General features: G+C 61.5%; 55 protein-coding genes, 1 tRNA gene and 1 pseudogene (1 of these 57 cut by a window edge). 44 read left to right on the top strand and 13 right to left on the bottom strand.

Annotated elements, in window-relative coordinates:
• The 4 genes in view from HCF10_RS21425 to HCF10_RS21410 are tightly spaced (at most 26 nt apart) and all read left to right on the top strand, a layout consistent with a single transcriptional unit that may run on beyond the window.
• On the top strand, positions 1-802 hold the 3' portion of the coding sequence (locus HCF10_RS21425) for a LacI family DNA-binding transcriptional regulator (protein WP_167656354.1). 221 nt of this gene lie to the left of the window's left edge; 802 of the gene's 1023 nt are visible here — the last part of the coding sequence; its start codon lies off the left edge, out of view; the stop codon is at positions 800-802.
• Positions 803-825: 23 nt separating this feature from the next.
• On the top strand, positions 826-1743 hold the full coding sequence (gene rbsK / locus HCF10_RS21420) for a ribokinase (protein WP_131700539.1): 918 nt from the start codon (positions 826-828) through the stop codon (positions 1741-1743).
• Complete coding sequence (gene rbsD, locus HCF10_RS21415) at positions 1740-2144, top strand: D-ribose pyranase (protein WP_131700540.1); 405 nt, start codon at positions 1740-1742, stop codon at positions 2142-2144. Before rbsK ends, rbsD begins: the two co-directional genes overlap by 4 nt.
• Before the next feature lie 26 nt (positions 2145-2170).
• Positions 2171-3199: a nucleoside hydrolase gene (locus tag HCF10_RS21410; protein ID WP_167656353.1), complete on the top strand. Its 1029-nt coding sequence runs from the start codon at positions 2171-2173 to the stop codon at positions 3197-3199.
• Positions 3200-3225: 26 nt separating this feature from the next.
• Here the strand turns inward: HCF10_RS21410 and HCF10_RS21405 are convergent, their stop codons facing one another.
• Positions 3226-3438 carry a hypothetical protein gene (locus HCF10_RS21405; protein ID WP_053128891.1) on the bottom strand — a complete coding sequence of 71 codons (213 nt, stop codon included), beginning with the start codon at positions 3436-3438 and terminating at the stop codon, positions 3226-3228.
• A 154-nt stretch (positions 3439-3592) separates the two neighbouring features.
• Here HCF10_RS21405 and HCF10_RS21400 point away from each other — a divergent pair, with 154 nt between their 5' ends.
• Both HCF10_RS21400 and HCF10_RS21395 read left to right on the top strand, forming a co-directional pair.
• On the top strand, positions 3593-3898 hold the full coding sequence (locus HCF10_RS21400; protein ID WP_131700542.1) for a hypothetical protein: 306 nt from the start codon (positions 3593-3595) through the stop codon (positions 3896-3898).
• 142 nt (positions 3899-4040) lie between these two features.
• A complete protein-coding gene (locus HCF10_RS21395; protein ID WP_131700543.1) occupies positions 4041-4361 on the top strand; it encodes an I78 family peptidase inhibitor in 321 nt (106 codons plus the stop codon).
• Between the two features lie 73 nt (positions 4362-4434).
• Here HCF10_RS21395 and HCF10_RS21390 read toward each other — a convergent pair whose 3' ends face one another.
• Positions 4435-4647, bottom strand: coding sequence for a cold-shock protein (locus tag HCF10_RS21390; RefSeq protein ID WP_003234260.1), 213 nt, complete (start codon positions 4645-4647; stop codon positions 4435-4437).
• Positions 4648-4936: 289 nt separating this feature from the next.
• Positions 4937-5251, bottom strand: a complete 315-nt coding sequence (locus tag HCF10_RS21385) for a hypothetical protein (RefSeq protein ID WP_131700544.1) — start codon at positions 5249-5251, stop codon at positions 4937-4939.
• Between the two features lie 368 nt (positions 5252-5619).
• On the opposite strand from HCF10_RS21385, the gene thrS reads away from it, so the two are divergent.
• From thrS to HCF10_RS21340, 9 genes are all read left to right on the top strand, one after another.
• Positions 5620-7542: a threonine--tRNA ligase gene (gene thrS / locus HCF10_RS21380; RefSeq protein ID WP_048719014.1), complete on the top strand. Its 1923-nt coding sequence runs from the start codon at positions 5620-5622 to the stop codon at positions 7540-7542.
• Entirely contained in the window at positions 7542-8093 is a 552-nt protein-coding gene (gene infC, locus HCF10_RS21375) for a translation initiation factor IF-3 (RefSeq protein ID WP_015884933.1), read from the top strand. Before thrS ends, infC begins: the two co-directional genes overlap by 1 nt.
• A 60-nt stretch (positions 8094-8153) precedes the next feature.
• The gene (rpmI, locus tag HCF10_RS21370) at positions 8154-8348 is read left to right on the top strand and encodes a 50S ribosomal protein L35 (RefSeq protein WP_002553160.1); all 195 of its coding nucleotides are present in this window, start codon (positions 8154-8156) and stop codon (positions 8346-8348) included.
• A gap of 29 nt (positions 8349-8377) precedes the next feature.
• Positions 8378-8734, top strand: a complete 357-nt coding sequence (rplT, locus tag HCF10_RS21365) for a 50S ribosomal protein L20 (protein ID WP_003174975.1) — start codon at positions 8378-8380, stop codon at positions 8732-8734.
• 109 nt (positions 8735-8843) lie between these two features.
• Positions 8844-9860: a phenylalanine--tRNA ligase subunit alpha gene (gene pheS, locus HCF10_RS21360; protein ID WP_131700545.1), complete on the top strand. Its 1017-nt coding sequence runs from the start codon at positions 8844-8846 to the stop codon at positions 9858-9860.
• Positions 9861-9886: 26 nt separating this feature from the next.
• Positions 9887-12265, top strand: coding sequence for a phenylalanine--tRNA ligase subunit beta (gene pheT / locus HCF10_RS21355; protein ID WP_167656352.1), 2379 nt, complete (start codon positions 9887-9889; stop codon positions 12263-12265).
• Positions 12266-12268: 3 nt separating this feature from the next.
• A complete protein-coding gene (gene ihfA, locus HCF10_RS21350) occupies positions 12269-12571 on the top strand; it encodes an integration host factor subunit alpha (protein ID WP_002553164.1) in 303 nt (100 codons plus the stop codon).
• Complete coding sequence (locus HCF10_RS21345; RefSeq protein ID WP_003174972.1) at positions 12552-12908, top strand: MerR family transcriptional regulator; 357 nt, start codon at positions 12552-12554, stop codon at positions 12906-12908. The genes ihfA and HCF10_RS21345 overlap by 20 nt, the downstream gene beginning before the upstream one ends.
• A gap of 90 nt (positions 12909-12998) precedes the next feature.
• Positions 12999-13075: transfer RNA gene (locus HCF10_RS21340), tRNA-Pro, on the top strand.
• Between the two features lie 216 nt (positions 13076-13291).
• On the opposite strand, the gene HCF10_RS21335 is transcribed toward HCF10_RS21340, so the two are convergent.
• Complete coding sequence (locus HCF10_RS21335; protein WP_167656351.1) at positions 13292-14848, bottom strand: methyl-accepting chemotaxis protein; 1557 nt, start codon at positions 14846-14848, stop codon at positions 13292-13294.
• Positions 14849-15741: 893 nt separating this feature from the next.
• Between HCF10_RS21335 and HCF10_RS21330 the strand changes: the two are divergent.
• A pseudogene (locus HCF10_RS21330) lies at positions 15742-15852 on the top strand (hypothetical protein); the annotation flags it as partial.
• Between the two features lie 385 nt (positions 15853-16237).
• Here HCF10_RS21330 and HCF10_RS21325 read toward each other — a convergent pair.
• Together HCF10_RS21325 and bamA are read right to left on the bottom strand one after the other, a co-directional pair.
• The gene (locus tag HCF10_RS21325; protein WP_145336265.1) at positions 16238-17095 is read right to left on the bottom strand and encodes a lipopolysaccharide biosynthesis protein; all 858 of its coding nucleotides are present in this window, start codon (positions 17093-17095) and stop codon (positions 16238-16240) included.
• A gap of 164 nt (positions 17096-17259) precedes the next feature.
• Entirely contained in the window at positions 17260-19626 is a 2367-nt protein-coding gene (bamA, locus tag HCF10_RS21320) for an outer membrane protein assembly factor BamA (protein WP_167656350.1), read from the bottom strand.
• 196 nt (positions 19627-19822) lie between these two features.
• On the opposite strand from bamA, the gene HCF10_RS21315 reads away from it, so the two are divergent.
• From HCF10_RS21315 to HCF10_RS21250, 14 genes are all read left to right on the top strand, one after another.
• A complete protein-coding gene (locus HCF10_RS21315; protein ID WP_131698267.1) occupies positions 19823-20506 on the top strand; it encodes a response regulator transcription factor in 684 nt (227 codons plus the stop codon).
• A complete protein-coding gene (locus HCF10_RS21310) occupies positions 20503-21786 on the top strand; it encodes a HAMP domain-containing sensor histidine kinase (protein WP_145336260.1) in 1284 nt (427 codons plus the stop codon). Before HCF10_RS21315 ends, HCF10_RS21310 begins: the two co-directional genes overlap by 4 nt.
• 57 nt (positions 21787-21843) lie before the next feature.
• A complete protein-coding gene (locus tag HCF10_RS21305) occupies positions 21844-22281 on the top strand; it encodes a hypothetical protein (protein ID WP_131698265.1) in 438 nt (145 codons plus the stop codon).
• A gap of 254 nt (positions 22282-22535) precedes the next feature.
• Entirely contained in the window at positions 22536-23204 is a 669-nt protein-coding gene (locus HCF10_RS21300) for a GntR family transcriptional regulator (protein WP_167656349.1), read from the top strand.
• A gap of 65 nt (positions 23205-23269) precedes the next feature.
• A complete protein-coding gene (locus tag HCF10_RS21295; protein WP_167656348.1) occupies positions 23270-24076 on the top strand; it encodes an ABC transporter substrate-binding protein in 807 nt (268 codons plus the stop codon).
• 12 nt (positions 24077-24088) lie between these two features.
• Positions 24089-24865, top strand: coding sequence for an amino acid ABC transporter permease (locus HCF10_RS21290; protein ID WP_015884889.1), 777 nt, complete (start codon positions 24089-24091; stop codon positions 24863-24865).
• A 2-nt stretch (positions 24866-24867) separates the two neighbouring features.
• The gene (locus HCF10_RS21285; RefSeq protein ID WP_092485926.1) at positions 24868-25647 is read left to right on the top strand and encodes an amino acid ABC transporter ATP-binding protein; all 780 of its coding nucleotides are present in this window, start codon (positions 24868-24870) and stop codon (positions 25645-25647) included.
• A gap of 22 nt (positions 25648-25669) precedes the next feature.
• Positions 25670-27280, top strand: coding sequence for a gamma-glutamyltransferase family protein (locus HCF10_RS21280; RefSeq protein WP_167656347.1), 1611 nt, complete (start codon positions 25670-25672; stop codon positions 27278-27280).
• 122 nt (positions 27281-27402) lie between these two features.
• Positions 27403-29808: a TonB-dependent receptor gene (locus HCF10_RS21275; RefSeq protein ID WP_167656346.1), complete on the top strand. Its 2406-nt coding sequence runs from the start codon at positions 27403-27405 to the stop codon at positions 29806-29808.
• A gap of 140 nt (positions 29809-29948) precedes the next feature.
• Positions 29949-30869 carry a Fe(3+) dicitrate ABC transporter substrate-binding protein gene (locus tag HCF10_RS21270; RefSeq protein ID WP_131698260.1) on the top strand — a complete coding sequence of 307 codons (921 nt, stop codon included), beginning with the start codon at positions 29949-29951 and terminating at the stop codon, positions 30867-30869.
• Between the two features lie 2 nt (positions 30870-30871).
• On the top strand, positions 30872-31861 hold the full coding sequence (fecC, locus tag HCF10_RS21265; RefSeq protein ID WP_167656345.1) for an iron-dicitrate ABC transporter permease FecC: 990 nt from the start codon (positions 30872-30874) through the stop codon (positions 31859-31861).
• The gene (locus tag HCF10_RS21260) at positions 31858-32826 is read left to right on the top strand and encodes an iron chelate uptake ABC transporter family permease subunit (protein WP_131698258.1); all 969 of its coding nucleotides are present in this window, start codon (positions 31858-31860) and stop codon (positions 32824-32826) included. The genes fecC and HCF10_RS21260 overlap by 4 nt, the downstream gene beginning before the upstream one ends.
• A 4-nt stretch (positions 32827-32830) precedes the next feature.
• Positions 32831-33622: a Fe(3+) dicitrate ABC transporter ATP-binding protein FecE gene (gene fecE / locus HCF10_RS21255; RefSeq protein ID WP_131698257.1), complete on the top strand. Its 792-nt coding sequence runs from the start codon at positions 32831-32833 to the stop codon at positions 33620-33622.
• A gap of 62 nt (positions 33623-33684) precedes the next feature.
• Entirely contained in the window at positions 33685-34299 is a 615-nt protein-coding gene (locus HCF10_RS21250) for a TetR/AcrR family transcriptional regulator (protein ID WP_131698256.1), read from the top strand.
• Between the two features lie 49 nt (positions 34300-34348).
• Here HCF10_RS21250 and HCF10_RS21245 read toward each other — a convergent pair whose 3' ends face one another.
• Positions 34349-37099 carry a beta-glucosidase gene (locus tag HCF10_RS21245; RefSeq protein ID WP_167656344.1) on the bottom strand — a complete coding sequence of 917 codons (2751 nt, stop codon included), beginning with the start codon at positions 37097-37099 and terminating at the stop codon, positions 34349-34351.
• A gap of 507 nt (positions 37100-37606) precedes the next feature.
• Between HCF10_RS21245 and HCF10_RS21240 the strand changes: the two genes are divergently transcribed.
• The 12 genes from HCF10_RS21240 to gspD all read left to right on the top strand — a co-directional run bounded on the left by HCF10_RS21240 (position 37607) and on the right by gspD (position 47820).
• On the top strand, positions 37607-37831 hold the full coding sequence (locus HCF10_RS21240) for a hypothetical protein (protein ID WP_027607412.1): 225 nt from the start codon (positions 37607-37609) through the stop codon (positions 37829-37831).
• A gap of 93 nt (positions 37832-37924) precedes the next feature.
• On the top strand, positions 37925-39655 hold the full coding sequence (gene gspE / locus HCF10_RS21235) for a type II secretion system ATPase GspE (protein WP_167656343.1): 1731 nt from the start codon (positions 37925-37927) through the stop codon (positions 39653-39655).
• On the top strand, positions 39652-40854 hold the full coding sequence (gene gspF, locus HCF10_RS21230; RefSeq protein ID WP_145336251.1) for a type II secretion system inner membrane protein GspF: 1203 nt from the start codon (positions 39652-39654) through the stop codon (positions 40852-40854). The genes gspE and gspF overlap by 4 nt, the downstream gene beginning before the upstream one ends.
• Before the next feature lie 20 nt (positions 40855-40874).
• Complete coding sequence (gene gspG, locus HCF10_RS21225) at positions 40875-41300, top strand: type II secretion system major pseudopilin GspG (protein WP_024076412.1); 426 nt, start codon at positions 40875-40877, stop codon at positions 41298-41300.
• A 9-nt stretch (positions 41301-41309) separates the two neighbouring features.
• On the top strand, positions 41310-41741 hold the full coding sequence (locus HCF10_RS21220; RefSeq protein ID WP_131698252.1) for a type II secretion system protein: 432 nt from the start codon (positions 41310-41312) through the stop codon (positions 41739-41741).
• Positions 41738-42106, top strand: coding sequence for a type II secretion system protein (locus HCF10_RS21215; RefSeq protein WP_131698251.1), 369 nt, complete (start codon positions 41738-41740; stop codon positions 42104-42106). Before HCF10_RS21220 ends, HCF10_RS21215 begins: the two co-directional genes overlap by 4 nt.
• A complete protein-coding gene (locus HCF10_RS21210) occupies positions 42103-42732 on the top strand; it encodes a prepilin-type N-terminal cleavage/methylation domain-containing protein (protein WP_167656342.1) in 630 nt (209 codons plus the stop codon). The genes HCF10_RS21215 and HCF10_RS21210 overlap by 4 nt, the downstream gene beginning before the upstream one ends.
• Positions 42729-43454 (top strand): general secretion pathway protein GspK, encoded by a 726-nt coding sequence (locus tag HCF10_RS21205; RefSeq protein ID WP_167656341.1) that lies wholly within the window; start codon positions 42729-42731, stop codon positions 43452-43454. Before HCF10_RS21210 ends, HCF10_RS21205 begins: the two co-directional genes overlap by 4 nt.
• Positions 43451-44494, top strand: coding sequence for a type II secretion system protein GspL (locus HCF10_RS21200; protein WP_167656340.1), 1044 nt, complete (start codon positions 43451-43453; stop codon positions 44492-44494). The genes HCF10_RS21205 and HCF10_RS21200 overlap by 4 nt, the downstream gene beginning before the upstream one ends.
• The gene (gene gspM / locus HCF10_RS21195; RefSeq protein WP_024076406.1) at positions 44469-45080 is read left to right on the top strand and encodes a type II secretion system protein GspM; all 612 of its coding nucleotides are present in this window, start codon (positions 44469-44471) and stop codon (positions 45078-45080) included. Before HCF10_RS21200 ends, gspM begins: the two co-directional genes overlap by 26 nt.
• On the top strand, positions 45077-45601 hold the full coding sequence (locus HCF10_RS21190; RefSeq protein ID WP_167656339.1) for a general secretion pathway protein GspN: 525 nt from the start codon (positions 45077-45079) through the stop codon (positions 45599-45601). Before gspM ends, HCF10_RS21190 begins: the two co-directional genes overlap by 4 nt.
• On the top strand, positions 45598-47820 hold the full coding sequence (gene gspD, locus HCF10_RS21185) for a type II secretion system secretin GspD (RefSeq protein WP_131698245.1): 2223 nt from the start codon (positions 45598-45600) through the stop codon (positions 47818-47820). The genes HCF10_RS21190 and gspD overlap by 4 nt, the downstream gene beginning before the upstream one ends.
• Before the next feature lie 288 nt (positions 47821-48108).
• On the opposite strand, the gene HCF10_RS21180 is transcribed toward gspD, so the two are convergent.
• From HCF10_RS21180 to HCF10_RS21165, 4 genes are all read right to left on the bottom strand, one after another.
• Positions 48109-49572 (bottom strand): aldehyde dehydrogenase family protein, encoded by a 1464-nt coding sequence (locus tag HCF10_RS21180; protein WP_167656338.1) that lies wholly within the window; start codon positions 49570-49572, stop codon positions 48109-48111.
• Positions 49573-49715: 143 nt separating this feature from the next.
• Positions 49716-50888, bottom strand: a complete 1173-nt coding sequence (locus HCF10_RS21175; protein ID WP_167656337.1) for an NAD(P)/FAD-dependent oxidoreductase — start codon at positions 50886-50888, stop codon at positions 49716-49718.
• Complete coding sequence (locus HCF10_RS21170) at positions 50885-51292, bottom strand: RidA family protein (protein WP_167656336.1); 408 nt, start codon at positions 51290-51292, stop codon at positions 50885-50887. Before HCF10_RS21170 ends, HCF10_RS21175 begins: the two co-directional genes overlap by 4 nt.
• Positions 51282-52418, bottom strand: a complete 1137-nt coding sequence (locus HCF10_RS21165) for a DSD1 family PLP-dependent enzyme (RefSeq protein WP_167656335.1) — start codon at positions 52416-52418, stop codon at positions 51282-51284. The genes HCF10_RS21170 and HCF10_RS21165 overlap by 11 nt, the downstream gene beginning before the upstream one ends.
• 95 nt (positions 52419-52513) lie before the next feature.
• Between HCF10_RS21165 and HCF10_RS21160 the strand changes: the two genes are divergently transcribed.
• Complete coding sequence (locus HCF10_RS21160) at positions 52514-53398, top strand: LysR family transcriptional regulator (protein ID WP_167656334.1); 885 nt, start codon at positions 52514-52516, stop codon at positions 53396-53398.
• 1 nt (position 53399) lies between these two features.
• Here the strand turns inward: HCF10_RS21160 and HCF10_RS21155 are convergent, their stop codons facing one another.
• On the bottom strand, positions 53400-54113 hold the full coding sequence (locus HCF10_RS21155) for a cupin domain-containing protein (protein ID WP_167656333.1): 714 nt from the start codon (positions 54111-54113) through the stop codon (positions 53400-53402).
• 22 nt (positions 54114-54135) lie between these two features.
• Complete coding sequence (locus HCF10_RS21150; RefSeq protein WP_167656332.1) at positions 54136-54987, bottom strand: GNAT family N-acetyltransferase; 852 nt, start codon at positions 54985-54987, stop codon at positions 54136-54138.
• 569 nt (positions 54988-55556) lie between these two features.
• Between HCF10_RS21150 and HCF10_RS21145 the strand changes: the two genes are divergently transcribed.
• Positions 55557-55930 (top strand): helix-turn-helix domain-containing protein (locus HCF10_RS21145; protein WP_167656331.1); only part of this gene is annotated, 374 nt, incomplete at its 3' end.

Below are 55930 nucleotides of genomic sequence, written 5' to 3'. Positions count from 1 at the left end.
TGCCGAGCTGGCCCGGGGGATCGAGGACTACTGTGAGCGTAATGGCTACTGCGTGATTCTCTGCAACTCCGACGACAACGCAGAAAAACAGCGTAGCTATTTGCGGGTGTTGCTGGAGAAGCGCGTCGACGGCTTGATCGTGACCTCGGTAGGCGGTGATGACAGCGGCCTCGCCGCAGGCTTGAGCGCGGTGCGCACGCCCATGGTGATTGTCGACCGGGCGCTGGACGGTATAGATGTCGACTTGGTGCGCATCGACCATGAGCACGGCGCCTACCTGGCGACCCGGCACTTGCTTGAGCTGGGGCATCGGGATATCGCCTGCATCGGTGGCCCGGCCCATACTCGCGTCGCGCAAATGCGCCTGGCGGGATACCACCGCGCGCTCCGTGAAGCGGGAGTGGAAGTGGTGGCCAATCGCACCCTGGAGAGCGACTTCACCAGCACCGGCGGTTATGCTGCTGCCGTGCAACTGCTGGCGGAAAACCCGCCCAGCGCGATTTTTGCCAGCAACGACATGATCGGTTTCGGCGTGTTGCGTGCTGCGGCGGAGCGCAATATCCGCGTGCCCGGTGAACTGTCGGTGATCGGTTTCGATGACATTCAAATGGGCCGCTACGTGTACCCGGCGCTGACCACGGTCGGGCAGTCGATCCTGCAACTGGGTGAGACGGCGGCCGAGCTTTTACTGCGACGAATTGCAACACCCCAACTGCTGATCGATCAACGCATCGTGACGCCGAGCATCGTATTGCGCGAGTCCACGGCGCCAGTCGCCAGCGTATTCGCCCAATACCGCTGAATCGAATTGATGAGTACTGATGTATGCCAGCAAAAGTAGTGGTAATAGGCAGCTTGAACATGGACCTGGTCACCCGCGCGAGTCGGCTGCCCCGTGCCGGTGAGACCCTGATCGGCCAGACGTTTTCCACGGTGCCTGGCGGCAAGGGCGCCAACCAGGCCGTGGCATCGGCGCGACTGGGGGCCGATGTGGCAATGATCGGTTGTGTCGGTAGCGATGCCTATGGCACTGAACTGCGTGGCGCCTTGCTGGTGGAAGGTATCGATTGCCAGGCGGTGAGCACCGTGGACGGTTCCAGTGGCGTCGCCTTGATTGTGGTGGACGACAGCAGCCAGAACGCGATTGTGATTGTTGCCGGCAGCAACGGCGAGCTGACCCCCGTCTCACTGCAGGCGTCTGATGCGGTGTTGCAGGCCGCCGATGTGATTATCTGTCAGCTTGAAGTGCCGATGGATACCGTGGGCTACACCCTCAAGCGCGGTCGTGAACTGGGCAAGACCGTGATCCTCAACCCCGCGCCGGCCAGCGGCCCGTTGCCCGCTGACTGGTACGCCTCGGTCGACTACCTGATTCCCAACGAAAGTGAAGCCAGCGCACTGAGCGGCGTGACAGTCGACTCCCTCGACAGTGCAAAGGTCGCGGCGACTCGGTTGATCCAGGCGGGAGCTGGCAAGGTCATTATTACCCTGGGTGCCCAAGGTGTGTTGTTTGCCGATGGCCAGGGCTTTGAGCACTTGGTGGCGCCCAAGGTCAAGGCGGTGGATACCACGGCTGCCGGCGATACCTTTGTCGGTGGTTTTGCCGCAGCACTGGCCAGTGGCAAAAGTGAGGCCGAGGCCATCCGTTTCGGCCAGGTCGCGGCAGCATTGTCAGTCACCCGTGCCGGTGCCCAACCCTCCATTCCTACGCTGCATGACGTTCAAGGTTTTGTACCTTTATGAAAAAGACCCCTCTGCTCAATATCGCCTTGTCGCGGTTGATCGCATCCCTGGGCCATGGCGACATCCTGGTGATCGGTGACGCCGGCCTGCCAGTGCCGCCGGGGGTTGAGTTGATTGACCTGGCGCTGACCCAGGGCATTCCCGACTTCATCAGTACCTTGCGTATCGTGCTCAGTGAAATGCAGGTGGAAAGCCACGTACTGGCGGAAGAAATCCTGCTCAAGCAGCCTCCCGCGCTGACTGAGCTGAACGCGTTGACTGAACAGGCCGCCCTCGGCGAGCGACGTCTGCTCAGCCATGAACAATTCAAGCAACTGAGCCGTAACGCGCGCGCTGTCGTGCGTACCGGCGAGTGCCAGCCTTACTGCAATATCGCGCTGGTGTCCGGCGTAACCTTCTAGAGTGTCCCAACGACAAGGAGTGTTTTATGCAACGTGGTCTCCCAACCCTGAGAAATCTGTTTCGGAGTGTCCTGCTTTTGTCCGCACTCACTGCTGCCAGCGCCCAAGCGGCGGAAAAAATCGACTTGATCATCGACACCGACCCAGGCGCCGACGATGTGGTGGCCTTGCTCTTTGCCATGGCTTCCCCGGACGAATTGAACATTCGTGCGCTGACTACCGTCGCCGGCAACGTGCGCCTGGACAAGACCTCGCGTAACGCGCGCCTGGCCCGCGATTGGGCCGGGCGCGAGGAAATCCCGGTGTACGCCGGCGCACCCAAGCCGCTGTTGCGCACACCGATCTATGCCGAGAACATCCATGGCAAAGAAGGTATTTCCGGCGTCACCGTCCATGAGCCTAAAAAGGGCCTGGCTGAAGGCAGCGCCGTTGATTACCTGATCAAGACCCTCCGTGCGGCTAAGCCTCACAGCATCACCATTGCCATGCTCGGCCCGCAGACCAACCTGGCGCTGGCATTGACTCAGGACCCGGAAATCACCCAAGGCATCAAGGAAGTGGTGGTGATGGGTGGTGCGCACTTCAACGGCGGCAATATCACCCCGGTTGCCGAGTTCAACCTGTTCGCCGATCCGATTGCAGCCGAGATTGTGCTCAAGAGTGGCGTCAAGCTGACTTACCTGCCGCTGGACGTGACCCACAAGGTGCTGACCAGTGAGGCGCGCTTGAAAAAGATCGCCGACATCAACAACAACGCGAGCAAGGTTGTCGGCGATATTCTGAATGAGTACGTCAAGGGCGATATGGAGCACTACGGCATCCCGGGCGGACCGGTACATGACGCCACTGTTATCGCTTACTTGCTCAAGCCGTCTTTGTTCACGGGGCGTCAGGCCAATATGGTGGTGGACAGTCGCGAAGGCCCGACCTTCGGCCAGACCATCGTTGATTGGTACGACGGCCTGAAGCAGACAAAGAATGTGTTTTGGGTTGAGAACGGCGACGCCCAGGGCTTCTTCGATCTGCTCACCGAGCGCCTTGCACGCTTGAAGTAACCCGGTCGACGTTCGTCAGCTGGTTCTCATTCCCGCTCGGGGTCTTGTGCCCCCATGTGGTCGGCCGGGTATTTTTCGAATACCTGGCCGATGAATGCTTGCGCCGCCTGGGTGCCGAGTTCCTTGACCAGCAGGTCGATACCGATGATTGCCAGTTCCTCCGGGCTTCCTGGGCTGTAGGAACTTTGCCCTTGGGGCCACTTGGCTTTGATGTCGGCTTGGAGCGTTACGGTGGTCATGGAAGTCTCACGGGTTGAAATACTGGGCAGTGCGCTGGAACGCGGCTCTAACGGGCGCAGTTAATCATTTTGCGCGGGGTTTGGCACTGCTACTTAGGCATGAAGCAGGCGCTGTGCGACACTGTCCCCCTGTTTAATTGCCGGGGGACCCCGCGTGCAGATCGATTTGAGTAACCCCGAGAACCTGACCCTGGCCGCCGTGCGCCAACTGATCGCCAGTGCCAGTGATGACGAACATACCCAGTTGCGTGTGACCAAGGCTGGGATTGCCTACATATCTTCGGGGGTGGTGGGAGGCACTGATATCGACGGCCTGCTGTTTCGCCTGGAGACCTGGGCCAAGGGCTCCGGTTATGTCGGCAACGTCGCAGCCAGCGACGAGGTCTGGGTCACACAGATTTTTAATGCGCTGAAGCAAAACTGGCCGAAGCCGCCATTTGATTACATCGACATCTACTGATTACGTTCATATTTGGTCACGATTGATCGGGCGAATGCTTGCTGATAGTCGGGCAGACTTGCCTATCGGCGGTTTACGTTTTGAAACCTATCATCCAGACCGCTGTCGCAAGATCTCTGTTCATTTTTCAATAGGAGGCTTCATGCCTTGGAAGCTCGCATCATTCGGTACTTTGTTGGCAGCACTCGCGTTGGCGGGTTGCAGCACCCCGGGTGCCTCTGAGCCAGCCAAAGACGCCGCCGTGACCGATGCCGGTCATAGCCGCTGTGAGTCGAAGGCCGCCGAATTCAGCATTGGCCAGAAAGCCTCGCCGCAGTTGCTGGAGCAGGCCCGTACCCGCGCTGGCGCGCAGAACGCACGGATTCTCAAGCCCAACGATATGATCACGCTGGAATACCGCTCCGACCGCTTGAACCTGAATACCGATGACAATCTGGTGGTCACGCGCGTTAATTGCGGCTGATCGTTTCCAGGCTTTTGCAACGCCCATAAAAAACCCCGTCACATGGACGGGGTTTTTTTAGCTCAGCGGAGAATTACTCGCCGCGAACCTGTGCAGCTTGCATACCCTTTTGGCCTTTCTCAGCCACGAAGGAGACGGTTTGGCCTTCTTTCAGGCTTTTGAAACCGTCGCTTTCGATAGCTTTGAAGTGTACGAACAGGTCGTCACCGCCACCTTGAGGAGTGATGAAGCCGAAGCCTTTTTCATCGTTGAACCATTTAACGGTGCCGGTTTGGCGATTAGACATGGTGTATCTCCAAGAAACATATATTTTCAGTAGTGCTGTGCTGCTCAGGCCAACTGGGCACACTGGGCTATCATAGTCGAAATGTTCGGCTTGGGAGCCCCCCCAAGGCATTGTTTGCTAATCAATAGCGTTGCGTTTGGTGCTTGTGTCGGCTGAAAGCCCCGATCTACGGGGCTTCGGCACGAAATATAAGCTGGTAAAAAAAGCCGTAAAAGCTGCGTAATTTGTGAGAAATGGCAGTTTTCGGGCTGTTTTTCCGGCAAAACGGACGTCTGATCAGGGCCCGATCTTACTTTTTCTTCACGACTTTGCAGGACGAAATAGCCGCGACCGCTTTGTTTTTAAGCTCCGGGCTGGCGTTCTGGTTGGTCATGAGTTCCTTGATTTCTGCTGTGCTCAATTCGGCGTTGATCTTGTCAGCGCCACATTCGCAATGGGCCTTGGCAGTTTTGGCATCAACGTTCTGGCTGGCAGCTGCGCTGCAGTCGCTGACGAAGCTGTCGCGGGCGCCCGCTGGCCAATTGGACGGGGCGGCGGCCTGCGCGCCGAGGGAAAGGAGGCTCAGGGTAGCGGCGAGAGCGAGGGTAGAGGTGAAACGCATCATGGGATGCTCCTTTGGGTCGAGGACGAACGGCGATTCTCAGTGGGTTTGAGGCATGGCGTACAGCCCAAGTTCACTTTTGCAGCTATAAAGGCTGGAATTTGTCTTTAACATCAGGTGTGCCCGGCGCGATGACCGTTCATCTGTGCTAGCATCTTCCGCTTGGCTAATTCCGGGTGCGCCATTTGCCGCCTTGCCATGTTTCTTTTTAGCTCACTCCAGTCACTGTGGTTCGATTATCGGTTGGCCGAAAGGCTCCTGCCGCTGTAAGGCAGGCGTTCATCACTGAACGGCCTGGTGTTGGATCTTGTACTGGCTCATCCCAACCCACGTGACCTTTGGTAGGGGTCACCACTAGGAGAGGAGGCGCCATGCCAACTATTACTCTTCCCGACGGCAGTCAACGTTCATTCGATCATTCGGTTTCCGTAGCCGAGGTCGCCGCCTCCATTGGTGCCGGCCTGGCCAAGGCCACCGTGGCCGGCAAGGTCGATGGCAAGCTGGTTGACGCCAGCGACCTGATCACCTCCGATGCCAGCCTGCAAATCATCACGCCCAAGGATCAAGAGGGGCTGGAGATCATTCGCCACTCTTGCGCGCACCTGATTGGCCATGCGGTCAAGCAGCTGTACCCAACTGCGAAAATGGTGATCGGCCCGGTCATCGACGAAGGTTTTTACTACGACATCGCCTACGAGCGTCCTTTCACTCCGGACGATCTGGCCGCCATCGAACAGCGCATGCACGCACTGATCGAAAAAGATTACGACGTCATCAAGAAAGTCACCCCGCGTGCCGAGGTGATCGACGTGTTCACCGCGCGTGGCGAGGACTACAAGCTGCGTCTGGTGGAAGACATGCCGGACGAACAGGCAATGGGCCTGTACTACCACGAAGAATACGTCGACATGTGCCGTGGTCCGCACGTGCCGAACACGCGCTTCCTCAAATCGTTCAAGCTGACCAAATTGTCTGGTGCCTACTGGCGCGGCGATGCGAAGAACGAGCAGTTGCAACGGATCTACGGCACCGCCTGGGCTGACAAGAAGCAGCTGGCCGCCTATATCCAGCGCATTGAAGAAGCCGAAAAGCGCGATCACCGCAAGATCGGCAAGCGTCTTAACCTGTTCCACCTCCAGGAAGAAGCGCCGGGCATGGTGTTCTGGCACCCGAACGGCTGGACCCTGTACCAGGTGCTTGAGCAGTACATGCGCAAGGTTCAGCGCGACAACGGTTACCTGGAGATCAAGACCCCACAGGTCGTTGATCGCAGCCTGTGGGAGAAGTCCGGGCACTGGGCCAACTACGCCGACAACATGTTCACTACACAATCGGAAAACCGCGACTACGCCATCAAGCCGATGAACTGCCCTTGCCACGTGCAGGTGTTCAACCAGGGCTTGAAGAGCTACCGCGAGTTGCCGATGCGTTTGGCCGAGTTCGGCGCCTGCCACCGTAACGAGCCATCGGGTGCGCTGCACGGCATCATGCGTGTGCGCGGCTTCACCCAGGACGACGCCCACATCTTCTGTACCGAAGAGCAGATGCAGGCCGAATCCGCCGCGTTCATCAAGCTGACCATGGACGTTTATCGCGATTTCGGCTTTACCGAAGTCGAGATGAAGCTGTCCACTCGTCCGGAAAAACGCGTCGGTTCCGACGAACTGTGGGACCGCGCTGAAGCGGCACTGGCCGCAGCGCTAGACAGTGCGGGCCTTGCGTACGACCTGCAGCCGGGCGAGGGTGCCTTCTACGGTCCGAAGATCGAGTTCTCGTTGAAAGATTGCCTTGGCCGTGTCTGGCAATGTGGTACCTTGCAGCTCGATTTTAACCTGCCGATCCGTTTGGGAGCCGAATACGTCTCCGAAGACAACAGCCGTAAACACCCGGTTATGCTGCACCGGGCGATCCTCGGTTCGTTCGAACGGTTCGTCGGGATCCTGATCGAGCACTACGAGGGTGCGTTCCCTGCGTGGCTGGCTCCGACTCAGGCAGTGATCATGAATATCACTGATAAACAGGCAGATTTTGCTGCTGAAGTTGAAAAAACTCTCAACGAAAGCGGATTTCGTGCCAAGTCCGACTTGAGAAATGAAAAGATCGGCTTTAAAATCCGCGAGCATACTTTGCTCAAGGTTCCCTATCTTTTGGTTATCGGAGATCGGGAAGTCGAGATGCAGACTGTCGCTGTGCGTACTCGTGAAGGTGCTGACCTGGGCTCGATGCCCGTCGCCCAGTTCGCTGAGTTCCTCGCGCAAGCGGTTTCCCGGCGTGGTCGCCCAGATTCGGAGTAATTATTATTAAGCGTGAAATGAGACAAGATAAACGAGCTGCACCGAAAGCCCCGATCAACGAGAATATCTCGGCACGCGAGGTTCGGTTAATTGGCGCTGACGGCGAGCAGATTGGCATCGTCTCGATTGATGAAGCGCTTCGTATTGCAGAAGAGTCCAAGTTGGACCTGGTGGAAATTTCCGCCGATGCAATCCCACCCGTTTGCCGGGTGATGGACTACGGCAAGTCGATCTTCGAAAAGAAGAAGCAGGTTGCCGCGGCGAAGAAGAACCAGAAGCAGATTCAAGTAAAAGAAATCAAGTTTCGTCCAGGGACGGAGGAAGGGGATTACCAGGTAAAACTGCGCAACCTGGTACGTTTCCTGAGTGATGGGGACAGGGCCAAGGTATCCTTGCGATTCCGCGGCCGTGAGATGGCCCACCAGGAGCTGGGGATGGAACTCCTCAAGCGGGTTGAAGCTGACCTGCTCGAGTACGGTTCGGTCGAACAGCATCCTAAGATGGAAGGACGCCAGCTGATCATGGTCATCGCCCCGAAAAAGAAGAAGTAATCAACAGGGCACGGCAGGCCTTCTGATTATGTTTATCAACTGAATGCGGAGTATCCGAACATGCCAAAGATGAAGACTAAAAGTGGTGCTGCTAAGCGGTTTCTGAAAACTGCTAACGGTATCAAGCACAAGCACGCTTTCAAGAGCCACATCCTGACCAAAATGTCGACCAAGCGTAAGCGTCAACTGCGCGGTAGCAGCTTGCTGCATCCGTCTGACGTGGCAAAAGTCGAGCGCATGCTGCGCCTTCGTTAATTTTGGATCAAGAATAGAGGAAGTAACTCATGGCTCGTGTAAAGCGTGGCGTCATTGCCCGTAAACGTCACAAAAAAATTCTGAAACTCGCTAAAGGCTACTACGGCGCGCGTTCACGCGTATTCCGTGTTGCCAAGCAAGCGGTAATCAAGGCAGGCCAATACGCCTACCGCGACCGTCGTCAGAAAAAACGTCAGTTCCGCGCTCTGTGGATCGCTCGTATCAACGCTGGTGCACGTGTTAACGGTCTGTCCTACAGCCGTTTCATCGCTGGCCTGAAAAAAGCGTCCATCGAAATCGACCGTAAGGTTCTGGCTGAACTGGCTGTGAACGAAAAAGCGGTGTTTGCTGCGATTGTCGAGAAAGCTAAAGCCACCTTGGCTTAAGTACCCCCGACAGTCACCCTGGGCTGCTCCTGTAGCCCAAGGTGGTAAACGTCATAAATAGGGGAAGAGCCTTCAAGCTCTTCCCCTATTTTGTATCTGGAGTCTGTACATGGAAAACCTGGACGCGCTCGTCGCTCAAGCTCTTGAGGCTGTGCAAAGCGCTGAAGATATCAATGCCCTGGAGCAAATCCGGGTTCACTACCTTGGCAAAAAGGGTGAATTGACTCAGGTGATGAAGACCCTGGGGAATTTGCCGGCTGAAGAGCGCCCGCAAGTCGGTGCGCTGATCAACGTCGCCAAGGAGCGTGTCACAGAGGTGCTCAATGCGCGCAAGGCGTCGCTCGAGGAGGCCGATCTTGCGGCCAAGCTCGCCGCCGAGTCCATTGATGTGACCTTGCCTGGCCGTGGCCAGGCCTCGGGCGGTCTGCATCCGATCACCCGGACTCTGGAACGTATCGAGCAGTTCTTCACCCACATCGGCTACGGCATTGCCGAAGGCCCTGAGGTCGAAGACGATTATCACAACTTCGAGGCGCTCAACATCCCAGGCCATCACCCGGCCCGGTCGATGCACGACACCTTCTATTTCAACGCAAACATGCTGTTGCGCACGCATACCTCTCCGGTACAGGTCCGCACCATGGAAGCGAACAAGCCGCCGATCCGCATTGTCTGCCCAGGCCGTGTGTACCGCAGCGACTCCGATATCACCCACTCGCCGATGTTCCATCAGGTCGAAGGCCTGCTGATTGATCGCGACATCAACTTCGCCGACCTCAAGGGCACCATCGAAGAGTTCCTGCGGGTGTTCTTCGAGAAAGAGTTGGCGGTGCGTTTCCGTCCATCGTTCTTCCCGTTCACCGAGCCGTCCGCAGAAGTCGACATGGAATGCGTGATGTGCAGCGGTAAAGGCTGCCGCGTCTGCAAACAGACTGGCTGGCTGGAAGTGATGGGCTGCGGCATGGTTCACCCCAACGTGCTGCGCATGTCCGGGATCGATCCGGAAGAGTTCTCGGGCTTTGCCTTCGGCATGGGCGTTGAGCGTCTGGCCATGCTGCGTTACGGCGTGAACGACTTGCGTCTGTTCTTCGACAACGACTTGCGGTTCCTCGCGCAATTTCGCTAGTCGTAACGAATCTTTAGGAGAGCAGGATGAAATTCAGTGAACAATGGCTGCGTGGCTGGGTAAGCCCGCAGGTAGACCGCGATGCGCTGGTTGCGCGTCTGTCGATGGCCGGTCTTGAGGTCGATAGCGTTACGCCGGCCGCCGGTGTTTTCAGTGGCGTGGTCGTGGGTGAGGTGTTGAGCACCGAGCAACACCCCGATGCCGACAAATTACGTGTGTGCCAGGTCAGCAATGGCGCGCAAACGTTCCAGGTCGTGTGCGGAGCGCCTAACGTGCGCCCGGGCCTGAAGATCCCGTTCGCCATGATCGGCGCCGAACTGCCGGGCGACTTCAAGATCAAGAAGGCCAAGCTGCGTGGGGTCGAGTCCAACGGCATGCTGTGCTCCCAGGCGGAGTTGCAAGTAGGCGAGGGCAACGATGGCCTGATGGAGCTGCCGGGCGATGCGCCAGTGGGGCAGGACATTCGCGTCTATCTGGAACTGGAAGACGCCAGCATCGAGGTCGACCTGACTCCGAACCGTGGCGATTGCTTGTCCCTGGCTGGCCTGGCCCGTGAAGTAGGTGCGCTGTACAACGCTCCAGTGACTCGTCCAGTGGTTGCTGCAGTGGCTGCGGTGCACGATGAAGTGCGTCCGATCGAAGTGCTGGCGCCAAACGCCTGCCCACGTTACCTGGGGCGCGTGATCCGCAACGTTGACCTGTCCAAGTCAACCCCGCTGTGGATGGTTGAGCGCCTGCGTCGTGCCGACGTGCGCAGCATCGACGCTGCCGTCGATATCACCAACTACGTGATGCTTGAACTGGGCCAACCGCTGCATGCTTTCGATCTCGCTGAAATCAATGGCGGCATCCGCGTGCGTATGGCCGAAGAAGGCGAGAAGCTGGTTCTGCTCGACGGCCAGGAAGTCAGCCTGCGCGCCGACACCCTGGTGATCGCTGACCACTCCCGCGCCCTGGCGATTGCCGGTGTGATGGGAGGCGAGCACAGCGGTGTGTCTGCAACTACGCGCGATGTATTTCTTGAAAGCGCCTTTTTCGACCAGATTGCCATCGCTGGCAAGGCCCGCTCCTACGGCCTGCACACTGATGCTTCGCACCGCTATGAGCGTGGTGTGGACTGGAAGCTCGCCCGTGAAGCCATGGAGCGCGCCACTGGCCTGCTGCTGGAAATCACCGGTGGCGAAGCCGGCCCGATCACTGAAACCGTCAGCGAGCAGTATCTGCCGTCTGTTGCGCCGATCACCCTGCGCGCCAAAAGCGTCGAACAAATGCTCGGCCTGGTCATCGCTCCGGCTGAAATCGAGCAATTGTTGTCGGCCCTCGGGTTGAACATTTCTGCGGGTGGGGAAGGGCAGTGGCATGTTGAAGTGCCAAGCCATCGCTTCGATATCAGCCTGGAAGTCGATCTGATCGAAGAACTGGCTCGCCTGTACGGCTACAACCGCTTGCCGGTTCGTTACCCGCAAGCGCGCCTGGCACCGCAACCCAAGGCAGAAGCGCGTGCGCATTTGCCTGAGCTGCGCCGTCTGCTGGTTGCCCGTGGCTATCAGGAAGCGGTGACCTACAGCTTCATCGATCCCAAGCAGTTCGAGCTGTTCAACCCGGGCGTCGAACCGCTGCTGCTGGCCAACCCGATCTCCAACGACATGGCCGCCATGCGTTCGTCCCTGTGGCCAGGCCTGGTGAAAGCCCTTTCCCATAACCTGAACCGTCAGCAAGACCGCGTGCGCATGTTCGAAAGCGGCCTGCGGTTTGTCGGTCAACTCGACGGCCTGAAGCAAGAGCCAATGCTGGCCGGTGTTGTTTGCGGCAGCCGCTTGCCGGAAGGCTGGGCGCAAGGCCGTGATGCCGTGGACTTCTTCGACGTTAAAGCTGACGTGGAAGCGGTACTGGGCTTTGCCGGTGCGCTGGACGACTTCAAATTTGTGCCAGGCAACCACCCGGCGTTGCACCCTGGCCAGACTGCGCGTATCGAACGTGACGGTCGCCTGGTGGGCTTCGTCGGCGCCATCCACCCAGAGCTGTCGAAAACCCTTGGGCTCGACCGCCCGGTCTTCGTCTTCGAGCTGGTCCTGGCCGAAGTGGCCTCGGGCAAGATGCCTAAATTCAGCGAGTTGTCGCGCTTCCCTGAAGTGCGTCGCGACCTGGCCCTGATCGCCGATCGTGAAGTCGCCGCCACTGCCGTTCTGGATGTAATCCGTGAAAATGCAGGGGAATGGCTGACAGACCTCAGGCTATTTGACGTCTATCAGGGTAAAGGCATTGATCCGCATAGAAAAAGCCTTGCAGTTGGCTTGACCTGGCAGCATCCATCGCGCACTCTTAATGACGATGAGGTGAATACCACGACACAAAATATCCTCACCTCGCTCGAACAAAGGTTGAACGCCACGTTAAGGAAGTGACGTATGGGGGCTTTGACGAAAGCTGAGATGGCGGAACGTCTGTACGAAGAGTTGGGTCTGAACAAGCGCGAGGCCAAGGAATTGGTCGAGCTGTTTTTTGAAGAGATCAGGCACGCTCTGGAAGACAACGAACAGGTCAAATTGTCCGGTTTCGGCAACTTTGACCTGCGGGACAAACGCCAGCGGCCTGGCCGCAATCCAAAAACGGGAGAAGAAATCCCGATCACGGCTCGCCGTGTGGTCACCTTTCGTCCAGGGCAGAAGTTGAAGGCCCGAGTTGAGGCTTATGCTGGAACCAAGTCATAACGACGAGCTACCCGTCATCCCAGGCAAACGCTACTTCACCATAGGTGAAGTCAGCGAACTTTGTGCGGTAAAACCGCACGTATTGCGCTATTGGGAGCAGGAGTTTCCTCAACTCAACCCCGTCAAACGCACCGGGAACCGTCGGTATTATCAGCGCCAGGATGTGCTGATGATCCGACAGATCCGTGCATTGCTGTACGATCAGGGGTTCACCATCAGCGGCGCGCGCCAGCGTATGTCCGGTGATGAGGCCAAAGACGACACCACCCAGTACAAGCAACTGATCCGCCAGATGATCTCCGAACTGGAAGATGTGCTGGTGGTTTTGAAAAAATGATTCAGGCTTTTAAAATACTTCCACATTTCAAAAGCTTGCGGTATATTCCTGATCGCTTCGTTACGAAGCGAATCCAGTAACACGCCTAGTCGGGGCGTAGCGCAGTCCGGTAGCGCACTAGCATGGGGTGCTAGGGGTCGAGTGTTCGAATCACTCCGTCCCGACCATTATTCCTGAGTAAAATCAGACTCTTAAGCCGATCAGATAGATCGGCTTTTTTGTGCCTGCGCAAAACCCGCGAAAGCTACATATCTTAGTGTAATTGTTAGCCGGTTCCGACTGAGCTAACCAGTTAGAAGGATTTATGGGGTTGCCCGTTGGAGACTATTCTTGAAGCTAATGGGCGAACGGCTACCGTAAACCGGCAGCCGCCCTTGCGCCCCTTAAACCTTAAACCGCTCCACCAACCGCTCCAATTCATGCCCCAAGCGCGCCAGCTCGTTACTCGACGCTGCGGTTTCTTCGCAGGTGTTGGCCGTCTGGTCGGAGATGTTGCGAACGTTGATCACGCTGCGATTGATCTCCTCGGTGACGGCGCTTTGCTGTTCCGCTGCCGTGGCAATCTGCTGATTCATTGACTGAATGATTGAGACCTTGCCCGTGATGTTCTCCAGCGCATTGACCGCCCGATGGGTGCATTCCACGCTGCTTTCGCTCAGTACCCGGCTGCTTTCCATGCCTGAGGCCACGGCGTGGGTGCCGCTCTGTACCCCGGCGACCAGGCTTTCAATTTCTTCAGTGGAGCGCTGGGTACGCAGTGCGAGGCTGCGGACTTCGTCTGCCACCACTGCGAAGCCACGGCCAGCCTCTCCGGCGCGGGCCGCTTCGATGGCCGCGTTCAGCGCCAGCAGGTTGGTTTGCTGGGCGACGGCTTTGATTACATCCAGTACGCCGCCGATCTTGTCGCTTTGTTCCTGGAGATGGCGCACCGCTTCGGCCGACTGGTTGAGTTCTGCCGCCAGGCGTTGGATCTGCGCAATCGCCTCACCCACGATTTCCTCCCCCTCGCAGGCTTGTTGATCCGCGCTGGACGCGGCCGCAGAGGCTTCTTCAGCATTGCGTGCGACGTTGTGAACAGTGGTGGTCATCTCGTTCATCGCGGTGGCCACATGATCCGTTTCGGCTTTTTGATTGCTGATGCCGGAATTCGTGTGCTCGGTGACTGCCGACAACTGCTCGGCCGCGCTGGCCACCTGGATAACACCGGAGCGAATACCGTCAATCAGCTCATGAAGGTTGTGCATCATCTGCGCAAGGCCTGATTGCAGTTGGCCCAACTCGTCACGCCGGTCGACCTTTACAGGCTCGGTCAAATCACCCTGGGCAATGCGGTTCACTGCCTGGAGCGTGTGTTGCAGTGGGTTCACGATTTGGCGGGTGATGACCCAGGCGGCGAGTGTACCCAGCAACAGTGCCAGGGCCGCGACGAGTCCCAGCAGCGTCTTGGCAGAGGCGGCATCGGCATCGCGTTTGGTATTTTGCGATTGAATGAGGGTTTGCGTGGTGTCGAGTAACAGGTCACCCAACTGCCCCATCCGTTTAAATAGCGCCGCCTGGTCAATGTCAGGCGTGGACAGGTCGTGCAGGCGTTTTCCGTACTCGTTGACCGCATCTTCCTGCTGCTGGATCAGGTCTTCATCCATCGGCTCGATAAACAGTTCCCGGATACTGTGCAGATGGGCTGCAAGTTGATCCAGGGTTTGTTGCAAGGGTTGATAGGCATCCGCTGGAGCGTTGGTACCGATGCGCAAACGGATGATTCGCAAGTCTTTGGTGTAGTTGCTGATCTGCGCAATTTTTTCAACCTTAAGCCCGCGCTCGGTCAGTGTCACAACGGCGTACCAGCCGGTCGCGGCCAGCAAGAGCGCAAGCCCCAGCACCAGGCCGAACCCCCAACTTAATTTAGCACTGACTCGGATATTGCTGATCCAGCCAAACATACAGACTCCCGAAAATAACGCAGGTTGATTATTGATCCCCTGAGTGTCGACCAAGACCTCCAGTGCTTTAATTTTCAGCATGTTCCACACCTCAACTTGGACCTTGTGTGAAAAAATATAGCCAGGTGGTGTTCATGGGCTGTAGTGTTACTGAAAGGATACAGCCTTATGTTTTTCAGGCGTTGGCGGGGATGGTGGTTAGTAAACTAAGTTGGTTTTCTGAGACCCACAATGTTGTCTTGTGCTTTAGTCGAATATCCAGAAGGACCGAGTTCTGGCTGGCCAGAATGTTTGCGGCTAACTATCGAAAGACAGGAGGCAGTCACCAGGTATTTAAAGGTTTATGGTTTTTTTTAGGTAGGAAAACAAATGGTCCTGGCAGGCCCTGTATTGGTTTTCCAGGTTCTCGACTTCCCACATGCGCGCGAGCCAGACGTCATCACAGGCTGCTTCCAAATGGTTGACGGTTGTCATCCAGGCCGTTTGGGCGTTAGCGGTTGCTTGTATTAAATGCAATAGCTCCTCATTAATCGCAAGTGCATTCGGTGTGGGGGGCTTGAGGGACATTAAAAATACTCAAAACTATTTCAATAGGGGGGGTTAGGCTGCGCACTATAAGGCCCTGCTCGCGGGAGGCAGTATTCGACTAATGGCTAACGCGGTGAAACAGTAAGGTTCATAGCTTTTTTGTGCGGGTATTCACCCTGCTTATAATGTCGCTCACGAGTTGTAGTGTATTTCACGGATTAAATAGATGATTCGGTTCAGCCGATAAGTTGAGTCTTAATTAAATCTGCATTCAATAACGTGCCGCTGCGTTAGTACGGTCTTAGCTGTAAGTTAGATCAACGGCAGCGGCATTTTTCCAGTGCAGTATCAAACCACAGGCTGCCGCCGATCAGCAGACCCCGGAACCGGTGCCTTGCGACGGGGTCAGCGTTGGTGAAATCCTCATGCGCGGCAACACAGTAATGAAGGGCTACCTGAAGAATCCCGAAGCCACCCGTTGCCGGAAACCTCGACGGGCAAGATCCAGAAGTTCGTGCTGCGCGGCTGGGCCGAGGCGCTTTGAAAGGAGCCTGTTTGACCGATGAAACGTCAGTACGTCATCAAGGGCGTCGCCGTCATACAAATGTCATTTGGAGGCCCGGCATTGACTTGGTTTTACACGATTAAATCCCAGGCAAAGAAAAGCCCGCGATGGGGAGTGCGGGCTTAAAGGGATGTTCACCAGGAGCTGGGTTAACCCTAGACGCTCGACTGTGAAAGGTATGTGAAAGGGCGCCAGTCGCTAAGGGCTCGCGTCAACCGTGGATAATTGACTGTGGCAATGTCGAGTTCTATTCCGGCGACACTCAAGGCAGCTCCTAATCATCAACCTCCCTTGCTTCATGGCTTTTGGAGCATCGCTTCCACTTGCGCAACGGTTACACGCGCAATGACGCTGTCCGGAATTTTCGAAATATCGGATAAGTTGTAAACCATGAAGTCATCCCCCATGACTTTCTTGGACATCAACTCAAACGACGGAAGTATGCGGGTGTCATAGTGCTGGTCGAGCCCGCAGGGAGAGTTTATGGAGTCTTTCGTTTCGTAAAACCTTCCCGAGTTTTCGTTCAGGTCGACTCCAACCAGAAAAACCTTGGAGAACCCGACGTGAAATGCCAGCTGTATCGCCAGGTAGGCCACGGTTCGAGCATCAAAAAAGCCCTGGCTCATGTCCTTGCTGAACCCGATCGGCCGTTTCCGAAAGGTGATCAAGGAGTGATCGGTTACCAACTCTTTTTGTCTCCCGAGCGCCACATCGAGCCACGACGGTTTTGTAGCCTTGGATAACGGGTAGAACTCCCCGGTTGGAGGAACGCGGGATGATCGCGCATGGTCTTCCCATAGCGCGACCCTTTGGCTGACCGCCATGGCGTAGTTGAATAAATCCGGCTGTTGTGTGGAAAAGCTTCTGTCCGTGCAGGCGTAAAAACTCGGTTTGATGTCGGTATTCATAAACATCGAAATCGCCCCATTCATGGTAATCATGGGGACGTGTGCAAATTTTTCGAGGGGAAATGATTTGGCTGACGGGCCGGAAGCAATAATAAAAACCGCACCTGACTCGGCATTCCGACAGGCAGCAAAATCGTGCAGGGTCAGTGAGGGTACGCTTGAACGCCACGGCGCTGACACGGGTGCAAACACAGCCAGCTTTTTGTCGGCAACAGGCTTGGCCTCGACGAAGGGCGTCTGTTTCATCCGATCTATCCGCGTAGTGAAAGGAAAATACATACATCAGCCGACCAGGGCTCGACAGCAGAGTTCCTTTATAAAAAAGAATACCTAACCGCGGCTTCACCAGACGTTCGGTATCTGTGTAGGGCCTTTCCCAGAAGGGGAAACGCATCAACACGCAACAACCTTCAGAACGTCTGCCCCATGGAGAACTGAAACACTTGTTTGTCCGCGTTCTCCGGCGTGCGAATCGGATAGGCCAAATTCACACTCAGCGGTCCCAGCGGGCTGTACCAGGTCACTCCAACCCCCACCGAACTGGCCATCTGGCCCAGGTCCACGCTGCCGCAGCCCTGTGTCGTGCTGAGGTAGCACTTGTCCGAATACACCGTCCCCACGTCCCAGAACAATGAGGTGCGCACGGATTTGTTGTCTTTGATGAAGGGCACCGGGAACAGGTATTCCGCGCCGCCGGTAATCAGGATATTGCCGCCCAGCGACTCGGTGTCCCGATCCGAGTAGTACGCCTGCCCGGCACTGGCGTAGGCACCGGTAGCCGGGGTGTTGCGCGGGCCGAGAGTGCCGCTTTCAAAGCCGCGCACCGTGCCTTCGCCGCCGGCGGTGTAGGTTTCATAGAAGGGCAGCCCGTCTGTGGAACCATAGCCGCTGCCGTAGCCGAGCTTGGTGTGAAAGCGCAGTGATGTGTTGTTGCTGACAGGCAGGAACGTCTGCCCCGTGTAGTCGATTTTGTAGAAACTCAGGTCGCTGCCGGGCACCGTCACCATCAGGTTGAGGTTTTGCGAATGCCCGCGAGTCGCCAGCACGCCTTTGTTCAAGGTCGACTCCGACCAGCCAAGGTTGGCCTTGAAGTTGGTGAACTCCTTGCCTTCGCGCTCGATAAAGTCGTAGATCTCGTCGGCGCTGTAGGTGCCCGGTTCGATGCTGTCGTGTTGTACGGTCAGGCCAAAGTTTAAGCGCGAGGTTTCATTGATCGGGTAACCGAGGGTGGCGCCCAGGCCAAAACTATTGATGGCGTAATAGGACACCCCGTCATCGTAGTACTTGTTGTAGTCGGTATTGCTGTAGAACGCGTTGTAACCCAGGCTCACCCCGTCGGTGGTGAAGTAGGGATCGGTGAAACCGATGTTGTACTTGCTCTGGTAGGACGAGCGGGTCAGTCCCAGGCTGGCGTAGTTGCCGGTGCCGAGGAAGTTGTTCTGGGTGATCGAGCCGCCGAGGATCAGCCCCGAACTCTCGGCAAAGCCGACACTGGCGGTAATCGAACCGGACGCCTGTTCTTCCACGGCGTAGTTCACATCCAGCTGGTCGTCGATGCCCGCCACCGCAGGTGTCTCGACGTTCACATCCTTGAAGAACCCCAGGCGCTCCAGGCGCACCTTGGACTGGTCGATCAGATAGGTCGACGCCCAGCCACCTTCCATCTGGCGCATTTCCCGCCGCAGCACCTTGTCGTCGGTCTTGGTATTGCCGCGGAAATTGATGCGATTGACGTAGGCCCGCTTGCCGGGGTCGACGGAGAACGTGACGTCAACCGTGTGGTCTTCATCGTGGGCCTGCGGCACGCCGTTGACGTTGGCGAACGTGTAGCCTTCATTGCCCAGGCGGCGGGTAATCAGCTCCGAGGTGGTGGTCATCAGTTTGCGTGAGAACACCTGGCCCTTCTGCACCAGCAGCAAGGACTGGACCTGGTCCTGCGGGACTTTCAGCTCACCACTGAGCTTCACCTCGCGCACCGTGTATTTCTGGCCTTCCTGGATGTTCACGGTGATGTAGACGTGCTTTTTGTCCGGCGTCATCGAGACCTGGGTCGAGGTGATATCCATGTTGATATAGCCACGGTCCAGGTAATAGGAACGCAAGCGTTCAAGGTCCCCCGACAGCTTCTCCCGTGCGTATTTGTCGTCGTTCTTGAAAAACGACAGCCAGTTGCTGGTCTTGAGGGTGAACTGGTCGATCAGGGCATCGTCGGGGAACACCGTGTTGCCCACCACGTTGATGTGCTGGATCGACGCCACTTCACCTTCATCGATCTTGATTTTCAAGCCCACACGGTTACGCGGCTGAGCCACCACCTGCGCGTCGACCGACGCCGAGTATCGGCCCTGGGCAACGTACTGGCGCTGCAACTCGTTGCGTATCCCTTCCAGGGTGGCGCGCTGGAAAATTTCGCCCTCGGCAAGGCCCGATTGCTTCATGCCTTTCATCAGGTCATCGGTGGCAATCGCCTTGTTGCCCTCGAACTCGATACTGGCAATCGAAGGACGCTCGACTACATTGATGATCAACACATCGCCTTCGCGGCTCAGTTGGATGTCCTGGAAGTAACCGGTCTTGAACAGCGCGCGGGTCGAGTCCACCAGGCGCCGGTCATCCGCTTCGTCGCCGACGTTCAGGGGTAACGCCCCGAACACGCTGCCCGCAGAGACCCGTTGCAGGCCGTTGATTCGAATATCCGAGATTTTGAAGCCTTGGGCGAGTGCCAGTGAGGCATTGAGCAGCAGCGCAACCGAGCAGAGCAGGCGCGAAAAATTCATCAAGATCTTTTCCAGAACACATCGACAAGCAGCGCCGGCACGCATGGACAACTCGCCGCGCGGCCAGACTGGTGAACATCCAGCATACGAGCGAGGGGCGTTTGGTGCGGTTAACCGAATGTCAAGTTAGGTAAAGTTTGGCCTGGGATACCGATGCCGGGCCGATAATGCGCACCCCCCCACTGACGAGCCCGAGATGATCCGCGTACTGTTGGTCGACGACGACCAGGAATTGACTGACATGCTGAGCCAATACCTCGCGCGCGAAGGCTTTGAGGCCACGGCTGTGCACACGGGGGAGGAGGGCGAGGTGGAGGCGCTGTCGGGGCGCTACAACATTGTGGTGCTGGATGTCATGCTGCCCCAGCGCTCGGGCATCGAGGTGCTCCGGCGCATCCGCGTCGTCAGCCAGGTGCCGGTAGTGCTGCTCACCGCCCGTGGCGACAACATCGACCGCATCACCGGCCTGGAACTCGGCGCCGATGATTACGTGCCCAAGCCCAGCTCCCCCGGTGAACTGGTCGCGCGCCTGCGCGCCATCATGCGCAGGGTGCAGCCGATGGGCCAGCCGACCACCGAAGTGATCACGACCGGCGCGCTGGTGTTGTGGCCCGGCAAGCGCCAAGCGCTGTGGAACGGCCTCGAGCTGGGCGTGACCAGCACCGAGTTCAGCCTGCTGGAAGAGCTGGCCCGCAGCGCCGGCCAGGTGGTGAGTAAAAAGGACCTCTCACTCAATGCCCTCGGTTGCCCGCTGACCCGCTACGACCGGCGCATTGACGTGCATATCAGCAGCATCCGGCAAAAACTCGGGCCGCGCCCGGACACCAAGGCCTGGATCCAGAGCGTACGTGGCCTCGGCTACTTGTTGATTGCCGAATGACCCGGCCCAGCCTGCTGTTCTGGAAACTGTTCCTGGCCTTCTGGCTGGCGACCACCTTGACCTTCCTGGTGGGCGTCGGCGTGCTTGAACTGGGCCGTTTCCAGCCGAATGACCCGCATGTTGAAGCCATGTTGGCGGCCGAAGACAAGCTGCTGCAACAATTCGGTGTCGAGGCGGGCGGCCAGCTCCTGGCGGTGTGGGAGCGCCCGGCGGATGAGGCCATCGGCGTCTACAACAGTGCCGGTCAATTGCTGATAGGTGGGCCCGTGGCGCAGCCGGTCTATGAGCGAGCGGTCGTCAGCAAGGAAGGCCTGGCGCTTTCGATCAGGTCGACCCACGCACCCGGTAACCCGCCCGACCGGCCCTGGCACCAGATCCCGCTGATCATCGGCACGTTGATGAGTGCGCTGTTCAGCGGCTACATGGCCTATTACCTGGCCTGGCCCCTGGCTTACCTGAAGCGCGCCATGGGCGATGCGGCCCAGGGACGCTTCGAAACCCGGGTCAAGCCCGCCATGGGCAAGCGTCGCGACGAAATCGTCGACCTGGCGGAAGACTGCGACCGCATGGCCAACCAGTTGAAGGTGCTGGTGGAGGCCCAGCAACAGCTGCTGCACGACATCTCCCATGAACTGCGTTCCCCGCTGACGCGCATGCAGGCGGCCATCGGCCTGTTGCGCCAGGACGCCGCTCGCCTGGAAATGCTCGAACGCATCGAGCGTGAATCCGAGCGCATGGACACCCTGATCGAAGCGTTGCTGACCCTGGCGCGCCTGCAGGGCCGCCCGGAAAGTATTGAGCGCGAGCCCGTGGATATCGTCGAATTGCTGGCGATGATCGTCGACGATGCCCAGTTCGAAGCGGGCATCAAAGGCTGTCGCGTGCACCTGCAGGCGTGCCCGCCGTTTATCGCCTGCGTCAGCGGTGAGTTGTTGTACCGCTGCTTCGAGAACGTGATCCGCAATGCCGTGCGCTACACCCGGCCGGACACCACCGTGGGCGTGTCGGCGCAGGTCAACCCTGACGCGAACCGCCTCACGGTGCAGATCACCGACCAAGGACCGGGCGTCCACAATGACCGGCTGCGCAGCATTTTCCAGCCGTTCGAGCGTGGAGTGGGCGACGCCAGCGTGGGGTTTGGCCTGGGGCTGGCCATTGCTGCGAGGGCCGTGCAAATGCACGGTGGCAACATCCTCGCGCGCAACGAGCCGGGCGGTGGGCTGACGGTGGAGATCACCCTGCACAGTGCGCGATCTTTACACGACATTACATTGGCTTGACCGCCCTGTACGTCGCGCCTCATTAGACTTGTCACCCTTGATTGAGTGGAGGTGGCGATGTTTCAGGTGCATAAAAAGGGCTTTGTGCCCGGCAGGAAAATGGTCGACGGCCTGGTCCCTTACGACTTCTTTTGCGAAGACAGCCCGGCGATCAATCTGTTTGTGTTTACCGGCGCCGCTACCCCGGGCGCCACGGTCGAGGAACAGACCCTGTGGGGCTTCACGCGGTTGGAACGTTTCGAGGCGATGACCCACACGTTGGTGAGTAACAAGCAGCACGCCGGCTGGTTTCAAAGCGTCAATGTGCTCACCGGGCCTAACCAGAACGGCACGCAAAGCGTGAAGTTCCAGCGCGTGCTGAAAATCATCAAACACGCCAGCCCGGCCCGTAAGGCCGACTACGAGATCCTCACCGACGAAGGCGACACCTATTTCACCCGCCGAGCGGTTGCCGAAAACAGCGCGCAAACCGTCATCTATTCGGCCGAGCCATAACGCCAACGGTGGGCTGCATTCGCCTCAAGCAAAAGCATCTCGCCCACGTCCCGCTGGGTACTTCCGCCCACCAATGGGGCGTCTTCTGCGCCATTGGGTAGCAAATTCCCACGCGACTTTTCAACGCCAGCGCCAGCTTTTTCCCTTCTATCCGATCTGAATCAATCACTTGGCTCCTCTCCGAAGCCGTTGGCACGCATCCTGCTTTTTGTATTCGTGGATAATTGGATACAAAAATTCAAAAGGTGCTGCCGATGCAATTCGCTTCCGCTTACGTTGACCGCCAGCCCCTCACTGCCGAGGAGGAGGCCTACAACTTTCTGCTTGATGCCATTTGCAGCGGTCGCTACCGCAAGGGTGACCGGCTGATCGCCGAAGACATCGCCAGCGAGATCGGCATGAGCCGCATGCCGGTGCGTGAAGCTTTCCGCCGCCTGGACGCCCAGGGCCTGGTGACCCTGCGACCCAACCGTGGCGCGATCGTCAGCGGTTTGGATATCGATGAGCTGCACGAAGTGTTCGAGATGCGCAGCGCCCTCGAAGGCCTGGCGATGCGCGTGGCCGTCGGCCGTATCGGTGAGCGTCAACTCGCGGCCCTGGAGCGCATGCTCGACGCGATGGACGACTACCGCGATGAGAGCGCCGCCTGGGTCAGCCGCCATCGCGCGTTCCATGAATACCTATGCAGCCTTAGCGGCCGCCCGCGCCTGATGAAACAGATTTCGGCGTTGTACTCCCTGGTCGAGGCACCCATGCGCCTGTGGCTGCAGCACGGTGAAAAACCCCTCAGCGCCCGCCAGGAACACGCGGTGATCCTCGACGCGATTCGTGCCGGTGACGCCGCCCGTGCCGAAGCAGTGGTACGCGAACACATCGAAGGCACCGTGCCGGCACTGATCCAGTTCCTGCAAACCGAACAATAAGAAACACCCGCTGTGTTTTGACGTTGAGCCCTGCCCCGTTATTCAACGAACTGGAGTGTCTGGTCATGCATAAATGCCGCGCCTTGCTGGTGGCTGTCTCCTTCGGTCTCTGCGCACAAGGGGCCTTTGCTGCGCCTCAAGTGCCGGATCGTCTGCAAAAAGTCGACAAACTTGTCTATTGCTCGGGGATGGATTCCCCGCCTCTGGTGTCCTTCGACGAAGCCCAGAAACCCCGAGGGCTCACCGTCGACCTGGGCCTGGAAATCGCCAGGCGCCTGGGCGACAAGCAGGTGCAATGGCGGGTGATTCCGTTCTCTGGGCTGGTGCCGGCGTTGCTCGCCCAGCAGTGCGACATGATCGTCGACCAGCTGTTCGACAAACCCGAGCGGCGCCAGGTGATCGACATCGTCAACTACATGTATTCCAGCCAGTCGGTGGTGGTGCCCAAGGGCAACCCCAAGGGCATCAAGGCGCTGGATGACCTGTCCGCACACAAGGTCGCGGTGCTCAACGGCTCCACCATCAAGACCCTGCTCGATACCCACAATGAAAGCCTGGCCAAGGCCGGCAAGCCCCCGATGAAACTGGTGGTCTACAACACCGACACCGATGCCTTCCAGGCCCTGCGTATCAGCCAGGTCGACGCCTACGGCACCACCGTGGAAACCGCCGGCTACTACGCAGCAATGGCCCCGGACTTGTTCCAGGAGGGCGTGCCGGCGTTCAGCCGCATCCTCACCGGCCTGGGCATACGCAAGGACGACCCGCAACTGACCGCCGCCGTGCAGCAGGTGATCAGCGACATGCGCAGTGATGGCAGCTATGTGCAGTTGCTGAACAAATGGCATGTCAGCAGCGACACACTCGACTGAGGTTCTACAACAATGAATTTCAATTGGGATGTGTTCTGGCAGTACCTGCTGCAGCCTAGTGGGGTTTACCTCACGGGGCTGTGGCTGACGTGCCTGATCAGCGTACTGGCGATGCTGTTGGGCTGCGCGCTGGGGCTGGCGGCGGCGTTGTTGCGCTTGTCGAAGAACCCGCTGTTGCATCTGCCGGTGCGTTTTTATGTGTGGCTGATGCGCGGTACGCCGCTGCTGGTGCAGATCGTGTTTCTGTACACGGCGCTGGCGGCGGGCGGGATTTTCCGCTTTGAGGATATCGAGCTGTTCGGTTTGATCGTCCCCGGCAATATCCAGGCGGCGATCATTGCCCTGGGCCTCAACGAAGGTGCCTACATGGCCGAGATCATCCGTGCCGGTATCGGTGCGGTGGACAAGGGCCAATATGAAGCCGGGCGCTCCCTGGGCATGGGCTTCGCCAAGTTGATGCGACGCATCGTGCTGCCCCAGGCGTTCCGGGTGATCGTGCCGCCGCTGGGTAATGAGTTCAACGTGATGCTCAAGAACACCACCCTGGTCAGCGTGATCGGTGTGCAGGAACTGCTGCTCAGCACCCAGATGATCACCTCGGCCACCTTCCGGGTGTTCGAGCTGTACCTGGTGGTTGCCTTGTACTTCCTGACGCTGACCACCCTCTGGGGCTTTTTCCAGCGCTGGCTCGAAACCCGCTTCAGCCAATCCGACCGGCCTTCCGCGCCACCACCGGCAGCCAGTCGCATGTTCGGGCGCAGCACCCTGAAACTGCTGAGGGGACGATAACCATGGCGCACCAAAGTGACGAACTGATCATCGAAGCGCTGGATATCCACAAGTCGTTCGGCGCGCTGCAGATTCTCAAGGGCATCTCGTTGCAAGTACGACGCGGCGAAGTGGTGGTGCTGATCGGCGCCTCGGGCTCGGGCAAGACCACCTTTATCCGCTGCATCAATTTGCTGGAAGACATCCAGGGCGGTCGCATCCGCGTCAACGGCCGCGCCATGGGCTACCGCGAGCGCAGCGACGGCAGCCTGGTACGCGACTCGGAGCGCAACATCGCCCGCCAGCGCCGCGACATCGGCATGGTGTTCCAGCGTTTCAACCTGTTCCCGCACATGACGGCGCTGGAAAACATCATCGAAGCACCGATCCAGGTCCTCGGCACGCCACGTGCCGAAGCACTGGAACAGGCCCGTGGCCTGTTGGCGCGGGTCGGCCTGGCGGACAAGGCCAGCCATTACCCATCGATGCTCTCCGGCGGCCAGCAGCAACGGGTCGCCATCGCCCGCGCCCTGGCCATGAAACCCCAGGCCATGCTGTTCGACGAACCCACCAGCGCCCTCGACCCGGAAACCGTCGGTGAAGTGCTGCAGGTGATGAAAGAGCTGGCCGAGGAGGGCATGACCATGGTGGTGGTCACCCATGAAATGGGCTTTGCCCGGGAAGTGGCGGACCGCGTGGTGGTACTCGACCAGGGCGAACTCATCGAACAAGGGCCGCCGGAACAGATCTTCAGCCACCCCAGTCATCCCCGTACCCGGGCGTTTCTCAGCCGTGTGTTATGACTTTTTTTGAAGAGCCTTTGCCATGTTGAAATTTTCTGCTCACGAGTATCCCTATCCGTCGCAGCGCCAGAGCGTATTTGCCCGCCGTGGCATGGTCGCGGCGTCCCAGCCCCTGGCCGCCCAGGCCGGTATCGAGATCATGCAAAAGGGCGGCAACGCCATCGACGCGGCCATCGCCACGGCGGCCGCGCTCACGGTGGTGGAGCCCACCGGCTGCGGCCTGGGCGGCGATGCGTTTGCCCTGGTGTGGTGCAAGGGCCAGTTGCATGGCCTGAACGGCAACGGCCATGCGCCGGGCGCCTTGAGTGTCGAGGCGGTCAAGGCTGCCGGGCACGACCGGATGCCGCTGTACGGCTGGACCCCGGTGACCGTGCCCGGCTGCCCATCGGCCTGGGCGGAGCTGTCGCAACGCTTCGGCAAGCTGGCGTTTGACGAGTTGCTGCAACCTGCCATCCGCCTGGCCCGCGAGGGTTTCCCGCTGTCACCGGTGGTTGCCCACCAATGGCAGATATCCTTGAACGAATTCAGCCCGCACCGCGATGAAGTGCTGCAAGCCTGGTTCGACACGTTCCTCATCGATGGGCGCGCACCCCAAGCGGGCGAGATTTTCCGCAACCCGGCCCAGGCGCGCACCCTGGAAGAACTGGCCGCCAGCCGTTGCGAAAGCCTGTATCGCGGTGACCTGGCCGCACGCCTGGACGCCCACTCACGGGCCACCGGCGGATACCTGCGCGCCAGTGATCTCAAGGACTACCGCGCACAGTGGGTGGACCCCATCCACATCAATTATCGCGGTGTCGACGTCTGGGAAATCCCTCCGAGCGGCCAGGGCCTGGTGGCGCTGATGGCGCTGAACATCCTCGAAGGCTTCACCTTCGATCACCGCGACAGCCAACAGACCTGGCACCGCCAGCTCGAGGCCATGAAGCTCGCCTACAGCGACGGCCTGCACTACATCACCGACCCGCTGCATATGCGCATGGCAGTGGCCGACCTGCTCAGCGACGACTACAGCACCCGCCGTCGCAGCCAGATCGGCGAGCAGGCCCAGGCGCCCAAGCCCGGTGACCCGCACGCCAGCGGCACGGTATACCTGGCCACGGCGGACGCCGAAGGCAATATGGTCTCGTTCATCCAGAGCAACTATCACGGCTTCGGCTCCGGCGTGGTGTTGCCCGACAGCGGCATTGCGCTGCAGAACCGTGGACAGGAATTCAGCCTCGACCCAACCCACGCCAACTGCCTGGCGGCAGGCAAGAAGACCTTCCACACCATCATCCCCGGTTTCCTCACCAAGGACGGCCAGGCCCTTGGCCCGTTCGGCGTGATGGGCGGCTACATGCAGCCCCAGGGCCACGTACAGATGGTGATGAACCTGGTGGACTTCGGCCTCAACCCCCAGGCCGCACTGGATGCGCCGCGCTGGCAATGGCTGGGCGACATGAAGGTCGGCATCGAGCAGGGCGCCTCCCGCGACCTGGCCAATGCCCTGGCCCGGCGTGGTCACCAGGTGCAGATCGCCAGCGACCTCACTGACTACGGCCGTGGGCAGATCATCCTGCGCGACCCGGTCAGCGGCGTGCTGTGCGGCGGCACCGAACCGCGTGCGGATTCCCATATCGCGGTATGGTAGCCAAAGCAGGGCATGGCGCCGCCATTGCCCTGCCATTTTGAAAAAAGTTGGTTGAAGCCTGTCCCCTTTTTTCACCTCGCCTGTCATTACAGGCAAGTGAACAAAATCGAGAGCTTCTTCCAATGCCCGCAGTCCAACCCTTGCGCTTGCGCCCGTTGCTCAAACTGAGCCTGATGCTGAGCCTCAGCGCCAGCCCGTTGTTCGTCCCCGTCAGCTATGCCGAAGACAGCGCCGCGCGCCGCAGCTACCAAGTACCTGCCGGTAGCCTGAGTGCGGCGTTGACCCGTTTTGCCGGGCTGTCGGGGGTCAACCTGTCGGTGGACCCGGCGCTGGTCAGCGGGCGCAGCAGCAGCGGTTTATCCGGCGAATACGGCGTGGAAGAGGGCTTTGCCCGCCTGTTGCAAGGCTCCGGCCTGCAGTTGCAGCCCATGGGGGAGCAGGCTTACATGCTGGTGCCGGTGCCGGAGGGCGGCAGCCTGGAGCTGGCGCCCACGTCCATCCTCGGCACCACTGGCCTGTACGACGGCGACACCTACGCCGGTGGCCAGGTGGCGCGACGTGGTTCGCAAGGCCTGCTGGGCACCCGTGACTTCATGGAAACGCCGTTCAGCATGACCACCTACACCCAGGACGCGGTGAAAAACCAGCAGGCGCGCACCCTCGGCGACCTGATCGCCAGCGACCCGTCGGTACGCGCCACCAACCCGGCCGGCGGGCGTTATGAACAGTTCACCATTCGCGGTTTCAGCCTGTTCAACAGTGATGTGTCTTACAACGGCCTGTACGGCGTGCTGCCGACCTACACCATCGACATGGAAATGGCCGACCGCGTCGACATCTTCAAAGGCCCCACCCAGTTGATCAACGGCATCTCGCCGCGCGGCAGCGTGGGCGGCGGGATCAACGTGGTGCCCAAGCGTGCCACCGACAAGGACATCACCTCGTTCACCGGCACCTGGGCCTCCGACAGCCAGGCCGGTGGCGCCGTGGATGTGGGGCGGCGCTTTGGTGAGGACAACAAATTCGGCCTGCGCTTCAACGGCGTGAAGCAGTCCGGCGATACCGAATGGGACCACCAGAGCGTCGACCGTGAGATGGCCGTGCTGGGCCTGGATTTTCGTGGCGAGCGCCTGCGCCTTTCCACCGATATCGGCCGCACCGAGCGCGATACCGATGCGCCGCAGGAACGTGTGCAAGTCGCCGCTGCGGCGCCGGTGCCCAGCGCCAACGATGTACGCCGCAACTACGCGCAGTCCTGGAGCAAGGCGCGCACCAAGGACACTTTCGGTACGGTGAACGCCGAATATGACCTCAGCGATTCGGTGATGCTCTACGGCGGTGTCGGCGCGCGTAAAAGTAACCACGAGTTCCTGCGCCATGCGGTGTCGGTCAGCAACGCAGCGGGCGCGTTCACCGTATCGCCACGGGATTTCACCCGCGATGAAAACGTCCGCACCGCCACGGCCGGCGTGCGTAACTGGTTCCACACCGGGCCGGTGAGCCATGAGGTCAACCTGGCCGCCAGCTACTTCTATATGGACTTCACCAACGGCGGTGCGCGTTATGCCAACGCATCGAGCAGTCTCTATAACCCCGTGCAAACCCCGACGCCGTCTGTGGCCACACGCCAGGATGCGAAGGTGTACACCGAGAACACATTCAGCGGCGTGGCCTTGTCCGACACCCTGGGCTTCTTCGATGACCGCCTGTTGCTCACCCTCGGTGCGCGCTGGCAGCGAGTGATCGTGGACGATTGGAGCGACGGCATCAAAGGCAAGACCAACTACGACGAAGAAAAGATCTCGCCTTCGGGTGGCCTGCTGTTCAAGGCCACCGACAAGCTGTCGCTGTACGCCAACTACATGGAAGGGTTGAGCCAGGGCAAGATCGCACCGTCCACGTCGCGCAACGAAGACCAGATCTTCCCGCCGTTTATCAGCCGCCAGGTGGAAGTGGGCGCCAAGTACGATGCCGGTGCCTTCGCCGTCACCGCCGCCGTGTTCCGCATCAAGCAACCGGCCTACGAGACCAACGCCACGTCGCGGCTGTTCGGCCCCAATGGCAAGCGCCAGAACACCGGTGCGGAGCTGAGCGTATTCGGCGAACCGCTCAAGGGCGTGCGTTTGCTCGGCGGTGTGATGTACATCGACAGCAAATTGAAGGACACCACCAATGGCGCCTGGGACGGCAACCGCGCGCCGGCCACGCCCAAGTACAACGTCAATCTCGGGGCCGAGTGGGATGTACCGACCCTCGAAGGCCTGACCCTGACCAGCCGAGGCATCCACTCCAGTTCCCAATACCTGGACCAGTCCAACGTCAAGGAAATCGACGCCTGGAACCGCATCGACGTGGGCGCCCGCTACGCCTTCAAGGTCGATGACAAGCACATCACCCTGCGGGCGAACGTGGAGAACGTCGCCGACAAGCGCTACTGGAGTTCGGCCGGCGCGTCGGATGACAGCGAGCCGGGGCTGACCTTGTCGACCCCACGTACCTACCTGCTGTCTGCCACCGTCGACTTCTAGACGCGGTTAAAAATGTGGGAGGGGGCTTGCCCCCTCCCACAAATGAGAATGTTTTTTGATCACGCCGCACCGATATGGAATAGTACCCGCCGTTTTCCCCAGCCCGTCCAGTTGGGGTGTTTTAACGCCGAGGTACCTCCATGCGATTGCTGCGCTCCATCCCCACCCTTGCCGCCTGCCTGCTGGCGTTCTCTTCCAGCCTGCTAAGCGCTGCCCCTATCGACCTCAATGACGGCCAGCACGCGGTGCATCTACCCGATGCGCCCAAGCGTGTGGTGGTGCTGGAGTTCTCTTTTCTCGACAGCCTCGCTGCCGTTGACGTGACCCCCGTCGGCGCCGCCGATGATGGCGACGCCACCCGCGTGCTGCCGCGTGTGCGCCAGGCCATCGGCCAATGGAAATCCGTGGGCCTGCGTTCGCAGCCGAGCATCGAAGAAATCGCGCGGCTCAAGCCGGACCTGATCGTGGCCGACCTCAACCGCCACCAGGCGCTGTACAGCGACTTGGCAAGCATCGCGCCGACCCTGTTGTTGCCCTCGCGTGGTGAGGACTACGAGGGCAGCCTCAAGTCCGCCGAGCTGATCGGCAAGGCCTTGGGCAAAAGCCCGCAGATGGAAGCCCGCATCGCGCAGAACCGTGAAAACCTGAAGAAAGTCGCCCAGCAGATCCCCGCCGGTGCCAGCGTGTTGTTCGGTGTCGCCCGTGAAGACAGCTTTTCCGTGCACGGCCCCGACTCCTACGCCGGCAGCGTGCTGCAAGCCATCGGCCTGAAAGTGCCATCGGTGCGCGCCAACGCCGCCCCGACCGAATTCGTCAGCCTTGAACAACTGCTCGCCCTCGATCCGGGTTGGCTGCTGGTCGGCCATTATCGCCGCCCGAGCATCGTCGACAGCTGGAGCAAGCAGCCGCTGTGGCAAGTGCTGGGCGCGGTGCGTCACCAGCAGGTGGCCGAAGTGGACGGTGACAGCTGGGCGCGCAACCGTGGCGTGTTGGCCTCGGAGCAGATCGCCGAGGACGCCTTGGCGATCCTCAAGGGCGGCAAAGCCGTACTGAGCCAATAAGCATGGGCCGTGGTTTGGCCGCAGTCGGCATCGTAGTGCTGGGCGCCGTGTTGTTCTGGCTGTCGTTGTACAGCTGGTCGCCGTTCACCCTCACGGCGGCCGACGCCTGGAATGGCCTGATGCATCAGGGCAGCGTGGGCGGCAATATGGCCTATATCGTCGCCCAGTTGCGCGTGCCGCGTGCGGTGTGCGCGGCATTGGTGGGCGCCTGCCTGGGCTTGGCCGGGGCACTGATGCAGGGCATCACCCGCAACCGTCTGGCATCGCCGTCGCTGTTCGGCGTGACGGCGGGCGCGGCGTTGGGGCTTGCGTTGTTTTCCACGGGGTTGGTCGCGCCGCCGTTTGCCGGCGGTGCCTTGCTGATGACCTGCCTGGGCGGCGCGCTGGCCTGGGTCACGGTGTTCAGCCTCGGCGGTGCCTGGTCGCCGACCACGGCCCAAGGTCGGCTGGTGTTGGCCGGGGTGGCCGTCGCCGCGTTGTGTGCTGCCTTGACCCGGCTCACGGTGATCCTGGTCGAAGCCCAGGCGCAAAGCGTGCTCAATTGGCTGGCCGGTTCCCTGGCCAACGTCGGTGCGACGCAGGTGCAATTGCTCTGGCCGTGCACCTTGATCGGCGGCGTGTGGGCGTTGTGGTGCGCGCCACGCCTGAACCTGATCAACCTCGGCGAAGACGCCGCGCGCTCGTTGGGCGTGGGCATCGCCAGCCTGCGCTTGCAGGTGTTCGTCGCCAGCCTGTTGTTGGTGGGGGCGAGTGTCTGCGCGGTCGGGCCGATCGGTTTTGTCGGGTTGATCGCGCCGAATATCCTTCGCCAGTTCCTTGGTAACGACTACCGCTGGCTGATCCCGCTGAGTGCCGCCCTGGGTGCGGTGATCGTGCTGGGCGCCGACCTGCTCAGCCGCGCCGTGGCGTTCCCGGTGGAAACCCCGGCCGGGGTGGTCACTGCATTGATTGGTGCCCCGTTCTTCCTCTTTCTCGCCAGGCGTGCCCTATGACCCAGCCACGATTGCGCCTCTGGCTGCTGCTCGGTTTGTTGCTGCTGGCGACGTTCGTCAGCCTCAGTGCCGGCACCTTGTGGCTCACGCCCGAAACGGTGCTGGAGCGCCTGCTGGCCCATGACGCCCTCGACTTTGAAGTCTGGAACCACCGCCTGCCACGCAGCCTGATCGCGATCCTCGCCGGCTGCGCATTCGGCCTGGCCGGGGCGATTGTGCAGGGCGTGATTCGCAACCCGCTTGCCTCGCCGGAGATCCTCGGTGTCACCCAAGGTGCGGGGCTCGCGCTGACGGTGGCAATCATCAGTTGGCCGCATTTGCCGATTGCCTGGCTGCCCCTGGTGGCCTGCCTGGGCGGCGCCGGTGGTGCGTTGCTGTTGGCGCTGTACAACACCGGCGTGAGTTTTTCCGGCGTGCGTTTTGCGTTGTCCGGGGTCGCGATTGCGGTGACCTTGTCCAGCGTTACCGAGTTTCTGATCCTGTCCCACCCGCTGGACATCAACACCGCCTTGCTCGCGCTCACCGGCAGCCTGTGGAGCCGCAACTGGCACCATGTGGCGCTGGTGTTGCCGTTCCTGGTGCTGATCCCGCTGGGGTTGTGCCTGGCCAAGCCGTTGAACCTGATCGCCCTCGGTGATGAGGCGGCCCACAGCCTGGGCACCGCACTGAACCGCACGCGCTGGCTGGCGATGGCCTGCGCAGTGCTGCTCACCAGCCTCGGCGTGGGCGTGATCGGGCCGATCGGCTTTATCGGCCTGGTCGCACCGCATATGGCACGGCGCCTGGTCGGTGGGCATCATCCATTTTTGCTGCCGGCGTCGATGTTGATCGGCGCGCTGTTGCTGGTGCTGGCCGACACCCTCGGGCGCACGCTGATCGCGCCCAGCGAAATCCCCGCCGGGGTACTTACAGCGGTGATTGGCGCACCGTACTTTCTTTGGTTGCTGGCACGGTTCAAGGGCTGATCACATGAGTATTCTTCAAGCACGCGCGCTGGATATCGGCTACGGCGCCACCCCCATCGTGCAGGGGTTGTCGTTCACGCCACCGGCGGGCAAGGTCACCGCGTTGATCGGCCCCAATGGCTGCGGCAAGTCCACCTTGCTCAAGGCGTTTGCGCGCATCCTCAAGCCCACGCAAGGCGAGCTGAGCCTGGACGGCCAGCCCTACGCCAGCCTGTCCGCCCGCCAACTGGCCCGACACATTGCATTCCTGCCCCAAGTGCTGCCGGTGCCCGAAGGCGTCAGCGTGCGCCAGTTGGTCGCCTATGGCCGCAGCCCGCACAACTCGCTGTGGGGACGCCTGAGCGGCAATGACCAGGCCCATGTGACCCAAGCCATGCAACGCCTTGAACTCGACAACCTGGCCGACCGCGCCCTGGCGGACCTGTCCGGCGGCCAACGCCAACGCGCTTGGCTGGCGATGGTCCTGGCGCAAAACGCACCTGTGGTATTGCTCGACGAACCCACCACCTACCTCGACATCAGCCACCAGGTCGAACTGCTCGACCTGATGGGCGAACTGGCCGCCGAAGGCAAGACCGTGATCACCGTGCTCCACGACATCAACCAGGCCTGCCGCTACGCCGACCACCTGGCGGTGATGCACGCTGGCAAGCTGGTGGCCGATGGCGCGGCGGGGGAGGTGATCAGTGCGGAGTTGATGCGCCAGGTGTTTGAGGTGCAGGTGCAGATCATGCGGGAGCCGGTGGCCGGCACCCCCATGTGCCTGGTCGAGAAAAGTACCCGACCTCAAGCCTGAGCTTTATTTGCGGCCCAGGGGCAATTTGGATACGGTGCAAGCCTGCCCACAAGGATGTCCCCATGACCGAGCCCACCCCCAAGACCCGCCGCGCCCCCAAAGGTGAAAAACGCCGCGAAGAGCTGCTGGACGCGGCCTTGCAGGTATTTTCCCTGGAGGGCTACAGCGGCGCTTCAGTGGCAAAGGTGGCGGCCATCGTCGGTATTTCCGTGGCCGGTGTGCTGCATCACTTTCCCAGCAAAATTTCATTATTGATGGGCGTGCTGCAACGTCGCGATGAGGTCAATCAACGAATCGCCGATGAAGTGCGCGCCGAAAAGTCCCTGACCGGGTTGCTCGGCAGCCTGCGTGCGATCAACCGTTCGAACGCCACCGCACCGGGGGTGGTGCGGGCGTTTACCATTTTGAATGCCGAAAGTCTGCTCGACACCCAACCGGCGTGGGCGTGGTTCCAGGAGCGTTATGCGGGGATCCAGCGGCGCTTGCAGGGGCAGTTTGCCGACCTGGTCGCAGCGGGGGAGGTGCGCAGCGATGTGGACATCGCCGGGCTGGTGGAAGAAATCCTGGCCATGATGGACGGCCTGCAGATCCAGTGGCTGCGCTTTCCGGAGCAGGTGGACCTGGTGGCGCGGTTTGACAGCTACATCGCACGGGTCGAGGCAGCCATCAGAACCTGAGTCGAACACAGTCAACATGTGGGAGGGAGCAAACCCCCTCCCACAAGGATCAGTTGCCGGTGGCACTGCCCTGGCTGCTGTCATCGCTCATGTCATAGCCATCACCGTCGCTGGTGCCGCTATCCCCTTCATTTTGATGCAGCACACCGCCGGTCTTCACCGTCGATTCACGCAGCGTCGAGTTGAGCGCCGAGCGCGGCAGCGGGTTGCTCGTGGTGGTCGACAGTTCCTGGCGGAACGGGTTGACCAGCTTGGCGTTCAGGCGAATATCCTGGGACGACGCGCCCACCGACAGGTTGAAACTGTCGGCATCCACGACCCATTGCTTGCTCGCCACGTCGTAGTAGGCCAGCGAGCGATCGTTGAGCTCGATGGTCACGCGCTTGCTCTCGCCCGGCTTGAGGAACACCTTCTTGTAGCCCTTGAGTTCCTTGATCGCACGTTCGACTTTCGGGTTGTTCTGGCCCACGTACAACTCGGCCACTTCAGCGCCCGCGACCTTGCCGGTGTTGGCCAGGTCGAACGACACCTTGATCGGCGCACCAGCCACCGCTACCCCAGGGGTCACGCTGATGTTGCTGTAGCCGAAGGTGGTGTACGACAAGCCGTAGCCGAACGGGTAGAGCGGCTTGATGCCCTTTTTCTCGTAGCCGCGATAGCCCAGGAACAGGTCGTCCTTGTAGCTCATCTCTGCCAGGGTTTCCTGGTTGTCGAACTTGGGGAAGGTCGCGTAGATCGGGTTGTCTTCGATGTTGCGCTCGATGCTGATCGGCAGCTTGGCCGACGGGTTGACCTTGCCCAGCAGGATCTCCGCCAAGGCCTGGCCGCCGTTCTGCCCAGGGTAGAACGCATGCAGCGCGGCCGGTACCTGGTCGATCCAGTCGCTCATCTTCAGGCCGGTGCCGCCGTGCAGGGTAACCACGGTATTCGGGTTGACCTTGGCGATGCTCTGGATCAGCAGGTTCTGGTACTCGGGCAGGTCGAAGCTGTGGTCGAAGCCTTCACCTTCGTATTCATTGCTGTTACCGGCCGCGACCAGTACCGCGTCGTACTTGGCCAGGTCCTGCGGTGCCACCAGCGAGGCCCAGCTCATCTGCACGCCGACCAGGCCGCCCATGGTCGAGAGGTAGCCGTTGCGGCGTGAATATTCCAGCTTGATGTCGACCGGTTTACCGGCTTCCAGGTTGACCTTGGCAAACACCGGGATGGTCGGCGGAATGCTGTTGTTCGGCAGCGGCTTGCCGTCGCCGTTGTCGAGGACTTTCTTGCCGTTGACGTAGAGGCGCACGGCGCCGTCGGCACGCACCTTGAACACCTGCTCGCCGCTGACCGTCGGGGTGATCTGGCCGCTGTAGCGGATCGAAGTGGCGGCGGTATCGCCGTTCACCGGCAGGCTGTCGGTGGACCAGTCCAGGTCGACATGGGTGTCGGTGCGGCTGGCGGCCGGGTCGCCGGACCAGTTGGTGTTGCTGAAGAACTCGGTCTTCAAGCCTTTGACGCTGTTGCCATTGCTGTCGGCATGGGTCCAGGTCGAGGTGGCCGGGTCCAGGGACAGCCCGTCGATGAACTCGACCTTGGCGCCAGGCGCCAGTTGCTGCAAGCCGCTCAGCTCACTGATGTAGTTGGCGGCCATGACGTTGGCGCTGCCAAAACCGGTAGGCGGCGCGTACTTGGCCAGGGTGCCGACCACGGCGATGCGCTTGACCTTCTTGGCGTCCAGCGGCAGCAGGCTGTTCTGGTTTTTCAGCAGCACGATGCCTTCGCGCGCGGCGTTCAGGGCCACGCGGTTGCTGGTGGCGCTGTTCATGTTGTGGCTGGTCAGCGGCGCCTTGCTGTCGAACTTGTACAGGTAGATCTGCTTGAGGATGCGGCGCACCTTGTCATCGATGGTCGCGCTGCTCAGCTCGCCGCTGTCCAGGTACGGCTTGAGGATGGTGCTGTTCATCTGGTAGCCCATCATGTCCAGGTCGGTACCCGCCTGTGCCGCCGGCAAGCCGTCGACCACCGCGTTGTAGTCGCTCTGCACGAAGCCTGGGTAGCCCCATTCGGTCTTGAGGATGTCACGCATCAGGTGCTTGTTCTGGCACGCGAACTCGCCGTTCACCTTCTGGAACGCACACATCATCATCGCGACCTTGCTGTTCTTCGAGGCGGACTCGAACGGCGGCAGGGTCATCTCGCGCAGCACGCGCTCGCTGATGATTTCATCGAGGTGGAAGCGGTTGCTTTCCTGGTCGTTGGCGGCGAAATGCTTGGCGTTGGCCCACACGCCACGGGACTGAATGCCGTTGATCACCGCCGGCCCCAGGCTGGCGCCGAGGAACGGGTCTTCACCGGACAGGTACTCGAACGCCCGGCCGCTGTATGGCATGCGGTACAGGTTCACCCCTGGCCCGGTGACGAACTGATAACCACCGCTGGCGGTGTCGTAGCCCAGGGCACGGCCCAGGTCGATGGCGCGACGCGGGTTCCAGCTGGCGGCCAGGTTCGGCCCCGACGGGTAAACCACGCCCTGCGCGTTGCCTTCACTGGTGTAGCGCACGCCCACACCGCCATCGGCGCCGTGAATCTGCGGGATTCCGTACTGGGTCAGTGGCTTGACGTCCCAGCCCCCGGTGCCGCCGATGTAGGCGAGTTTTTCTTCCATGGTCATCTTCGCCAGGGTCTTGTCCGCAGCTTTTTCCGCGCGGCTTACCCGACCTTCATCCAGGGCAGGACTGGTGGCCGCATGCACCTGGGACACGGCCAGTGCCAGCAGGGCGAATGCCGACTGTGCACCGATCATTTTGCGTTTATTCATGGGTCTCTCCGACAACAGTTCAGTAAACATGGCGCGCCGAGAAGTGCGAGTTGAACCGCACCTCGTCACTTTTTTCTGGGCAATAGTTGCCCGTGATCGCAATTTTTAACCGATGGCTAATTGCAACTATTTGGCGAATTTCGCAGTTTTATTAGTGTAAAAATTGTATTAGTTATTGTTGTGGGTAGTGTCTAAGCGATATCACGATATAGCATTTTGAACCGCGAAAACCGCATAATTAAGGCAATTCTTGCGCTTGGAAGTCAAACAAAAGCTAATTTTTGCGTGAAATAAGAAATAATTTCTTACGTTCAGGAACTAAGGCTAAACCTACCAGTCGATTGGTTTAAGAAAATTTGTCGAGTCATGGCCAACCAGTGGCATTGCTCGATAGTTCTAAAGTGCCATGTTTACACAAGCTGTCATACACAACGCTTTGGTGTAGGGTCTTGATCGAGTTCAAGGCGCCACTTGGGCTATCTGCTGTTTTTGATCTGGAGAAAGTTGATGAAGATTTCCCTGTTGGGTGCCGGTGTTGTACTGGGCGTTGCGCTAAGTGGCGCGGCGATGGCGGCGGAGTCCACCGACGCCGATGCGAAATCCGGGGCTGCCGATTCCACGGTGTTGACCCAGGCTCACGATGCCAAGGCGGTTAAAAAGCAGAAGGCTGAAACCACCAAGGGTGGGCGGCCGCTGAGCAGCAGCCAGGCCGCGCCGAAGACCTCGAACTAACGGGGAAATGCGCTCCCCTGTGGGACGGGGCTTGCCCCCTCCCACAAGAGTTTCCCATAGCCCTTTAGAGCATCGCCCCTCAGATTTTTACCCATGCCCAGCCCTTCAACGCCCATCGATGCCTGCCAACTGCACATCCCGCACACCGAACAGGTCTGCGCGTGGCTGATGCAACACGCTGGGTTGAAAACCGTTGACCTGGAGCGTGCCCGGCGCCTGTCCCAGGAGGGCGGTGACACCGAATTACTGGGTCTGCTCACGCGCCTGGGGCTGGTTTCCGAAGTGGAACTGGCCCGTGCCTGGGCCGACCTGCTCGGCGCACCGCTGCTGTTGGCCGATGCTGCGCCGCCGCTGCTGGACCCATTGCCGGTATTGACCGAGCGTTTCATGCGCCACTATCAAGTGGTGCCCGTGGGCTGGAGCCGGGGCGGCCTGCGGGTGCTGGCGGCCAACCCGTCGCTGGTCTACCCGTTCCAGGCCATGGCCTATGCCTGCGGCGTGCCGGTGTGGCTGGCGGTAGGGCCGCGCAACGAAGTCGAAACCCTGATCGAGCGTTACTACGGCCAGGGCCGTTCGGCCATGGGCACCCTGATCGAAAACCTCGACGAGCAGGGCGGCGCCCTCGAAGACATCGAACACCTCAAGGACATGGCCTCCGAAGCGCCGGTAATTCGCCTGGTCAACCTGATCCTGCAGCGAGCAGTCGAGAATCGCGCCTCGGACATTCATATCGAACCCTTCGAAAACCAGCTCAAGGTGCGCTACCGCATCGACGGCGTGCTGCACGAAGCCGAAGCCCCACCGTCCAGTTCTTCGGCGGCAGTGATTTCGCGGGTGAAGATCATGGCGCGCCTGGACATCGCCGAGCGGCGCCTGCCCCAGGACGGGCGCATTATGCTGCGCATCCAGGGCAAGGAGCTGGACTTGCGGGTGTCTACCGTGCCCACCAGTTTTGGCGAATCGGTGGTCATGCGTTTGCTCGACCGCCAGACCGTGCAGTTCGATTTCCAGAGCCTGGGCTTTGATGGCCAGCGCCTGGAAACCTTCCTCGAAGTGCTCGAACGGCCCCACGGCATCCTGCTGGTGACCGGGCCTACCGGTTCGGGTAAGACCACCACCCTGTACACCGCGCTGTCGCGGCTCAATACCGCCGAGCGCAAGATCATCACCGTGGAAGACCCGGTGGAATACCAGCTTGAGGGCATCAACCAGATCCAGGTCAAACCGGCCATCGGCCTGGACTTCGCCGGCGCGCTGCGCTCCATCGTGCGCCAGGACCCGGACGTGATCATGATCGGTGAAATCCGCGACCTGGAAACCTGCCGCATCGCGATCCAGTCGTCCCTCACCGGCCACCTGGTGCTCTCCACCCTGCACACCAACAGCGCGGCGGCCAGTATCACGCGCTTGCTGGACATGGGCGTCGAAAGCTACCTGATTGCCTCGACAGTCAACGGCATCCTCGCCCAGCGCCTGGTGCGGCGTCTGGACCCGGCCACCCGCGAAGCCTTCGAAGCCCCTGCGGAGTTGATTGCCGAACACGGCCTCGACCGGTTTACCGAGCAGCGCCCGATCATGCTTTATCGCCCCCGCGCCGATGCGCCGGGCGGTGGCTACCACGGCCGCAGTGCGATCACCGAACTGCTGGTGATGAACGACGAACTACGCAGCTTGTTGATGCGCCAGGCCGACGCCGCCACCCTCGAACAGGCCGCCCGCCGTGGCGGCCTGCGCACTTTGCATGAAGAAGGCCTGCGCCAGGCCGTGGCCGGTGTCACGTCACTTGAAGAAGTGCTGCGCGTCACCCGGGGAGAGGGCGCATGAGCCTGTTCAAATACCGCGCCCTCGACAGCCAGGGCCAGGCGCAAAACGGCACCCTCGAAGCCAAGGACCAGGACGCCGCCGTCGCCGCGCTGCACAAGCGCGGCTTGTTGCTGTTGCAGATCGAAGTGGCGGGTGCCCAGGGCCTGCGCAAGGCCTTTGGCCGGGGCCAGTTGAACGGCGCGGCGCTGGTCAGCTTCACTCAACAGTTGGCCACGCTATTGGGGGCTGGCCAGCCGCTGGAGCGTTCCTTGGGCATCCTGCTCAAGCAGCCCGGCCAGCCGCAGACCCGTGCGTTGATCGAGCGCATACGCGAACAGGTCAAGGCCGGCCAGCCGTTATCCAAGGCGCTGGAGGCGGAGGGCGGCCAGTTCTCGCCGCTGTACTTGAGCATGGTCCGCGCCGGCGAGGCGGGCGGCGCCCTCGAAGACACCCTGCGCCAGCTCAGCGACTACCTGGAGCGCAGCCAGTTGCTCAGGGGCGAAGTGATCAACGCGCTGATCTACCCGGCGTTCCTGGTGGTCGGCGTGCTCGGTTCGCTGGCCTTGCTGCTGGCCTACGTGGTGCCGCAGTTCGTGCCGATCTTCAAGGACCTGGGCGTGCCGATTCCGCTGATCACCGAGGTGATCCTGGGCCTCGGCCAATTCCTCGGGGCCTACGGCCTGGCGGTGCTGGCCGGGTTGATTGTCGGCGCATGGACCCTGGCCGCGCGGTTGCGCGATCCCCAGCGCCGCGAACGCTATGACCGCCGCGTGCTGGGCATCCGCATCATCGGCCCGTTGCTGCAACGGGTCGAAGCCGCCCGTTTGGCCCGCACCCTCGGCACGCTGCTGAGCAACGGTGTGGCGCTGCTGCAAGCGCTGGTGATTGCCCGCCAGGTCTGCACCAACCGCGCCCTGCAAGCCCAGGTCGCCCAGGCCGCCGAGTCGGTCAAGGGCGGCGGCACCCTGGCCAGCGCCTTCGGCAGCGAGCCGCTGCTGCCTGATCTGGCGTTGCAAATGATTGAAGTCGGCGAACAGGCCGGCGAACTCGACAGCATGCTGCTCAAGGTCGCCGAGGTGTTCGACGTCGAAGCCAAACGCGGCATCGACCGCCTGCTCGCCGCGCTGGTGCCGTCCCTGACCGTGGTCATGGCGGTGCTGGTGGCGGTGATCATGCTGGCGATCATGCTGCCGCTGATGAGCCTGACCAGCAATATATGAACCCTTAAGGAAACACGCTGATGCGCCATACCCGATTCAAGCCCGCCCGCCGCCAGGGCGGTTTTACCTTGCTGGAAATGCTCGCCGTGATCGTGCTGCTGGGCATCGTCGCGACCATCGTGGTACGCCAGGTCGGCGGCAATGTGGACAAGGGCAAATACGGCGCGGGCAAGGCCCAGCTGGCCAGCCTGAGCATGAAGATTGAAAGCTACGGCCTGGACGTCGGCTCGCCGCCCAAGACCCTGCAGCAACTGGTCGACAAGCCGGGCAACAGCGCCGGTTGGGCCGGGCCGTATGCCAAACCGTCGGACCTCAAGGACCCGTTCGGCCATGCCTTCGGTTATCGCTTCCCCGGTGAGCACGGTGCGTTCGACCTGATTTTCTACGGCCAGGACGGCCAGCCCGGCGGCGAAGGCTACAGCGCCGACCTGGGCAACTGGGAATAACCCACGACCATGGCCAACGCCCAACGCGGCTTTACCTTGATGGAAATGCTGGTGGTGATCGTCTTGATCAGCATCGCGGCCGGGTTGGTAGGGTTTGGCCTGCAACAAGGCTTGCGCGCCGCCAAAGAGCGCCAGGCCGTCGGGCAGGTGGTCGAGGCATTGCGCAGCACCCGGGCGCGGGCGATTGTCAGCGGCACCACCGAAAGCACCGTGTTCGATTTGCGCAACCTCAGCGTGCAGGCGCCGGGCCGTCCGAAAAAGTATTGGCCGGCCGGGCTGCAAGTGACCCTGCACACCGCCGAGCAAGCCGGCGCTGCGGTGGATTTCTACCCCGATGGCAGCTCCACCGGCGGCCACGTGTTGCTGGCCAACGGCAGTCGGCGTTGGCGTATCGACATTGGCTGGCTGACCGGCAGCGTGCAGTCCAAGGCCTTGCCATGAAGCGCCAGGCGGGTTTTACCCTGCTGGAAATGCTCGCCGCGCTGACGCTGATGGCGATCTGTAGCACGGTGCTGCTGGTCGCCTTCGGCCAGAGCGCACGCTCGTTGTTGCAGGTATCCCACAGCGACCGCCTGACCCATGCCGCCTTGAGTGTGATGGATCAGGAAGGCATGGGCCCGTTGGCCAGCGGCACACGCCAGGGCGAGTTGGACGGTATCGCCTGGCAACTGCGCATCGCCCAGCAGCCCAGCCGCGTCGGCCAGGCGCATCTGTTTCGCCTGGACCTGACCGTCAGCGAAGGCCCGCGCCAGGCCAGTTTCAGCACCTTGAAACTGCGCGCTGCCGGCGTCGGGGCCGGCTTGTGAAGGCGCGTCAGCAGGGCTTTACCTTGCTTGAGATCATGATCGTACTGAGCCTGCTCGGGGTGTTGCTGACCCTGGTCGGCGGCGCCTTGCTGGGGGCCAATCGCGCCGTGCTCAAGGCCCAGCGCTACACGGTCAGCCTGGATGAAATGCGTGCCGCGCAGCAGTTTTTGCGCACGGCCATCAGCGAGGCGTTACCGCTGGATGTGACCGAGGACGACAGCCAGACCGATGGCTTTTTTGCCGGTGGGCCGCAGCGTATGCAGTTTGTCGCGACCTTGCCGGGTGTGCTCGGCGGCGGTATCCAGCGCTTCACCTTGGAGTTGGTGGGTCCCGAATCGCAGCGCGACTTGCAGGTGGCGTTCGCGCGGTTTGAGTCTGAGGCACAGGTGAGTGTTCCGGCGGCGCGCAGTGAGCCGCAGGTGTTGTTGAAGGATGTCGAGGACCTGCAATTCAGCTATCGCGGCGTGTCGCCCAAGGGCCAGGCCACCGGCTGGATCAGTACGTGGCCGTGGACCAAGCGCCTGCCTTACACGGTGCGGATCGACGCACGGGTGAATGGCCCGGTGCCGTGGGTAACCCAGGTGGTTGCCTTGCGCCTGAACCTGTCCGGCGGGGCGCCCGAATGATCCGGCATCAACGCGGTGTGGCCCTGCTGCTGGTGCTGTGGGTGCTGGCCTTGCTCAGCCTGTTGCTCGGCGGCTTGGCCGGCTGGGTGCAACTGGAAACCCGCCAGGCCGCCTGGCACCGCCAGCATACCCAGGCGGTGCTGGCGGCCGAGGCCGGGGTGGCGTTGGTGATGCAGGCCGTGGCGGACCCGTTGCAGCGCAAGCAGTGGATTGCCGATGGGCGTGAAATTCCGCTGGTGTTCGACGATGCGCAGCTGCACGTCAGCCTGCACAGCGAGCGCGGCAAGTTGTATTTGAACAGCGCCGAGGTGGGTGATTTTGCCCGCCTGGCCCTGGCCTGCGGTGCGACCCAGGCCCAGGCCAACCAACTCGCCAGAGCCCTGGAGGTGCGGCGTAACCAGGGCCTGGCGCCGTTTCGGGTGGTGGAAGAGGTGCGCCAACTGCCGGGCATGACCCAGGCGCTGTACAGCGAGCTGGTGCCCGAGATCAGCCTGTGGAGCGGCCTGGACCGGCCCGATCCGGCATTCGCCAGTGCCTTGATGCGCCGCGCACTGAACCTGCCGCACCAGAGCGCGGTGGGTGCCGATCCCGGCGACGTGCTGGTGGTCAGCAGCCGTGCCCAACGCCCCGGCGGTTACCACGCCCAGGTGCAAGCCACCGTGTTATTGAGCCCCGCGCAAGGCAGCGCACAACCTTATCGAGTCCTACGTTGGCAAGAATGAACGAACAGTTAACCGCACGGTTTCAGGCGCTGGCGCAGCCCATCATCCAGCGCTGGCGCGGCAGCCTGCTGCAACTGGGCTGGCGCCTGTGGCTCAAGGAGCTGCGTGGCTGCCTGCCGGCGTGGTTGTCGTTTGCCGATATTCCCGAGCATGTCTACGCCTGGCCGCTGACCGCGCCGGTCGAAAAGCTGCCTGGCGAAGCGCGTCAGGTGCTGGTGCTGCCGCCTGAAACAGTGCTGGTGCAAACCCTGCAATTGCCCCCGGCGGCGGCGCGCAACCTGTCGACGGTGGTCGGCTATGAACTGGACCGCTTCACGCCGTTCGACGCCGCCCAGCTGTACTTTGTCGCGCGCCAGGAGCGCCGCACCCCCACGCACCTGTACGTCACGCTGGTGGCGATCCTGCGTGAGCGCCTCGACCAGATCCTCAATGACTGCGCGGCCCTCGGCTTGCAGCCCCATGCCGTGGATGTCGCCGATAGCGCAGGCAAACCCATGGGCATCGACTTGCTGCCTGCGCCGTTGCGTCCCCGCCAGCGTCCCCAGGGCAAGGGCCTGCAACGCAGCCTGCCGTGGTTGTGCGGCGCCTTGCTGATTGCGGCGATGCTGCTGTGGCTCAACGACCGCCAGCGCGTGCTCGATGCCATGCAGCACAGCGTGCGCGAGCAGAGAGCCCAGGTCGCCGAGATCCAGGCCCTGCGCCAGCAACTGCTCAATACCCGTGGCGCCGCCCAGTACCTGATTCGCCGCAAGGCTGCCCAACCGCCGTTGGCGGCGCTGCTCAACGAGCTGACCGCGTGCCTGCCCTCGGACACCTGGCTCGACCAGTTGGAAGTCAATGACGGCGCCGACGTGTCCTTCTCTGGGCAGAGCGCCAAGGCCAGCGCCTTGATCACCCGGATCAAGGGCTGCCACAGCCTGGAAAACGCCCAGTTCGAAGGGGTGATCCAACCCGATGCGCAAACCGGCAAGGATCAATTTTCCTTGCGCGCCCACCTGCACCAGGAGGCCGCTGATGCGCCGACCACTGACACCCCGTGAACGCCGTGGCGCGGCCCTGATCGCCCTGGCCCTGGTGCTCGGCGCTGGTTACTGGCTGTTGATCGACAGCTGGTTCGCCGGCCCGTTGCGCTCCATGGGCGAGCAAGCCGAGCAGCTGCGTGAACAGCAGCAACGCTACGCCGGTGTGTTGCGCCAGGGCGACAGCCTGCGCCAGCAACTGGAGCAAGCGCGGCAGGACCCGGCCAGCAGCACCAGCCTGTTGCCCGGCGACGACCCGAGTGCGGTGGCGGCGGACCTGATGCAACGCATCGCCGACCTGATCAACAGCCGCGCGGGCCTCGGTGGCGGTTGCAGCCTGACCCAGCGCATGCCCATCACCCCTGAGCAGGACGACGCCGAGCCCTATCGCCAGGTCAAGGTCAGCCTGACCCTCAATTGCGCCATCGAACCCTTGACCGCGATCCTGCATGAGCTGGAGTACCAGCGGCCGTTTCTGTTCGTCGATGAGATGAGCATCCGCCGCCCACCGAACGCCCCCGCCAGCGGCGGCGCCGGGCAACTGGTGGTGCACTTGTTGGTGCGCGGTTACCTGCAACCGGCCGCCGCCCGGCAGGTGCAACGATGATCAATGCATTGCGTCCCCTGGAATGGCTGTTGCTCGGTGTGGCCGGGCTGTTGGGCCTGCTGATGGTCGGCATCCTCAGCAGCATCGGCGATGCGCCGCAGTGGTTGCCGGCGCCGGACCCCGATGCGCGCGCCAACACCGCTGCCAAGGTGCTGGTGGCGCCGAGCGCGACCCTCGAAAGCCTGGCCGGCACCTGGCAAGCGCCGCTGTTCAGCCCCGACCGCAGCCCCGACCGTGCGGTGGGCCAAGCCGCCGTCTCCAGCCTGTCGAGCCTGGTGCTGACCGGGATCGTCCTCGACGGCGACCTGCGTGTGGCGCTGCTCAAGCGTGCCGATGGCCCACCGCTCAAAGTCCACCAGGGCCAGACCCTGCCCAACGGCTGGCGCCTGGAACACCTGACGCCCCGCGATGCCCGCTTTGTACTCGACGGCCGTACTCAAACCCTGAGCCTGCGGGCCCTGCGTTTGCCGCCGCCGTCCACCACACCCCCGATTACCCTTCCTCACGAGTCCACCCCTTGATCGATACCTTCCCTGGCGCCTTGCGCACCACTGCGTTGTGCCTGGCCACCGCCGTTTCCCTCGGTGGCTGCGGCACATTTCCCGAGCATCTCGACCCGGACGAGGCCCTGCTGCATGAGGCGATGCAGGGCACCGGTTCGCAACGCCCACCCGTGGACCCGGCCAGCGAACAGGCACCGGTCGACAGCGGCCAACCCCAGGCGAAGACCCCGCCCCAGCGCCAGTTGATACGCGGCAATCAGCAGTTCGTGCGCCAACCGGCAGCGGTCTCGGCCGCCAAGGAGGAGGGCAGCGGCGACATCGTGTTCAACTTCGCCGACCAACCGATCGAAGCAGTGATCAACAGCGTCATGGGCGACCTGCTGCACGAGAACTACAGCATCGCCCAGGGCGTGAAGGGCAATGTCAGCTTTTCCACGTCCAAGCCGGTGAACAAGCAACAGGCCTTGTCGATTCTGGAGACCCTGTTGTCGTGGACCGATAACGCGATGATCAAACAGGGCAACCGGTATGTGATCCTGCCGGCCAACCAGGCCGTGGCGGGCAAGCTGGTGCCGGAGATGCGCGTGTCACAGCCGTCCAGCGGTTTGTCGGCACGCCTGTTTCCGTTGCGTTATATCTCGGCCACCGAGATGCAGAAACTGCTCAAGCCGTTCGCCCGCGAGAACGCCTTCCTGCTGGTGGACCCGGCGCGCAATGTGCTGAGCCTGGCCGGCACCCCCGAAGAACTGGCCAATTACCAGGACACCATCGACACCTTCGACGTGGACTGGCTCAAGGGCATGTCGGTGGGCGTGTTCGGCCTGCAGCGCGCGTCGGTGGCCGAGCTGATGCCCGAACTGCAAAAAATGTTCGGCCCCGACAGCGGCATGCCCCTGGCGGGCATGGTGCGCTTCTTGCCCATCGAGCGGACCAACTCGGTGGTGGCGATCTCGTCGCAGCCGCAGTACCTCAGCGAAGTCGGCGACTGGATCCACACCATCGACGAAGGCGGCGGCAACGAGCCGCAGATGTACGTCTACGACGTGCGCAACATGAAGGCCACCGACCTCGCCAAGTACCTGCGCCAGATCTACGGCACGGGCGCGATCAAGGACGACACCCCGGCCAAGGTCGCCCCCGGTTTGCGCACCGCGACCCTGTCCTCGCCGGGCACCAACAGCACCTCCGGCAGCACGCCGGGTGGCCTGAGCAACAACCTCAATGGCAACCCACCCGCTGCTGAGGACGAGGAGCAGGAGCCCGACGCCGAGCAGGACACCGCTGAGCAGGGTGCGAGCGAAGACGCCCCGGCCAAAAGCCTCGACGCCGGCACCCGCATCACCGCGCAAAAAAGCAGTAACCAACTGCTGGTCCGCACCCGCCCGGTGCAGTGGAAAGAGATCGAATCGGCGATCAAACGCCTCGACAACCCACCGCTGCAAGTGCAGATCGAAACGCGCATCCTCGAGGTCAAGCTCACCGGCGAATTGGACCTTGGCGTGCAGTGGTACCTCGGTCGCCTGGCGGGCAATTCCACCAGCACCACCGTGGGTAACACCGCCGGCAGCCAAGGCGCGTTGGGCGGCGGCGGGGCAGGGTTGGGCGCGACGGATTCGTTGTTCTACTCCTTCGTCAGCTCCAACCTGCAAGTGGCCCTGCACGCTCTGGAAACCAACGGCCGCACCCAGGTGCTGTCGGCGCCGTCGCTGGTGGTGATGAACAACCAACCGGCGCAGATCCAGGTGGGCGACAACATCCCGATCAGCCAGACCACGGTTAACACGGGCACCTCCGACACCACGTTGAGCAGTGTTGAATACGTGCAGACCGGGGTGATCCTCGACGTGGTGCCACGCATCAATCCGGGTGGCTTGGTGTACATGGACATTCAGCAGCAGGTCAGCGATGCCCAGGACCAGCAGGCGTCCAGCAACGACACCCAGGCCAACCCGCGTATCTCCACGCGCTCGGTATCCACCCAGGTCGCGGTGCAGAGTGGGCAAACGGTGTTACTGGGCGGGTTGATCAAGCAGGACAACGCGGAGAGCGTCAGTGCGGTGCCTTACCTTGGGAAAATTCCGGGGTTGCGCTGGTTGTTTGGCAATACCAGCAAGTCCAAGGACCGCACGGAATTGATTGTGCTGATTACCCCGAGGGTGATTACCAGCAGCAGCCAGGCGCGGCAGGTGACGGATGACTATCGCCAGCAGATGCAGTTGTTGAAGCCGGCTAACTGAAATGTGGGCGGGGGCTTGCCCCCGATGGCGGCCTGACAGCCGACCAGGATGTTGGATCAGATCGAGTACATATCCGTTGCTTCGGTAACGGCGGCTAAACCGGCATCCCTGCCGGTTTACCCCCCAAAATCACTATCGAATTCCGGCCAGCGTGGTTTAACGGGGCGCCCCTGATGAAGACGAATGCGGTGTATCAGGCACTCCTCTGTGCCTGGTTTTGGGGCTGCTGCGCAGCCCCGCGCGGGCGGTGTGACGATTCGACAAGCCCGCTCGCCACAGGCCCATCACTCATTCACCAAACCCAATAATCGCCTTGGTTTCCAGATACTCCTCGAACCCCTGCACCCCATACTCCCGGCCATTCCCTGAGCGTTTGTAGCCCCCAAACGGCGCCATCGGATTCCACGCCGGATGGTTCAGGTGCACCTGGCCCGCCCGTATACGCGAGGCCACCGCCCGCGCAAGATCAAGGTCCTGCCCCTGAACGTGGGCGCCCAGTCCGTAGACCGTATCGTTGGCGATGGCGACGGCTTCATCCACCGTCTCATAGGCAATGATGCACAGCACCGGCCCAAATATTTCCTCCTGGGCAATGCGCATGGCGTTGTCCACTTCGGAGAAAACCGTCGGTCGTGTATAGAAACCCTTGTCAAAACCCGCCGCCCGTCCCAGCCCGCCGCACAGCAGTTTGGCGCCCTCGTCGAGGCCGGCCTGGATCATGGCCTGGACGCGATGGAACTGGGCTTCGTTGGCAATCGGGCCCAACTGCGTTTCTTCCGACTGCGGGTCGCCGACGATCAGTGCATTCGCGGTGGCCGCTGCCAGGGCTTCGACTTCGGCCAGGCGGCTTCTTGGCACGATCATACGGGTCGGCGCGCTGCACGACTGGCCGACGTTGCGAAACGCCGACATCACGCCCAGCGGCACAGCCTTGGCGAAGTCCGCGTCGGGCAGCAGCACATTCGGCGACTTGCCCCCCAGTTCCTGGGTGACCCGCTTGACCGTCGGCGCGGCTGCCTGGGCAACCAACGCGCCTGCGCGGTTGGAGCCGGTGATGGAAATCATGTCGATATCCGCATGGGCCGCCATGGCCGCGCCGACTTCGGCACCGCTGCCGTTCACCAGGTTGAACACCCCAGGCGGCAGGCCGGCGTCATGCACCAGTTGGGCAAACAGCAGGGCGCTCAATGGCGACAGTTCGCTCGGTTTCAACACCACGGTGCAGCCGGCAGCGATGGCCGGGGCGACTTTCGCGGTGATTTGATACAGCGGCCAGTTCCACGGCGTGATCAGTCCGCACACGCCGACGGGCTCGCGCTCGATTGCGGTACCGCCTTCCACGGTCTGGAAGCGATAGCTGGACAGCAGGTCACGCGCGACCCGAACGTGTTCGGCCGCCAGCGGTACCTGCATCGCGCGAGCGAAGCCGATGGCCGCGCCCATTTCCAGGGACAGCGCCTGCGCCAGTTGCTCCTTGCGTTCAAGGATCAGTTCGTGGATTTTCCCCAGCACCTGCGCTCGCGCTTCAGCCGGGGTCGCAGACCAACCGGCAAACGCCCCGCGTGCTGCCGCGACGGCCCGGTCGACATCCTCGGCAGTCCCGCGCGCCACCTGGGCAACCACGGCTTCAGTGGCCGGGTTGACCACCGGCAGCGTTGCCGGGATCGCCGGGGACGTCCAACCACCGTTGATGTAAAACTGGTGAGCCGTTTGCGGATCAACGCTGTAGCTATTTGAAGAGTGGGTGGTCATCCAACTGGCTCCCTGGAGCGGTAATAGGCGCTGCGAACGGCACGGCCCGGTGTCTGGATACGCTAGCAAAAGCCTCCCGCGCAAAGATGCCGTTATTCAGCGCTGCAAGGGATAATCTGCTGAATCTGGCGGGCAGGCGTGGCTCATATCAGTTTTCCTGTGGTGGGGGCATTTGCCGGCACCGTCGAAGGTTGGGTAAACCGTCGGATATCGAACGGGCTGATCAACGTGCTGGTGCTGCCGGTACTGATCAGTTCGGCCATCACATCCCCCACGCCAGGGCCGAGCTGGAAGCCGTGGCCGCAGAAACCGAAGGCATAAAACAGTCCGTCCACGCTGCCGCTGGGTCCCATCACCGGCAGGGAGTCGGGTGTGTAGCTTTCGATGCCGCTCCACACGCGGATGATGTTCAGCTTCTCGGCGCCCGGTAACAGCCGTTTCATCTGGCGCATCTGGTTGAGCAGGCTCTCGGGCTTGAAAAACGCGCGTCGGTTGAGCATGTCCGGCGTACAGCGGGCGCCGCCACCGATGATGATGTTGCCGCGCGGGATCTGGCGGAAGTAGATCACCTCTTCCTTGATCTTGGTGAACACGCCGATCACGGTGGGCAGGGCGTAGGGCACCGGTTCCGTGACCGACATCTGTGGGCCGTTGGGCTCCAGTGGTACCGGTTCGCCGAAGCGCTCGGACAAGCGCGCGGCCCAGGCGCCGGCGGTAATCAACAGCTGCTCTGCGACAAACAACTGCCCGTCGGTGGTGGTGACGTGGAACAGGCCATTGACCTTTTCCACATCGGCGACTTCGGTCTTTTCCTCGATTCGTGCACCGAGGCGCCGAGCTGCGCGAGCGAATGCCGGCGCGGCCAGGCGGGGGTTGGCGTGGCCGTCATGGGGCGCATAGGAGCCGCCTTTCACCTCCGGGCCGAGGAAACCAAAACGCTGGTGCAACTCGGCTCCGCGATAGATTTTCAGGTCCAGTTGCGCAGCTTCCGGCGCGGCGGCGTAGGCCTCCAGTTCAGCGATTTCATCTTCGCGATAGCACACGCGCATGTGGCCGCTGGGGATAAATTCCAGGTCGTCGTCGATCAACTCCGGCAGGCGTTTCCACAGCGCCCACGAACGATTGGCCAGCTCCAGTTGCCCCAGGTAGCGGCCCTGGCGGCGCACATTGCCGAAGTTCACACCGCTGGCGTACTGACCGATCTGGTCGCGTTCCAGCAGCGTGACCGAACAGCCGCGGCGGCGCAGGAAAAACGCCGACGATGCGCCCATGATGCCGCCGCCGATGATCACCACGTCGCTTTTTTGCGAGGTCATGCGGGCTGCTCCTGTGCGGTACGGGCCACGGCGTCGATTTCGATCAGGTAGCCATGGTGCAACACCGGCACGGGCACCACCGCGCGGGCCGGTTTATGTTCACCGAGGTAGCGCGCGTAAATCTGATCAAAGGCGGGCCAGTGTTCTATGCCGACGACGTACACCGTCACTTTGAGCAGGTCACGAGGGCTCAGGCCCGCTTCGCCAAGGATCGCCACCAGGTTATCCAGGGCGATCGACGCTTGAACGGCGAACGGTTGCCCGACGTTGTGCTCGCCATTGGCGCGTACCGGCAGTTGCCCCGACACATACAGCACGCCGCCGTGCGCCACCGCCTGGGAATAGTGCCCGCCCGGCGGTGCCGCGTGGGGGCTATGAATCGAGTGAATGCGATTACCAGCCATGCAGGCGACTCCAGGTGTGCACGCTGCCATCGGCATCCACCGCGTGATAATCCGGGAACTGCGCGCCGGTGGCACAGGCATGGTTGGGCAGGATGCGCAGCCGACTGCCGATGGGGAAGCGCGTGACAAGCGCGTCACTGTGGGCAGCGCCCAGGCTGACGATGCCATGTTCCTGGTTGGCAGCGGTGACCAGCGCGCCGTCGATCCAGTCGCCCGCTTCGCTGCACACTTGGCCATAACCGAAGTCCTGACGCTGGCGCTGGGTGCCACGGTCACGACTCATGGCCATCCAACCGGCGTCGGTGATGATCCAGCCTTTGTCCGGCTGATGACCGATCACGGTGGTCAGTACGCTCAGCGCCAACTCATCGGCCTGGCACACGCCGATGTTGCGCATGACCAGGTCGAAGAACACATACACACCCGCGCGTACTTCGGTGACGCCGTCCAGGTTCAGCGCCGAGAGGGCCGTGGGGGTGGAGCCGATACTGACCTCGGGGCACGCCAGCCCGGCTGCGCGGAGGGTGTCTGCGGCACTGACGCAGAGCGCACGCTCCTGTTCGGCCAGCGCTTGCAGGGGTTCAAGGCTGTCCAGCTCGTAGCTCGAGCCGGCGTGGGTCATCACGCCACACAGGTGCAGGCCGCCCTCGTTGAGGAGGCGTGCGACGTCGATCAGTACAGGGTCCTGTGCGGCCAGGCCGGAGCGATGGCCGTCGCAATCGATTTCGATCCACACGTCGAAGCGTTCGTCATGCTGCTTTGCGAAAGCGACCATGGCCTCGGCGCCTTGGACGCTGTCGGTGAGCAGGCTCAGGTTGCAGCCTTTGCGCCGCAGGGCCAGGGCCTGGGGCAGTTTGCCCGGGGCGATGGCCACGGCGTAGAACACATCGCGGATACCGGCAGCGAAACAATGCTCGGCTTCCTTGAGGGTGGAAACCGTCACGCCGCTGGCCCCTGCGGCGATCTGGGCGTGGATCACCGGCAGGCACTTGCTGGTTTTGATATGCGGGCGCAAACGCACGCCCAGGCTGCTCATGCGTTGTTGCATACGCTGGATATTGCGCTGCATCTGTGGGATGTCGACGAGCGCGGCGGGCGTGTCGAGGGAAGCAATCGGCGTGGACATGGCGGAGCTCGCGTGGCTGGGTACAGGCTGCACTCTACTCAGCCGTTGTTAACGTGTGGTTCAATCAACGTTCATCAATCATTAAGTAAAATTGAATGATTTCCATCGAAGACCTGCGACTGGCCGTCACCCTGGCCCGCTCCGAATCGCTGAGCGCCGCCGCCCGAACACTGAATGTCTCGCCGCCGGCGCTGTCCATGCGCCTGCGCAAGTTGGAGACGCTGCTGGGGCTGACCCTGGCCAATCGCGACGCCCGGCGCCTTAGCCTGACGGCGGATGGCGAGCGGTTCTCGCGGGAAAGCGCGCTGTTGCTGGAACAGTTGGAAGCGCTGCCGGAGTCGTTCCGGCAACAGGACGAAACCCTGGTGGGCACCTTGAGGTTGGCGGCGCCGTTTGGCTATGGTCGCCAGCGCATCGCACCGTTGTTGGCGCGGTTTGCCAAACTGCACCCGCAGCTGCGCCTGCACCTGGATTTACGCGAGACGCCCTGGCCCGATCGCCATGACAGCGATGCGGTGATTCACATCGGCCAGCTCAATGACAGCCTGTGGACCGCGCGGCCACTGACGCCAAACGAGCGCTGGTTGTGCGCCAGCCCGGCCTATCTGCACGCGCACGGCGTGCCGACTTCGCCGGACGAGCTGGCGTCTCATCGCTGCATTTGCATTCGCGAAAATGATGAAGACGTCACCCTGTGGCACCTGCGCAAAGGCCAGGGCCGCAAGACGCTGCGCGTGGAGCCTGCGTTGTTGAGCAACGATGGCAGCGTTGCCCGGCGTTGGGCCGAGCAAGGCTTGGGGTTGGTGCTGCGTTCGCAGTGGGATGTGAGTGACGCCGTAGCCAGCGGCAGCCTGGTGCGCGTGCTGGCGGACTGGAGCTTCGACAGCGCGCCGATCCTCCTGCTGGTGCCGTCGCGCAAACTGCGCAGCCCGCGTGTACAGGCGTTGGTGACGTTTCTGGAAGAGGCGTTGAAGGCCTGAGTTATTTCACCGCGTAGACCTTGCGCACGTACACCGTGCTGGTCCAGGCGCATGGCGCGCCCTTGGCCACGAACACCGTGTCCCCGGTTTTTACCGTGACTTCGCCACCCTCGTTGTCCTGCAGGGTGACGCTGCCTTCGAGCAGGTGCATCAACTCATGCAGTTTGTGCGGGCGGCCGTGGCGGGCGTAGGGCGTCGAGTCCCAGATGCCGACGCGCAGCTCGGTCACGGCATCGTCGAACAGGTTGAATGCGCGGCACTGCGGGGTGGGGCCGATCAGTATCTGGGGTTCCGGCGCGGCGGAGGGGTTGAGCAGGGTGTGCGGGGCGAGCAGGGTCAGGCCGGGGCAGAGGGGGGAATCGGCCTGGTCGACCGCGCAGAACGCCCATTCGCTGCCTGCGCTCGCCTGTACCGTGAGGCGTGTGCCACGGCCGATCACGGCGCTGCTGCCGACGCCCAGTTCCAGTGTCTGTTCTGCGCTGCTGAGCACTACATGGCCTGCATGCACCACCAGCGTTTCGCTGTGGGGGAAGTCTTCGATCACGGTTTCGCCGCTGAACGGTACAAGCCCGGCGGACACCCCATCGTCGCCCATCCAGGCGACTTGGCGGCTGTCGCCGAACGGGTCCAGTGCGCTGAGTGCGCCGGTGTTGAAAGACGTGGCAACGCGGCTGCCGTCGGCACGCGCCAACAGCAGGATACGGGGAGATGACATGGGGAGTGCTCCGGGAGGAAAGTCAGCCGATCGCCTGGGTGATCAGGGCAAAGGGGTGGACGCCTTGGCTGGCCTGGGGCGGAGTGCCCAAGGCCATCTGCGCGACGGTGTCGATGTTCTTCAGGCCGGCCTGTTCGAGCCAGTCGCTGAGGCCGCAGGCGACGGGAATATCGATGCGCACAAAGGTGTCCGGCACCTGGGCCAGCAAGGTGGCGATCAGGTACTTGGCCTGCTCGATATTTTCCGCCACCACCGGGCCGATGCAGCGGCCCCGACCAAACGGCCGCAGCAGGGCGAAGCCGCGTAGCCGGCCGTCGCGCTCGATACCCACGGCGTGCTCCACCTGCAGGTCACGCAGGACCTCACGGCGGTCCAGGCCGCTGGCGGCCTTGGCCAGCGCGAGCAGGCTGGCGTGATCATCGGCGTTAAGCGCACGGCAGGTTTCGCCAGCGGCCAGCGCCGGCAAGGCAGGCACCAACGCCTGGCCCTGATGTTGCTGCACCCGCCCGAACTCGACGAACCCTTGGCTGGTGTACAGCGGCGCGCCGGCGAGGGTGGCGTTGAGGACCGGCGTGCGCGTGCCGCAAGCGGCGAGGGCCTTTTCCATCAAGCGCCGGCCGATGCCCTGGCCCTGGTAGTCATTGCTGACGATCACCAGGCCGATGGTGGCGTAGTCGCCCTGGGGGCAGGTGAAGGCGCTGCCGATCAGCCGCTCGCCATCCATGACCACGAAGCCGTCGCTGACCCGTTGCAGCATTGCCCAGTCTTCCTGGCGGTGGGGCCATTTGAGTTGCACCGACAAGGCGTGGGCGGCCGGCAGGTCGGCCACGGTCATGGGGCGGTAGGTGTAAGCGGGGTGTGGCAGGGCGGACATGGCAAGCCTCCGTAGAGCGTTGTTTTTTGTGGCGTCAGGGTGCTTGTATCCCACCTGGGTCAGGGGCTGGCAAGGGGGGCGGGAATATTCGGTAGATTCCTCGTAGTGTGTGGGGCGAGACCACAGTTACTACTTAATTGGGGTTGGGGGGCAGCAGCAAATGCCATGAGGTTGGCGTTGGAGCCAACTGGAGTAGGGCGGGTGTACTCGGTAAAAAATGTGGGAGGGGGCTTGCTCCCGATGAGGCCGTGTCAGTGGATACATCTGTAGCTGACCCACTGCCATCGGGGCATAAGTATCTACACATTTTTTTTCAGCGGTCTGTGGCGAGGGAGCTTGCTTCCGTGGCGGCCTTCGGGCCGATCGCTTTTTTTTGGGGGTGAGTACATATCCGTTCCTGTGGTAACGGCCACTTATGGTTCCGCCCTTACGGCGGCTCACTTTTGGAAAGGCCCAAAAGTAAGCAAAAGGCCTTCGCCGGTATGACTCACCCACATGGGTTACAAATCAGTTCACACACATAGGTAACAGTTTTTAACTGGCAGGGTCGATTTCGCGAGGATCTGACCATGCCCTGGAGAGAGCTGAAACCTATGGACCTCAAAGTGATGTTCATCGCTGAGTATCTATCTGAAAAGCACAGCTTTAGCCGGCTGTGCCAGGACTACCAGATCAGCCGAAAGACTGGCTACAAATGGGTCGAGCGCTATGAACTGGAGGGACCCAGTGGGCTCGACGAACGTAGTCGCCGACGGCACAACCAAACTTATGTGGTGCCGCTTGTTGTGAGGCAGGCAATTATTGAACTTCGTTCGTTTGGCGAAACGACTCCAGGTCCTAAAAAGATCCAGAACGATCTGATGAAACGTTTTCCGGGGCAGGATCCACCGTCGAAAACGACGATTTACAACATCCTTAAGGCCGCTGACTTGATCACGCCTCG

Source organism: Pseudomonas sp. B14(2022) (assembly GCF_012030485.1).
GTDB lineage: Bacteria > Pseudomonadota > Gammaproteobacteria > Pseudomonadales > Pseudomonadaceae > Aquipseudomonas.
This window is presented reverse-complemented; position numbering and strand designations above follow the sequence as displayed.

Coding starts and splice junctions, on each gene's coding strand:
- rbsK (WP_131700539.1), top strand. CDS start 826: ATGCCAGCAAAAGTAGTGGTAATAGGCAGCTTGAACATGGACCTGGTC.
- rbsD (WP_131700540.1), top strand. CDS start 1,740: ATGAAAAAGACCCCTCTGCTCAATATCGCCTTGTCGCGGTTGATCGCA.
- HCF10_RS21410 (WP_167656353.1), top strand. CDS start 2,171: ATGCAACGTGGTCTCCCAACCCTGAGAAATCTGTTTCGGAGTGTCCTG.
- HCF10_RS21405 (WP_053128891.1), bottom strand. CDS start 3,438: ATGACCACCGTAACGCTCCAAGCCGACATCAAAGCCAAGTGGCCCCAA.
- HCF10_RS21395 (WP_131700543.1), top strand. CDS start 4,041: ATGCCTTGGAAGCTCGCATCATTCGGTACTTTGTTGGCAGCACTCGCG.
- HCF10_RS21390 (WP_003234260.1), bottom strand. CDS start 4,647: ATGTCTAATCGCCAAACCGGCACCGTTAAATGGTTCAACGATGAAAAA.
- HCF10_RS21385 (WP_131700544.1), bottom strand. CDS start 5,251: ATGATGCGTTTCACCTCTACCCTCGCTCTCGCCGCTACCCTGAGCCTC.
- thrS (WP_048719014.1), top strand. CDS start 5,620: ATGCCAACTATTACTCTTCCCGACGGCAGTCAACGTTCATTCGATCAT.
- rpmI (WP_002553160.1), top strand. CDS start 8,154: ATGCCAAAGATGAAGACTAAAAGTGGTGCTGCTAAGCGGTTTCTGAAA.
- rplT (WP_003174975.1), top strand. CDS start 8,378: ATGGCTCGTGTAAAGCGTGGCGTCATTGCCCGTAAACGTCACAAAAAA.
- pheS (WP_131700545.1), top strand. CDS start 8,844: ATGGAAAACCTGGACGCGCTCGTCGCTCAAGCTCTTGAGGCTGTGCAA.
- pheT (WP_167656352.1), top strand. CDS start 9,887: ATGAAATTCAGTGAACAATGGCTGCGTGGCTGGGTAAGCCCGCAGGTA.
- ihfA (WP_002553164.1), top strand. CDS start 12,269: ATGGGGGCTTTGACGAAAGCTGAGATGGCGGAACGTCTGTACGAAGAG.
- HCF10_RS21345 (WP_003174972.1), top strand. CDS start 12,552: ATGCTGGAACCAAGTCATAACGACGAGCTACCCGTCATCCCAGGCAAA.
- HCF10_RS21335 (WP_167656351.1), bottom strand. CDS start 14,848: ATGTTTGGCTGGATCAGCAATATCCGAGTCAGTGCTAAATTAAGTTGG.
- HCF10_RS21325 (WP_145336265.1), bottom strand. CDS start 17,095: ATGAAACAGACGCCCTTCGTCGAGGCCAAGCCTGTTGCCGACAAAAAG.
- bamA (WP_167656350.1), bottom strand. CDS start 19,626: ATGAATTTTTCGCGCCTGCTCTGCTCGGTTGCGCTGCTGCTCAATGCC.
- HCF10_RS21315 (WP_131698267.1), top strand. CDS start 19,823: ATGATCCGCGTACTGTTGGTCGACGACGACCAGGAATTGACTGACATG.
- HCF10_RS21310 (WP_145336260.1), top strand. CDS start 20,503: ATGACCCGGCCCAGCCTGCTGTTCTGGAAACTGTTCCTGGCCTTCTGG.
- HCF10_RS21305 (WP_131698265.1), top strand. CDS start 21,844: ATGTTTCAGGTGCATAAAAAGGGCTTTGTGCCCGGCAGGAAAATGGTC.
- HCF10_RS21300 (WP_167656349.1), top strand. CDS start 22,536: ATGCAATTCGCTTCCGCTTACGTTGACCGCCAGCCCCTCACTGCCGAG.
- HCF10_RS21295 (WP_167656348.1), top strand. CDS start 23,270: ATGCATAAATGCCGCGCCTTGCTGGTGGCTGTCTCCTTCGGTCTCTGC.
- HCF10_RS21290 (WP_015884889.1), top strand. CDS start 24,089: ATGAATTTCAATTGGGATGTGTTCTGGCAGTACCTGCTGCAGCCTAGT.
- HCF10_RS21285 (WP_092485926.1), top strand. CDS start 24,868: ATGGCGCACCAAAGTGACGAACTGATCATCGAAGCGCTGGATATCCAC.
- HCF10_RS21280 (WP_167656347.1), top strand. CDS start 25,670: ATGTTGAAATTTTCTGCTCACGAGTATCCCTATCCGTCGCAGCGCCAG.
- HCF10_RS21275 (WP_167656346.1), top strand. CDS start 27,403: ATGCCCGCAGTCCAACCCTTGCGCTTGCGCCCGTTGCTCAAACTGAGC.
- HCF10_RS21270 (WP_131698260.1), top strand. CDS start 29,949: ATGCGATTGCTGCGCTCCATCCCCACCCTTGCCGCCTGCCTGCTGGCG.
- fecC (WP_167656345.1), top strand. CDS start 30,872: ATGGGCCGTGGTTTGGCCGCAGTCGGCATCGTAGTGCTGGGCGCCGTG.
- HCF10_RS21260 (WP_131698258.1), top strand. CDS start 31,858: ATGACCCAGCCACGATTGCGCCTCTGGCTGCTGCTCGGTTTGTTGCTG.
- fecE (WP_131698257.1), top strand. CDS start 32,831: ATGAGTATTCTTCAAGCACGCGCGCTGGATATCGGCTACGGCGCCACC.
- HCF10_RS21250 (WP_131698256.1), top strand. CDS start 33,685: ATGACCGAGCCCACCCCCAAGACCCGCCGCGCCCCCAAAGGTGAAAAA.
- HCF10_RS21245 (WP_167656344.1), bottom strand. CDS start 37,099: ATGAATAAACGCAAAATGATCGGTGCACAGTCGGCATTCGCCCTGCTG.
- HCF10_RS21240 (WP_027607412.1), top strand. CDS start 37,607: ATGAAGATTTCCCTGTTGGGTGCCGGTGTTGTACTGGGCGTTGCGCTA.
- gspE (WP_167656343.1), top strand. CDS start 37,925: ATGCCCAGCCCTTCAACGCCCATCGATGCCTGCCAACTGCACATCCCG.
- gspF (WP_145336251.1), top strand. CDS start 39,652: ATGAGCCTGTTCAAATACCGCGCCCTCGACAGCCAGGGCCAGGCGCAA.
- gspG (WP_024076412.1), top strand. CDS start 40,875: ATGCGCCATACCCGATTCAAGCCCGCCCGCCGCCAGGGCGGTTTTACC.
- HCF10_RS21220 (WP_131698252.1), top strand. CDS start 41,310: ATGGCCAACGCCCAACGCGGCTTTACCTTGATGGAAATGCTGGTGGTG.
- HCF10_RS21215 (WP_131698251.1), top strand. CDS start 41,738: ATGAAGCGCCAGGCGGGTTTTACCCTGCTGGAAATGCTCGCCGCGCTG.
- HCF10_RS21205 (WP_167656341.1), top strand. CDS start 42,729: ATGATCCGGCATCAACGCGGTGTGGCCCTGCTGCTGGTGCTGTGGGTG.
- HCF10_RS21200 (WP_167656340.1), top strand. CDS start 43,451: ATGAACGAACAGTTAACCGCACGGTTTCAGGCGCTGGCGCAGCCCATC.
- gspM (WP_024076406.1), top strand. CDS start 44,469: ATGCGCCGACCACTGACACCCCGTGAACGCCGTGGCGCGGCCCTGATC.
- HCF10_RS21190 (WP_167656339.1), top strand. CDS start 45,077: ATGATCAATGCATTGCGTCCCCTGGAATGGCTGTTGCTCGGTGTGGCC.
- HCF10_RS21180 (WP_167656338.1), bottom strand. CDS start 49,572: ATGACCACCCACTCTTCAAATAGCTACAGCGTTGATCCGCAAACGGCT.
- HCF10_RS21175 (WP_167656337.1), bottom strand. CDS start 50,888: ATGACCTCGCAAAAAAGCGACGTGGTGATCATCGGCGGCGGCATCATG.
- HCF10_RS21170 (WP_167656336.1), bottom strand. CDS start 51,292: ATGGCTGGTAATCGCATTCACTCGATTCATAGCCCCCACGCGGCACCG.
- HCF10_RS21165 (WP_167656335.1), bottom strand. CDS start 52,418: ATGTCCACGCCGATTGCTTCCCTCGACACGCCCGCCGCGCTCGTCGAC.
- HCF10_RS21160 (WP_167656334.1), top strand. CDS start 52,514: ATGATTTCCATCGAAGACCTGCGACTGGCCGTCACCCTGGCCCGCTCC.
- HCF10_RS21155 (WP_167656333.1), bottom strand. CDS start 54,113: ATGTCATCTCCCCGTATCCTGCTGTTGGCGCGTGCCGACGGCAGCCGC.
- HCF10_RS21150 (WP_167656332.1), bottom strand. CDS start 54,987: ATGTCCGCCCTGCCACACCCCGCTTACACCTACCGCCCCATGACCGTG.